The sequence below is a fragment of the Sphingomonas sp. Leaf21 genome, from assembly GCF_916858675.1.
GTDB lineage: Bacteria > Pseudomonadota > Alphaproteobacteria > Sphingomonadales > Sphingomonadaceae > Sphingomonas.
The window spans coordinates 1-52,360 of record NZ_CAKASM010000025.1 but is presented as its reverse complement, the minus strand read 5'-3'; the positions used below and the strand labels follow the sequence as shown (position 1 = coordinate 52,360).

The following is a 52,360-nucleotide window of genomic DNA, read 5'->3' as shown; positions in this document are numbered from 1 at the left end:
AGCACGCTGGCAAGCTTCGCTAACCCTCTCCCCTGTCCAGGGGAGAGGGGAGAATAAGCTGAATGTCGATCGGCCCTAGGTAACCGGAAACCGGTTGTTATCAAATGGCGTGCAGGTTTGGACGATGCCTGACAATACGACGGTGTCTGTCCATGATATGCAAGCCTGTCTTGGATCCTTGCTGTTCCTATGGGCCGACATCGAGCGGGAGTTGCGGGAGCAGGTCGCCAAACATTGCGGGATGGTCCCAAGGCCAGCACACGGCATCGCGGCGTGCCTCCGCTCTTGGCGCAACAGTCTTCCTCATATAAACGACATTGAACATTTCCGGGGACAGTTGGCCGACTCCCTTATTCAGCAGCTTCACCCTGCACTTAAAATGCGCAACGGCCTTTGCCACGGGCTGACCGGCTATTCGTCGGGGTCAGAACGATCCGCTCAACTGTTATGGCGGCTAAACGGTGAGGACGGGCGCGTCAGTTACGAGGAACTGCAAACCTCGTTCAGTTGGTTGGCTAGAATTCCCAAAGCGTTTTCAATACTGTCCATGCCATCAGTAGTCGGAAAATTTGATCGGTGTGTTGATACAGCCGAAAACAGGCAATGGTGGCAAACCGAGTTTGGCTTGAGCTTTTCAGGCTAACGGAAAGCGCCCGATTGGTCAGAAGCGGACATTCCGCCTTCGCCTACTTGCGGACGTTTGCAGGCGCTTCCAGCGTAACAATGAGCGCGCAGCTGATCGCTTAGATTTCAGCCGCTATTCCTATGCCGGTTTGCGTTGCGATCCTTCCCAGAATCGCGACAGGCTGCGGCAAATTTTCGAGGGCCACACTTACAGAGGTCCGGTTTCCCGAACGCCTTCAACGGTGCCAGACCCACCCGACAAAAAGCCCCGGCTCTCGCCAGGGCTTCCGGTCAGCGAACGGCGCGGGGCCGATCAGCCCTTGCGGGCCGCCTCGAACAGGAACCAGGCGCGTTCCTCGGCCTGATCGGTCCACTCGTCGACGATGCCGCTGGTGGCGTTGTCCTTGGCGCCTTCGGCGGCGTCCTTGACCGCGCGGAAGCGCTCGACCAGCTTGCGGTTGTCGTCGCGCAGTTCGACCAGCATGTCGGCGGCGGAGACGAATTCGCGGTCGTTGTCGACGATCGTCTGGCGGCGCGCGATGTCGCCGATCGAGCGCAACGTGACGTTGCCGGTCTTGCGCACCCGCTCGGCGATGGCGTCGGTCACGCCTAGGATCTGCGCCGCCTGGTCGTCGAGCATCAGGTGATAGTCGCGGAAATGCGGGCCCGAGACGTGCCAGTGGAAATTCTTGGTCTTGAGGTAGAGCGCATAGCAATCGGCCAGCGCGCCGTTCAGCGCATCGGCGACGCTCGCGGTCGCGTTGTGATTCAGATCGGTCGGCGTATCGAGCGCCGGATTGATATCGGACATGGACATGCTCCCGCTGTCTGGATTCGTTGCGTAAACGATCCGATGACGGAAACGCTCCCCTGCGTCCATGGACAAAGCCCGGACTCAGTGATCGACGCGCTAGATCAGATGGCGGATCGACAGTCCCAGGACCACGCCGCTCAGCACCATCGCGGCGCCCAGTCCGAGGCGGATCATCCGCCATGGCGCACGGCGCCATTCGCGCTCGCCGAGCAGGATCGCGGGCAGGATCGCCCCGACCAACCCGACCGCCGCACCCGGCAGCGCGGCCCAGGGCAGGGGGGACCGCGCCGCCGCCGCCGCGACGACCAGCAGCCCCGATTCGCCGAGCATGATGGCGCCGCCGCCGATCGCCGCGCCCCAGAAGGCACCGAGCCGGACGCGCGAGGCGACCCCGTCCGCGACGGGCGTCCGCGCGATCATCTCCAGCCCGGTCAGCACCAGCGCCACCGCCAGGATCAGTCCGTGTGCCTCGGGCGTGAAGGCGGTCGCCATCCACTGACCGAGCCGGATCGCCGCCGCCGCGAGGATCGCCTGCGCCAGGACCGATCCGGCCAGCACCGCGATAGCGCGACCGCTCCGGTCGGCCAGTCGCGCCGCCAACAGGCTCGTCCGCCCGCCCGCCTGGGCGAACAGCGTGACGACCAGGACGGTCATCAGCGCATCCATCAACCGGTGAGCCGCAGCGAGCAGGCCTCGGCGAAGCGACTGGCCGCGTCGAGATCCTGGCGGTCGCTGTCGACCGCCTCGGTCAGGATCGCGAACCAGCCATGGATCGCCACCGGTGCATCGCCGGCGATCAGCGCGCGGTCGATGAAATGGGTGACGGTCACGGCGGAGGTCAGGCCATGCGCATGGGCGAGGCGTCGGATCGCCTCGATCCCCTCCGCCAGATCGATCGCGGTCGCATAGGGCGCGCGCACGTCGAGCGCCGCGATTCGTGCCAGGAGCTGGTCGCGAATGTCCCCGGACACAGGCTCACAGGGCGATTCGCCTCGATCCATTGCTCCGCCCCCTCCCATAGGCGATTTCCCCCGATCCGGGTCGTGATCGCGGTGTAGAGATAGGATTCCATCCGTAAAGGGGGCCTTAAATCGGCGGCAAAGCTTGACTCAATGGCGGCTTTGGGCCATGCGCCGCCCTTATATAGCGGCGGCTCCGGCTGCCGCTTTCGCTTTTTCACGCATACAGGAACCAGGTCATGGCCAAGCCGACCACCGTCAAGATCAAGCTCGTCAGCTCGGCTGATACCGGATTCTTCTACGTCACCAAGAAGAACCCGCGCACCAAGACCGAGAAGCTGAGCTTCAACAAGTACGACCCGGTCGTGCGCAAGCATGTCGAGTTCAAGGAAGCCAAGATCAAGTAATTCGCGGGCGGGCGCCGGAACACGGCGCCCCGCGAACGGCTTGAGGACGTGAAGCCGCCACCCGTAAGGGTGTGCGGCTTTTTGTCGTTGGGCTTGGATCACGCGCTCCCCCTCCCGCAGGCGGGAGGGGGCTGGGGGGAGGGCCGGGTATCTCATGGAGACCGGCGCTTGTGGCCAGGCCCTCCCCCATCCCCTCCCGCCTGCGGGAGGGGCGTGCCCGGGGCGGGTGTTGCGGCGCGGCTCGAAGGTTCGAATGTGGTTATGGGCGCTATGAAGCCAAGGCCCCGTCTTTGCGGGGGTGATGCCCGGTTCGCAACGGGCACCCCCCTCCCGCAGGCGGGAGGGGAGCGGAGGTCACGCCGCGGCCGGGTAGAGCGTCCGGATCAGCCAGTCATGGAACAACCTCACCGACTTCTGCTGCAGCGCGCGGGGGCGGCAGACGAACCAGTGGCTATAGGGGCTGTCCACCTCGATATCGAACAACCGGACGAGGCGCGGATCGTGCGCGTGCTCGAAATGGCTGGCGTGCATGAAGGCCACGCCAAGCCCCTGCGCCACCGCCTCGAGCATCAGGCCGCCCGAATCGAAATAGTCGATCGCCTTGGGCTTGATGTTGGTCAGGCCCGCCGCCTGGCACCAGGCCGTGAAGGCATCGGGCATTTCGCGGTGCAGCAAGGCGGTCATCCCGTTCATCTGCTCCGGACGGAGCAACGGATTCGCGCCTTCGATCAGCCGCCTGGCGCCGATGACATAGACCTTGTTGAAGTCCAGCCGCTTGGCATAGAGCGACGGATCGATGTCACGCCCGAGCGCGATCACGGCGTCCAGCCCTTCGCCGAGCCGGGCGATGCCATGCCCGGCGGTGTCGATGTCGAGATGGAGTTCGGGATGCGCCGCGCGCAACTGGCCCATATGCGGGAACAGCCGCTGCGCCGCGTAGAGCGGCAGCACGCCCAGCCGCAGGCGAAGCACCTCCTGCCCGCTGGTCATCGCCTCCACCGCATCGGACAATTGGTCGAGCAATGGCGCGATCTGCTCCATCAGGCTCTGGCCATCCTCATTGGGGACCATCGCCTGGTGGCGGCGCGCGAAGAGCGGCTTGCCGACGAAGCGCTCGAGCGTCTGTACCCGGCGGCTGAGCGCGGGGGCGGACAGCGCCAGCTCCTCGGCCGCAGCCTTGATGGAGCCCAGGCGGACCACCTGGACAAATGCCTCGATCGCACCCAGCGGGGGGAGCCTGCGCATGTCGTATCCGTCGTCGTTGACCTATAGGTCATTAGATTGCACGAACTGCAATCATAGCCAAGCTTTTCGCACTTGCAACATAATGTGTCGCAGCGCAAAAGGGACGGGCCTTTCAGGCATCCTCTCCTAAAAACTTTTACGGGCTGGTCGTTTCGATCGGCCCTTTTTTTTGCCTCGGTTCGGCCGTCCGGTCTTTTCCGCACCGGAACCCGCCCCCACGTCCCGCGCTTTCGTGTCTCAGACACTTTGCCAAGGGACCATCATGGCCGACAGCGACGCGCCGACCCGCAAGATACAGGTGGCCAACAGCCGCCCGGAGGATTCCGGGCGCGGCCTGGCCCATGTCCCGCGCAGCCTGATGGCGGCGCTCGGCATCACCGAGGGCGACGTGGTCGAGATCGTCGGCAAGCAGGCGACACCCGCGCGTGCGGTCGGCCCCTATCCGGAGGACGAGGGACTCGATCTGGTCCGCATCGACGGGTTGCAGCGCGCCAATGCGGGCGTCGGCTCGGGCGATTTCGTCGAGGTGCGCCGCGTCGAGTCGAAGCCCGCGACCCGTGTGGTCTTCGCACCCGCGCAGCAGAATCTGCGCCTCCAGGGTTCGGCCCAGGCGCTCAAGCGCACCTTCTTCAACCGGCCGCTCTGCCAGGGTGACGTGGTGGCGACCGCGGGGCAGCAGCGCGTTACCAACATGCCGCCGGGCGTCGCGCAGTTCATGAACGCGCCGGCTTACGCGCTTCAGGAAATCCGGCTCGCGGTCGTGGCGGCCAGCCCCAAGGGCGTCGTCCATATCGACGAGAATACCGAGGTCGAGCTTCGCCCCGAATATGAGGAGCCGCGCGAGGCGCGTCGTGCCGACGTCACCTATGACGATATCGGCGGCATGGGCGCGACGATCGACCAGTTGCGCGAGATGGTGGAATTGCCGCTGCGCTATCCCGAATTGTTCGAGCGACTGGGGGTGGAGCCGCCCAAGGGCGTGCTGCTCCACGGGCCGCCCGGCACCGGCAAGACCCGGCTGGCGCGCGCGGTCGCCAACGAGTCCGACGCGCAATTCTTCCTGATCAACGGACCGGAGATCATGGGCTCGGCCTATGGCGAGTCCGAACAGCGGCTGCGCGACATCTTCGAGGAGGCGACCAAGTCTGCCCCCTCGATCGTGTTCATCGACGAGATCGACTCGATCGCCCCCAAGCGCGACCGGGTGCAGGGCGAGGCGGAGAAGCGGCTGGTCGCGCAGTTGCTGACCCTGATGGACGGGCTCGAATCGCGCGCCAATCTGGTCATCATCGCCGCCACCAACCGGCCCGAGGCGATCGACGAGGCGCTGCGGCGGCCGGGTCGCTTCGACCGCGAGATCGTCGTCGGCGTGCCCGACGAGCGCGGGCGGCGCGAGATACTGGGCATCCACACGCGCGGTATGCCGCTGGGCGACAAGGTCGACCTGGCCGAACTGGCGCGCACGACCTTCGGCTTCGTCGGTGCCGACCTCGCCGCGCTGACCCGCGAGGCGGCGATCGAGGCGGTGCGGCGGATCATGCCGCGCCTCAACCTCGAGGAGCGGACGATCCCGGCCGAGGTGCTCGACACGCTGTCGGTGACGCGCGAGGATTTCCTGGAGGCGCTGAAGCGTGTCCAGCCCTCGGCGATGCGCGAGGTGATGGTGCAGGCGCCGACCGTGCGCTGGGAGGATGTCGGCGGGCTCGACACCGCGCAGATGAAGTTGAAGGAGGGCGTCGAGCTGCCGCTCAAGGACCCGGATGCGTTCCGGCGACTCGGCATCCGGCCCGCCAAGGGCTTCCTGCTCTATGGCCCGCCCGGCACCGGCAAGACGCTGCTGGCCAAGGCGGTCGCGCGCGAGGCGGAGGCGAATTTCATCGCCACCAAGTCGAGCGACCTGCTGTCCAAATGGTATGGCGAGAGCGAGCAGCAGATCACCAAGCTGTTCGCGCGCGCCAGGCAGGTGGCGCCGACGGTCATCTTCATCGACGAATTGGACAGCCTCGTCCCCGCGCGCGGCGGCGGGCTGGGCGAGCCGCAGGTGACCGAGCGTGTGGTCAACACGATCCTAGCCGAGATGGACGGGCTGGAGGAATTGCAGTCGGTCGTCGTTATCGGCGCGACCAACCGGCCCAACCTGGTCGACCCGGCGCTGCTCCGACCCGGTCGGTTCGACGAACTCATCTATGTCGGCGTTCCCGACAAGGCGGGGCGACGGCGAATCCTGGGTATCCAGACCGCGAAGATGCCGCTGGCATCGGACGTCGATCTGGACGACGTCGCGGCGCGGACCGAGCGCTTCACCGGTGCCGATCTGGGCGATGTGGTACGCCGCGCTGGCCTGATCGCGCTCCGCAAGTCGCTGAGCGCGAATCAGGTCGACATGGCGGCGTTCGACGAAGCGCTGACCGAGGCACGCGCCAGCGTCACGCCCGAGATGGAACGCGACTATGAGCAGATCGCGGCGAAGCTGAAGCAGGACGCGGCGGCGATCCAGTCGATCGGCTTCATCGCGCCAGGTATGCTGACGCCGAGAGGGGACAAGCAACCATAAGAGGGCCCCTCCTTCCTTCTGAAGCCCCTCCTCCCGGGAGGGGGGAGGGGTTTGGGGAGGGGCCTGCCACGGGCGACGGGCTCGGTGAGACGCCAAGCCCTCCCCATCCCCTCCCGCAGGCGGGAGGGGAGCGGCAAGATCGAGGGGCGGGACCTATTCGCGGCCCCACGCATAACTCCGCCCGACCTCAGCGACCGCGACCTCATAGCGAGCATACCATTCCGCCCGCCCACGCTCGCGGATCGCCGCATGTGCGGCATTCGCTCGCCACGCCAGCGCGCTGGCTTCGTCGGCCCACCAGCTCACGGTAATCCCGAACCCGTCCGGCCCGCGCGCGCTGTCCACCCCGCGATAGCCCGGCTGCTGCGCCGCGAGTCGGTCCATCGCATCGGCCGCGTGGGCATAGCCCTCCGCGTCGTCGGTGCGGCGTTGCGACAGGAAGATCACCGCGATTTGCCCCGTTCTGTCGGTCATAACCCTCCATCCATCGCGCCCGCTTTGCGACGGAATGCACCCACCGGCCGCAACCCAAAAGCTTGAAAGTCGTTCGGCACCTGTGCGACGAGGGGGTTTCCCTCGCGCGTCCCTTACGCGGGGATCACGAACGACAGGAACTCGATGCCCAGCTCGACCACCGCCGCGCGCAAGTCCCGCACCGATGCCACGGGTTATCCGTCGCCCGGCCAGATGTTTTTTCAGCAATTTCTGAAGCATCCGGTGATGGTCGGGTCGATCATCCCGTCTTCGGGCAAGCTGATCCGCAAGATGCTGCAGCCGGTGGACTGGGCCAATACCAAGCTGTTCGTCGAATATGGGCCGGGCGTGGGCACCTTCTGTCGCCCGATCCTGGAGCGTATGGCACCCGACGCGAAGCTGATCGCGATCGATACCAACGCCGATTTCTGCGACTATCTGAGCCACACCATCGTCGATTCCCGTTTCGCCGCGGTCAACGGATCGGCGGCGGACGTGCAGAAGATCGTTCGCGATCACGGCTTCGACCATGCCGACTATGTCCTGTCGGGCCTGCCCTTCTCGACCCTGCCGCCCGGCGTCGGCCCGGCGATCGCCAAGGGGACGCATGACGTGCTGCGTCCCGGCGGCGCGTTCCTGGTCTATCAGTTCAGCCCCAAGGTGAAGGACTTTCTGGTTCCGCACTGGTCGAATATCGACCACGACATGGAATGGTGGAATGTCCCCCCGGCGCAGCTCTACTGGGCCTGGAAGGACTGAGCGCCTCCTCCCCATGGGGGAGGATCATTCCCCGTCGGGTGCCGCGATCCCGAAATTCAGGCCGCGCGACACCGACGGGTCGATCACGGCGATCAGGATATAGGCGGCGAACTGGCGGAGACGCTGGAACCAGCCGGTATGCCGCTTGTACCAGTCGGGTGTGATCGTCTCCGACCGCGCGACCTCTCCGTCGACATAGGTCCGGACATGCGCGGCAAAGGCCGCATCGTCCACCCGCAGCATCAGCTCCAGGTTCACGAAGAGGCTGCGCATGTCGAAATTGGCCGAGCCGACATGCACCGCATCGTCGATGACGTATAATTTGGTGTGCAGCTTGGTCGGCTGATATTCGAAGATCTGCACGCCCTTTCGCAACAGGCCCGCATAGGTGAAGCGCGCGGCGGCGATCGTCGCCTGATTGTCCGATTTGCCCGCAGTCACGATCCGCACCTCGGCATCGCGCCGCCCCGCGCGGTCGAGGCGGCGGAGCATGGTCGGGCTGGGGGTGAAATAGGCGGCGATCACGTCGATCCGCCTGCCCCGCCGCATATCCTCGCGCACCGTCCTCGCCCAGGGGGACAGCCGCCGCGTCGGCCCGCCGATCAGCCAGCGCAACCGCCCCTTCGCCTCGCTCCAATGCGCCAGCGCCTTGTTGAGGTCGCGCAACCGGCCCTTGGGATCCTCGGTCCAGGCGTGGAGCGCGTCGAAATAGCCCGCCATCCGCGCCGCCGCCGGTCCCTCGACCAGCAGCCCCAGGTCGCGCCAGCTCTGCTCGGCGGGCGTGCCGAAATAATCGTCCTCGATATTGAAGCCGCCGATGATGATGCGTGGACCCGGCCCCTCCGCATCGGCGAGCGCCAGCTTCTGGTGATTGCGCAGCAGATAGCGGCGCCCGAAGCGCGGCTCGAATCGCGACAGCCGCGCGCCGGTTTCGACCAGCGGACGGAAAAAGGCCTCGTCCGCGCCCGCGCCGAATCCGTCGACGACGACCGATACCCTGACCCCGCGCCGCGCGGCGGCGATCATCGCGTCGCGCACCCGCCGTCCGGTCTCGTCATCGGCATAGATGTAATAGAGGATGCGAAGGCTCTGCCGCGCCCCCTCGATCAGGTCGAGCACCGCCTCCAGCCGCCGGGGCCCGGTGTCGAGCAGGGTAAGCGCATCGTCGCCGACGCGGAAGACCGGCTGCTCGGGGGGCGGGGATTGGGACATGGCGGGCTCTTCGATGACAGGATCCTCTCGATTGCGTAACGATCGAGGCGACATTGGCGTTGCACGCGCGGTCGCGGGCAAGGCTTTTGACTTGTCCGCCCTTTGCTGTTAGGTGGCGCGCTTTCATCCCAGCATTAATTGCGAAGGACACACGCATGGCGCGCGTCACCGTCGAGGATTGCGTCGACAAGATTCCCAACCGTTTCGATCTGGTCCTGTTCGCGGCACAGCGGGCGCGTCAGATTTCGGGCGGAGCGGACCTGACCGTCGATCGCGATCGCGATAAAAATCCGGTCGTCGCGCTGCGCGAGATCGCCGAGGAGACGGTTCGTCCGGCTCATCTCGAAGAATCCGTGGTCAACAGCCTCCAGCGCGTCCAGATCGACGACGAGGACGAGGCGGACGATGTCGGCAGCCTGCAGGCATCGGCCGAGGCGCTGCGCCTGACCGCCGCCGCGCCGCCGCGCAACCAGAATCTGGGCGCCGACTACGACGGCTGATCCGCCGTCCGTCGAACCCGTGAAAAAGGGCCGGTGCGATACCCTCGCACCGGCCCTTTTCGTTTGTCGGGGAAGCGGCGGTTCAATAGCCCCGCCAGTAATCCCGGCGCGCGGCATGGCTTTCATGCCGGGCATAATGCGCATCGCGCCGCGCCTCGGCCCGCCGCACGGCGGCGGCATGGGCATAGGCGTTGGCGGCGCGGTAATCGCCGTAATAGGCCGCCGTGTTGGCCGCGCGCTGGTCGCGACCGGCCTGATAGGCGTGGATCTGCGCCACGCGGCCCGCCTGATGCGCCTGATATTCGTCATAGCGCCAGTCCTGCGCGCTGGCGGCGGTGGCGGTCAGCATGGCGCCACCGGCCAGGATGGTCAGCAATCCCGTCTTGAGCATCTTCATCGCAACTACCCTCAACACAAAAAAGGCTCCCGTATGGTCAGGATATTGCGCCACCCAGTCTGAATGGCGCGTGGCGGCGCCGTTCAGCGAAATGGCAGCTTGGCGAGGGGCTTGGAACGCGGATCGCCTCAATAGGCATAGGCCCGGACGAGATCGTAGAGATAGTCGCGCCCGTCATAGAGCGAACTGATCCGGATCCGCTCGTTGAGGCCATGGATGCCCGACATGTCCTTTTCGATGAACATGCCCGGCGCGCCGTATACCGGGATTCCGATCGCTTGGAAGAAGATGCCGTCGGTGGCGCCGGTGGACATCATCGGGACCAGCGGCACGCCGGGAAAATATCTGGCCGCGACGCTCTTCATCGGGCCGATGATCTTCGGATCGAGCTTGGGCGGGATGGCGGTCGGGCGGACCGGCTGGTTGGCGGTGACGGTGATCTTGGGGCCCGCGAGCTGCTTCAGCTTGGCCAGCGTGCCGTCGACCGTCTCGCCGGGGAAGATGCGGCAGTTGATATTGGCGGTCGCACGCTGGGGCAGCGCGTTTTCGGCATGGCCCGCCTGCAGCAGCGTCGCGACGCAGGTCGTGCGCAGCGTCGAGTGCAGGGCCTTGTCGCGGCTGACGATCGCGTCGGCCGCCTTGTCGTTCGGATCGGCGAGCAGCCGCGTGATCGCATCGCCGAGCTGGCCGCCGACCTTCTGCGCGGTCGCGGTCAGGAAGGCGCGCGTGGTGTCGGTCAGGACGACGGGGAACTCATAGCCCTGCACCGCCTTCACCGCGTCGGCGAGCTCGTAGATGGCGTTTTCGGGCGTCGGCTGGGAGCTGTGGCCGCCCGGATTGGTGGCGAGGAAGGTATAGTTCTGCGCCGCCTTCTCGCCGACCTGCACCGCCAGCAATTCGCGCTTGCCATCGGCGTCCAGCCGACCGCCGCCGCCTTCGTTCAGGACGAATTCGGCCGCGATCAGGTCCGGCTTGTTTTTGGCCAGCCATTCCGCGCCGTTGAAGGCGAAGGTCGTCTCCTCGCCGCAGGTCAGCGCCATCTTGATCGTGCGCTTTGGAGGCGTCTTTTTCAGGCGGATCAGCGTGTCGGCCCAGACCGCGCTCATCGCCTTGTCGTCGACGGTGCCGCGACCATAGAGGAAGCCGTCCTCCTCGATCAGCTTGAACGGATCGCGGGTCCAGTCCTCGCGCTTGGCCTCGACCACGTCGAGATGGCCGAGCAGCAGCATCGGCTTCAGCGCCTTGTCGGTGCCCGGTAGGATCGCGACGATGCCGCCATCCTTCGGGTGATCGGGGACGGAGAACAGGGTGATGTCGGTGTCCCTGTAGCCCGCCGCCTTGAGCCGGTCGGCGATCTGCGCCGCGGCCTGGGTACAGCTTCCGACCGAAAGGCTGGTGTTGGTTTCGACCAGCTGTTTGTAGAGGTCGAAGAACGCCTTCTGATCGGGCCGGTTCTGCGCCGTCGCGACGCCGGGAAGCAGCGCCAGCGTCGCGGCCACCCGGCCGAGCCATTTTGCCAACCGCATCACTACCCCCTTGTCTTTGTGTCGGATGAATAGAGCCTGTCGCGGGGCGGGGTGCAAGAGGCGAGGGGCCTGCCCCTCCACCATGCCCCTGCGGGCGCGGCCCCCCTCCCAAGCTGGGCCTGGGGATGGGGACCATCCGCAGGATGGTGGAGGGGCATGGCCCTGCCATCCTCCTAATCCTTTGCCGCGCGCGGATTTCGCGCTAACCACCGCCGATGGACCAGCCCGACATGTCGCCCCGCGCCCGCCTGATCTCGCCTTCGCTGTTCGCCCTGTCGATCTTCTATGGTGGCATGGTGTGTATCGCGGGGGTGCTGGGCAACAAGCAGGTTTCGCTGGGGCCGCTCGCGGTCGAGGCGGGGATCTTCGCCTTCCTGCTCCTGGTCGTGACGTCGAGTGCGGTGGCGGAACTGCACGGGCCCTCGGTCGCGGGGCGGCTGGTGCGGGTCGGGTTCGTGCCGCTGCTCGTGTCGCTGGCGCTGTCCTGGGTGGTATGGATCCTGCCGCCCTCGCCCGAGATGGTCCCGGCCAATCGCGACGCGATCCAGCTCATCCTGGGTTCGACCTGGCGGATATGGCTGGGCGGCATCGTCGCCTATGGCGTGTCGCAGACGCTGAACGTCACCATCTTCGCGGCGCTCAAGGGCCGGGAGGGGAGCAAGCTGCTCTGGCTGCGCGCGGCGGTGGCCAGCATGCTCAGCCAGGTGGTCGACACGCTGCTGTTCGTCACCATCGCCTTTTACGGCGCCTTCCCGATCGGCCAGCTCATCGTCGGCCAGATGATCGCGAAGGTGACGCTGTCCGCGATCCTGGTGCCGCCGCTCATCTATCTGTTCGTGGCGCTCGGGCGGCGGCTGGATCGCGCCTGACGCCATATTGCCGGTTTTCCCCGCCCCTCGCGCGCGATAAAGGGCCGCCATGACCAACCACGATCCCGACGCCGCCCTGCTCGCCAAGGCCGAGACGCTGACCGAGGCGCTGCCCTATCTGCAGCGTTATGCGGGCAAGACCTTCGTGGTGAAATATGGCGGCCACGCCATGGGCGATCCCGAGCGGCAGCGCGACTTCGCCGAGGACATGGTGCTGCTCAAGGCGGTCGGCATCAACCCGGTCGTGGTGCATGGCGGCGGTCCGCAGATCGGCGCGATGCTCAAGCGGCTGGGCGTCGAGTCGCAGTTCGTCAACGGCCTGCGCGTGACCGACCGCGAAACCGCGCAGATCGCCGAAATGGTGCTGGCCGGATCGATCAACAAGGAGATCGTGAGCTGGATCTCCGCCGCCGGGGGCCGCGCGGTCGGTATCTCGGGCAAGGATGCCGGCCTCGTCATCGCCGAGAAGATCCAGGGGCGCGAGGCCGATCCGCTCCAGGGGATCGAGCGGCATGTCGATCTGGGCTTTGTCGGCGAGCCGGTGTCGGTCGACCCGCGCCTGATCGAAAGCCTGTGCGCCGACGGCATCATCCCGGTGATCGCGCCGGTCGCGATCGGGCTGGACGGCAACACCTATAACATCAACGCTGACACCATGGCGGGGGCGATCGCCGCGCGGCTCCATGCCTCGCGCTTCTTCCTGCTGACCGATGTCGCGGGGGTGCTCGACAAGCAGGGCGAGCTGATGACCGACCTGAACCCCGCCCGGATCGCGGAATTGCGGACGGACGGCACGATTTCGGGGGGCATGATCCCCAAGCTGGAAACCTGCGTCAATGCGGTCGAAGCCGGGGTGGACGCGGCGGTGATCCTCGACGGGCGCGTACCGCACGGGATGCTGCTGGAGATCTTCACCAGGCAGGGGGCCGGGACTTTGGTCCGGCGGTAAGGCGGGGCGAGGTCGGGGCGTGGCCCTCGACTTCGCTCAGCCTGAACCGGCGTCAGGAAAGGCTGCCTGAGCCTCTAGCCGCTCCCCTCCCGCAGGCGGGAGGGGGTGGGGGAGGGAAAGCCCCAAGCGATGGTCTCTGCGAGGCTCCGGCCCTCCCCCGACCCCTCCCGCCTGCGGGAGGGGAGAAAGAAGGAGGCGGGAGGGGCTTTAGACGCCTTCAAAAATCGACCGCGACGCCCTTCAATTCCCAATCCCCATAGCGCACCGGGTTCTTCCCCAACGGATCGGCTTCCGGCTCCGGCTTCTCCTCGGGTTCCGGCACCGGCGGGTTGGGCGAGAGATAGGCGGGCGGTTTCACATGGTCGGGGCGCTGGCCCATGGGCGGTCCTTTCGACTAAAGGGGCGGACTATCGCGGCCCATGTCGGGGCTGACAGGAGTTTTGCCAAGTGACACGTCCCCCCCAATCGCCGACCCGTGGCCGCCCCGATCGTCGCGGTGGCCCCAAGGGCGAGGACAGGCGCGGGCGTCAGCAGCGTCCCACCGAGCCGCTGGGCACCGCCGCGCGCCGCGCCGCCATCCGGCTGCTCGACGCGGTGCTGCGCCGGGGTGAGCCGCTGGAGGCGGCGCTGGCCTCGGCGACCCGTTCGCTGCCGGGCGGACCCGACCGGGGCCTCGCCCATGCCATCGCGGCGGAGACGCTGCGCCGTCTGCCCGATCTCGACGCGCTGATCGACTCGGCGACCAAGCAGCGGCTGCCCGACGATGCCAAGGCGCGCTTTGCGCTCCGTATCGCGCTGGTGCAGGTACTGGCGCTGGGCACCCCGCCGCATGCCGCGATCTCGACCGTGCTGCCGCTGGTCGATGGCGGGCCGCGCAAGCTGGTCCACGGCGTGTTCAGCACGATCACCAAGAGCGGCGTGCTGCTCCCCGAAATCCCCGCGCTGCCCGACGCGACCGAAGCGCGTTGGGAGGAGAATTGGGGCGGGGACATGGTCGAGGCCGCCGCGCACGCCATCGCCGCGCCGCCGCCGCTCGACCTGACGCTCGCCGATCCATCCAAGACGGCCGAATGGGCCGAGACGCTGGGCGGGGTCAGCCTGTTGCCCGGCCATGTCCGCCTTCCCTCCGGCCATGCGGTGCTGGAGTTGCAGGGCTTCGACGAGGGCGCCTGGTGGGTGCAGGATCTCGCTGCGTCGATCCCCGCCCGCCTTCTGGGCGAGGGACGTGGCAAGGTTCTCGACCTGTGCGCCGCGCCGGGGGGCAAGACGCTCCAGCTCGCCGCCGCCGGTTGGGACGTGACCGCGATCGACCAGTCCGAACAGCGGCTGGGCCGCCTGAACGAGAATCTGGAGCGGACGAACCAGTCGGCGACGGTGATCACCGCCGATCTGCGCGAATGGAGCCCCGCCGAGCCGGTCGACGCGATCCTGGTCGACGCGCCGTGCAGCGCCAGCGGCATCTTCCGCCGCCATCCCGACGTACTCTACCGCGTACGCCCGGCGATCATCGCAGAGATGGCGGAGTTGCAGCGGGTGATCCTGGCCCGCGCCGCCGACTGGCTCAAACCCGGCGGGACGCTGGTCTATGCGACCTGCTCGCTGGAACCCGAAGAGGGGGAGCGGCAGATCGCGGCATTCCTCGACCAGCGCCCGGATTACGCGCTCGATCCGATCACCGGCGACTGGCCCGGCCTGACCGATCGCGGCACGATCCGGACGCTGCCGACGATGCTCGCAAAGGAAGGGCGGCTCGACGGTTTCTTCATCGCGCGGCTACAACGCAAAGGCTGACTTGGCCGCGATATGCGGATACAGGTGGCGCCATGCTACCTGTGCGTATCGCTCCCTCCATCCTTTCCGCCGATTTCGCCCGCCTGGGTGAAGAAGTCCGGGCCATCGACGCCGCCGGTGCCGACTGGATTCACATCGATGTGATGGACGGGCATTTCGTGCCCAATATCACCATCGGCCCGGCGGTGGTGAAGGCGCTGCGCCCGCACACCGCCAAGCCGTTCGACGTGCATCTGATGATTTCGCCGATCGACGCCTATCTCGACGCCTTTGCCGAGGCGGGGGCGGACACGATCACCGTCCATCCGGAGGCGGGGCCGCACATCCACCGCACGATCCAGCATATCAAGGGGCTGGGCAAGCGCGCCGGGGTCGTCCTGAACCCCGCCACGCCCGCCAAGATGCTGGATTACCTGATCGACATGGTCGACCTTGTCCTGGTCATGAGCGTCAATCCCGGCTTTGGCGGACAGAGCTTCATCGACAGCCAGCTCAAGAAGATCGCGGCGATCCGCAGGATGATCGAGCAGTCGGGCCGCGCGATCGACCTGGAGGTCGATGGCGGCGTCGATCCGGGCCACGCCCGGCGCTGTGTCGAGGCGGGGGCGGATGCGCTGGTCGCGGGGACCGCCGCGTTCCGGGGCGGTCCGTCGCAATACGCCGCCAATATCGCCGCCCTGCGCGGTTGAGCGGGATGCGCACCCAGGGTCAGGGCGACACCGCCCCCAATGTCGCGGACAGCATCGAGGAGGGCAGGCGCCTCGTCCGGGTACAGACCGGCGGACTGTCGCTCGCCGACCGGCTGAGCGAGCATCTCCACCGGCTGACCTGGCGGACCCCGCTCCATTCGCTGCGGCTGAAGGGGCGTCATCCGCTCAAGCTGATGGCGGTGCCCGAGGATCCGATCCTGGGCGATATCGAGCGGGGCCATGCGCTGCTCGGCGGGGTGCTCGACTGGCGTGGCGAGGAGCGCGGGGTCGAGTCGATCGATTTCGCCCGACCCGACTGGTCGACCGGATTCGCGGACCATCTGCACGGCTTCGCGTGGCTGCGCGACCTGTCCACCGTGGCGACGCGCGCGCAGGGGGCGCCGATCGCCGAATATCTGATGGGCCGCTGGCTCGACGCATTCGGCGAGACGGTCGACGCGGTGGCGTGGCGTCCCGACCTGTGGGGACGGCGCATCCTGTTCTGGACGGCGCATGCGCCGTTGATCCTGTCCTCGACCGACCTCGTCTATCGCTCGCGCGTACTCAACACGCTGGCGCGCGGTGCGCGGCACCTGGATCGCGGCGCGGACAAGGCGCCGCCGGGTGTCGCGCGGATCGCGGCCTGGTGCGGGGTGATCGCGGCGGGGCTGCTGCTCGCCGGGGGTGATCCGCGCCAGGCGTTCGGCGAGGCGGGTCTGGCGCGCGCGCTCGACAGCGGGCTGTTCGCCGATGGCGGGGTCATCGCGCGCAGTCCGGCGGTGCAGCTCGACACGGTCATGCTGCTGACCATGATGCGCGAAGTCTATGACGCGCGCGGGCTGGCCTTTCCCGACATCTTCCAGGCGCGGCTGCAGAAGATGGTCTCCGCGCTGCTCGGCGTGATGCACGGGGACCGCGCCTTGTCGAGCTGGCAGGGCTCGGGCCCCGAGACGCCGGAAAAGATCGCCGCGGTGATCGAGGCGTCGGGCGTCCGCACCCGGCCGCTTCGCCAGGCGGGCGACTGGGGCTATCAGCGGCTGGCGGCGGCGCAGGCGGTGCTGGTCATGGACGCGGCGCCCCCGCCGATCGCGCGGGCGATCGAGGGCGGTTGCGCGTCGACCCTCGCCTTCGAATTTTCCGACGGGGCGCAGCGGATCGTCGTCAATTGCGGCGGCGCGCGCGCGACCGTGGCGCAGGTGCCCGCAAGCCTGGCCCATGGCCTGCGTACCACGGCGGCGCATTCGACGCTGACGCTGGGCGATTCCAACTCCACCGCGATCCATGCCGACGGAACGCTGGGGCGCGGTGTCGCCGAGGTGGAGCTGAGCCGTCAGGAATCGGACGCGGCGAGCCGGATCGAGGCGAGCCATGACGGCTATGTCCGGCGCTATGGCTTTACCCATCGGCGGCAATTGCTGCTGACCGGCGACGGGCGCGAGCTGCGCGGCGAGGACGCGCTGCTGCCGCAGGGGCGCAAGCGCCAGGCGGGCAGCACCGTCTTCGCGCTTCGCTTCCACCTGGGCGACGGGGTCGAGGCGATGGTGACGGCGGAGAGCGGACAGGCGATCCTGCGACTCGACAACGGCGCATTGTGGCAGTTCCGCTGTCGTGGCGGCACGCTGGCGATCGAGGAGTCGCTGTGGATCGACGGCACCGGCCGCCCGGTCGCGACACAGCAGCTGGTGGTCACCGGCGAAACCCCCGCGGGCGGCGCGCATGTCAGCTGGGCGTTCAAGCGGGCGCTGTGACTCATGGTCCTCCCCGGCACGGGGAGGGGGATCATGCGAAGCATGGTGGAGGGGAGAGTGCCGCAACGGGCATCGCATGAGGAAGCCCCCCCGCCGTCAGGGCTTCGCCCTGCCACGTCGCTGCCACCTCCCCGTGCCGGGGAGGAACATTTTGCGCTTCGGCGAATCGGAGTCTATCGGGTCGGCGAACTCCCCCAGCATGTAGGACCCGCTGCCCGATGGCCGTTTCGCTCCCCACCGCTATTTCCGTCGATACCGTGCCGGTCCGCCGTGCGCTGCTGTCTGTATCCGACAAGACCGGCGTCATCGACCTGGCGCGCGCGCTGGCGGAGCGGGGGGTCGATCTGGTCTCGACCGGCGGCACCGCCAAGGCGATCCGCGATGCGGGGCTTCCCGTGCGCGACATTTCGGAGGTCACGAACTTCCCCGAGATGATGGACGGCCGGGTCAAGACGCTGCACCCGATGGTCCATGGCGGCCTGCTCGCGGTGCGCGACGACCCCGCCCATGCCGCCGCGATGACCGAACATGGCATCGGTGCGATCGACCTGGTCGTCGTGAACCTCTACCCCTTCCAGCAGACGGTCGCGAAGGGCGCGGAGCGGCCCGAGATCATCGAGAATATCGATATCGGCGGCCCGTCGATGGTCCGTTCGGCCGCGAAGAACCACGGCTATGTGTCGATCCTGACCGACCCGGCCGATTATGCCGACTTCCTGGCCGAACTGGCGGCGAATGACGGTGCCTCGACGCTGAAGACCCGCCAGCGCCTCGCCGCCAAGGCCTTTGCCGCGACCGCCGCCTATGATTCGGCGATCGCCCAGTGGTTCGCCTTCGCCGACCAGGGCGAGGCCTTTCCGGCGACGCTGCCGCTCGCCTTCACCAGGCATCCCGAGACGCTGCGCTATGGCGAGAACCCGCATCAGGTCGCCGCGCTCTATTTGCCGCAGCGGGGCGGGCAGGGCATCGCCCAGGCCGAGCAGTTGCAGGGCAAGGCGCTCAGCTACAACAACCTCAACGACGCCGACGCCGCGCTGGAGCTGGTCAGCGAGTTCCTCGACGGCCCGCCGACCGTGGTGATCGTCAAGCATGCCAACCCCTGCGGCGTGGCGAGCGGCGCGACGCTGCTCGAGGCCTATCAGGCGGCCTTTGCCTGCGACACGGTGTCGGCGTTCGGCGGCATCATCGCCTGCAACCGTCCGCTCGACGCCGAGACGGCGGACGCGATCTCGGGCATCTTCACCGAGGTGGTGGTGGCCCCGGATGCATCGCCGGAAGCGCGCGCGATCTTCGCGCGCAAGAAGAACCTGCGCCTGCTGCTGTCGGGCGAACTGCCCAACCCCTCGCGGCCGGGCCTGATGATGAAGTCGATCGCGGGCGGCCTGCTGGTCCAGAGCCGCGACAATGGCCGCCTGACCGACGATATGCTGACGGTCGTGACCAGGCGCGCGCCTACCGAGCAGGAGCTGGCCGATTGCCGCTTCGCCTGGACGGTGGCCAAGCATGTGAAGTCGAACGCGATCGTCTATGCCAAGGGCGGCTCGACCGCGGGTGTCGGCGCGGGCCAGATGAACCGACTGGAATCGGCGCGCATCGCCGCGTGGAAGGCCAAGGATGCCGCCGAGAAGGCCGGCTGGGCGGAGCCGCGCACCATCGGTTCGGCGGTCGCGTCGGATGCCTTCTTCCCCTTCGCCGACGGCCTGCTCGCGGCGGTCGAGGCGGGCGCGACGGCGGTGATCCAGCCGGGCGGCTCGATCCGCGACGACGAGGTCATCGCGGCGGCGGACGAAGCGGGCCTCGCGATGGTGTTCACCGGGATGCGCCACTTCCGGCACTGAGTCGATCCTCCCCGGTACGGGGAGGTGGCAGCGCGCAGCGCTGACGGAGGGGGGCTTCGGCCAGAGACGTCTAGGGACGTACCTGGCCGCAAGCCCCCTCCACCACCCTTCGGGTGGTCCCCCTCCCCGTGCCGGGGAGGATTTTTTACCGCGTGATCCCGCCCGCATTGGGCAGCGTCGCCTCTTCCGCGCTCGGCGCCTTTCCGAACAACGCGCGGTCCGCCGTCCCGAAGGCCCAGCGCCACAGGATCAGCAGATAGGTCGCCGCGATGGCGGGCTCGCCGAACAACAGCTCGGCCCATTCCAGCCGCTTGGGCAGCAGCGTGAAGATGCCCCCCACGACCGCCGCCGCCACCGCCGCCCAGACCAGCGGCCAGCGGAACGGCGAGACCGGGGCCTTCAATATCCTCGACAGCACCCGCGCCTTGATCACCGAGGTCATGGTGACGCTCATCGCCAGCGCCACCGCCGGGCCCGCCGCCGCCCAGGTCTCGGGCCAGCCGAGCCTGCGCATTCCTAGGATCAGCGCGAAGCTCAACGCGATCTGCACCCCCAGCATCGCGATCGAGATCATCAGGTTGCGATGCCGCGCGGTATAGACCAGCGCCGATTCGCATACCGCACCGGTGGAGGCCAGCACTTCGGCGAACAGCAGGAAGGCGAGCGCGGCGGTGCCCGAGACGAATTGCGGGCCGACCACGCCCATCACGCCCTCGCCCGGAATCGATCCCATCAGCGCCAGGCAGCCCTGCGCCGCCATGATCCAGAAGGCCACCTGCCGCACCTGCCGCGCGATCGCGGCCATGTCGCCGTTCGCCAGGCTCTGTGTGATGACCGGGCCCAGGATCGGGTCGAAGCTGGTCTTCAGCTTCTGCGGCAGCGAGGCGACCTGCTGCGCCATATAGTAGATGCCGACGATGCGCGGTTCGAACATCACGCCCAGGATGAAGCGGTCGACGTTGCGCGTGCCCCATTCCAGCGCATCGGCCCCGGCGAGCGGCGCATTGGCGCGGGCCAGCGCGAAGACGGCGGCGAGGCGCGGTGTCCAGCCGAAGGGCAGGCCATAGCTGCGCAGGAACGGCACCAGGCTGGCGATCAGCGCGGCGGTCATCGAGGCGACATAGGACAGGACCAGCCCGTCGCGGATGGTGAAGAAGGAAAACACCCAGGCCGCGATCGAGATCGTCCAGGGCTCGACCACCGCGCGCGCGGTGACGGTCGCCTTGACGTTCAACCGATAGGCGAGCGCTGCCAGGCTGACGTCCGACCAGGCGACCGCGACGATGATGCAGGGCAGCCAGCGGTCGAGGCCGCTGATCGCGCTATTGGGATAGAGAAGCTCGGGAAAGGACCATAAGATGGCGCTCGCGGTGACCGAGGCGAGCGCGGCCAGCGCCATCGCATCCCATACGACATGGACATGCGGCCTGTCGGTCGAGGCGAGCGCCTGCGCCAGCCCGCGCTTCATCCCCAGCGTCGCGACCAGCGCGGCCAGTTCGACCACCACCACCGCGATGGCGAAGCGCCCGACCAGGTCGGGACCATAGATGCGGCCCGCGATGAACAGAAACGGGATGCGCGCCGCCAGCCGCAGGATGAATCCCGCGATGTTGGTCCGCCCGCCCTTGGCGAGCGTGTCGATGTCCTGGCTTTGAGCCATCAGCGGGCGCGGTGCCTTGGATTCTTTGCTCCCCCGTAAGGGGAGGTGGCAGGCCGCGGGCCTGACGCAGGGGGGGCACCGGTGGAGAGGACTAGCGCCCTGTCGGACCGGCGCGCCCCTCCACCATGGCTATCGCCATGGTCCGCTTCCCCAGGCATGGCCCGGGGCGGAACGGGGGTGAGGGTAGTGTGGATCAATGCGCCGCGCCCCAGCTCTTGCCGAAGCCGACCTCGACGCCGAGTGGCACCGAGAGTTCGACCGCCGGTTCGGCGGCGCCCGCCATCACGTCGCGGATGACCGCACCGGCGGCTTCCGCATCCGCCTCGGGTGCCTCGAACACCAGTTCGTCGTGGACCTGGAGCAGCATCCGCACATGGCCGAGTCCGGCGGCGGCGAGGGCGGGTTCCATGCGGACCATGGCGCGCTTGATGATGTCGGCGCTGGTCCCCTGGATCGGCGCGTTGATCGCGGCGCGCTCGGCCCCCTGCCGTTCGCCCTGGTTGCGCGAGGCGATGCGCGGGAAATGCGTCTTGCGGCCGAACAGGGTCTCGGTGAAGCCCTTCTCGCGCACGCTCGACAGCGTCTCGGCGATATAGCGGTTGATGCCGGGGAAACGCTCGAAATAGCGGTCGATCATGGCTTGCGCCTCGTCCGCCGACACGTCGAGGCGACCTGCCAGGCCCCAGCGCGAAATGCCGTAGAGGATGGCGAAGTTGATCGTCTTGGCGCGCCCGCGCGTGTCGCGATTGACCTCGCCGAACAGCTCCTTGGCGGTCAGGCTGTGGATGTCGTCGCCATTGGCGAACGCGTCGCGCAGCGCGGGGACATCGGCCATGTGCGCGGCCAGCCGCAATTCGATCTGCGAATAGTCGGCGGCGATCAGGACATGGCCGTCCTCGGCGATGAATGCCTCGCGCAACTGCCGCCCGACCTCGGTACGGATCGGAATGTTCTGGAGATTGGGCTCGGTCGAGGATAGCCGCCCGGTCTGCGCGCCGGTCAGGCTGTAGCTGGTATGGACGCGCCCCGTCTTCGGATTGATCTGCGCCTGCAGCGCGTCGGTATAGGTACTCTTCAGCTTGGAAAGCTGGCGCCATTCGAGGATCTTGCGCACGATCTCCGCCGCCTCGCCGCCGTCGCGGGCCAGGCGTTCCAGCTCGGTCACGTCGGTGGAATAGACCCCCGACTTGCCCTTGCGCCCGCCCTTCAGGCCGAGCCGGTCGAACAGGATCTCGCCAAGCTGCTTGGGGCTGCCGATGGTGAAGGGGGTGCCCGCCATAGCGTGAATCTCGCCCTCCAGCGCGGCGATCTGTCCGGCGAATTCGGTCGAGAGTTGCGACAGGCGCTCGCGATCGACCTTGATCCCGCGCCGCTCCATCCCCGCGATGACCGGGACGAGCGGCCGGTCGACCATCTCGTACACGCGTGTCGCCTGCTCCATCGGCAGCCGCGCCTTGAACCGCTTCCACAGCCGCAGCGTGACGTCGGCATCCTCGGCGGCGTAGCGGGTGGCGAGCTTGAGGTCGACCTCGTGGAAACCGAGTTGCTTCTTGCCGGTCCCGACCACCTCCTTGAAGGCGAGGCAGGTGTGCGACAGATGAGTCGCGGCCAGCTCGTCCATGCCATGGCCGTGAAGCCCGGCGTCGAGGTCGAAGCTCATCACGATCGTGTCGTCATGCGGCGCGATGGCGATGCCACGCTCGCCCAGAACGATCATGTCGAACTTCAGGTTCTGACCGATCTTCAGGACCGACGCGTCCTCGCACAGCGCCTTGATCCGCTCCAAGGCCGCCGCGACCGGAATCTGCACCGGCACTTCGGACAACAGGTCGTTGCCGCCATGGCCGAGCGGGATGTAGCACGCCTTATTGGGCGACAGGCACAGGCTGACCCCGACCAGTTCGGCCTGGGTCGCGTCGGTCGAGCTGGTCTCGGTATCGATCGCGATAAAGCCCTGCGCCCGCGCTTCGGCCACCCACTGGTCGAGCGTGTCGAGATCCTGCACCGTGACGTAGCCGTCGAGATTACACGGCTCGTCATCGTCCATCGGGGCGGCGGGGGCGGTGTCGCCGGTCGGCACGGGCGCAGCGTCCTCGGTGATCTGCCCCATCTTGGCGATCAGCGAGCGGAAGCCGTGATGCTCGAGAAAGGCGCGAAGCGGCGCATCGGGAATGCTCGGGTGCAGCGCCAGCGTCTCCAGCGTCTGCGGCAGCGGCGCGTTGCACTCCAGCGTCACCAGCCGCTTGGACAGCCGCGCATTGTCGGCATGTTCGATCAGGTTGTCGCGAAGCTTGCCCTTCTTCATCTCGGGCGCGGCGGCGAGGACCGATTCGAGGTCGCCATGCTCGACGATCAGCTTGGAGGCGGTCTTGGGGCCGACACCCGGCACGCCCGGCACGTTGTCGACGCTGTCGCCCATCAGCGCGAGCACATCGCCCAACTGCTTCGGGCCGACGCCGAACTTCTCCTGGACATAGGCTTCGCCCAGGCGGCGGTTGTTCATCGTGTCGAGCATGTCGAGGCTGCCATCCTCGACCAGCTGCATCAGATCCTTGTCGCCCGAGACGATCGTGACCTGCCACCCCTCCGCCATGGCGGCGCGGGCATAGCAGGCGATCAGGTCGTCGGCCTCCAGCCCGGCTTCCTCGATGCACGGCAGCGAGAAGGCGCGGGTGGCGTCGCGGATCATCGGGAATTGCGGCACCAGATCGGGCGGGGGCGGGGGGCGGTGCGCCTTATACTGGTCGTACATGTCGTTGCGGAACGTCTTGGACGACTTGTCGAGCACCACCGCCATATGGGTCGGCCCGTCGGCGGCGTTGATCTCGTCCACCAGCTTCCACAACATGGTGGTATAGCCGTACACCGCCCCCACCGGCTCGCCATGCTTGTTGGTCAGCGGCGGCAGGCGGTGATAGGCGCGGAAGATATAGCCGGAGCCGTCGACGAGATAGAGATGGGGCATGACCAGCGCGGTTTAGCGGATGCGGGCGGTGCTAAACAGTCCCTGATATCACGGCGTTCCCGGAATGTTGCCGATGCGCCACGTTATCGGCGAATGATCCCGCCCGGTGCGCGCGACGGTGCGCGCGACGGCGCTCGGGTCAATTCGCCACCGCCACTGGCCCGCGCGGCGGACCGGCGTGGCGCGCCACCGCTGCCGCGACATCCTGGATCAGCAACTGGCGCTGGCGGATATCCTCGGTGGTGTCGCCGATCATCACCGCGATGGCGAAGCGGCGACCGTCGGGGGCGGTCAGCAGGCCGACATCGTTGAAGCCCGCATTGCGGCGGCCCAGATCCTGGCCGGTTCCCGTCTTGTGCGCGATCTTCCAGTCGGCGGGGATCGCGGCGCGCAGCCGGGCATGGCCGGTGCGCGAGGCCTCCATCGTATCGAGCAGGATGCGGGTCGAGGTCTCCGACAACAGCTCGCCGCGCGCCAGCCGGGCGAGCGCATCGGCGATGGCGATCGGCGCCGCGCCATCGGGCGGATCACTCACATAGGCGTCGAGCGCCGCCGTCCGTGCCGCCGGATCGAGCCGGTTGCGCGCCGCCTGGAACGCCCCCGCCAACGCGAAGGCGGGTTGCCAGGTGAGACCCGCCGTCTTCGCCTGGAGCAGCCTTTCGCCCGGACCGAAGCGGATATCGCCCAGCCGCTTGGCGGCGATCATCGCGCGCACCGCGTCGGGACCGCCGACATAGGTCAGCAGGCGATCGTTCGCGGTGTTGTCGCTCTGGGTCAGCGCGCGGGTCATCAGCTCGCCGACCGTGGTGTGATAGCCGTCGCCCTTCACCAGCATCGCGATCGGCTGATGGAACAGGGTCAGGTCCTCAGGGCGAACGACCAGCGGCTCGTCCAGCCGGGCGCGACCCTGATCGCGCAGCGAGAGCAAGGTCATCGCGACCCACAGCTTGGAAACCGATTGCTGCGGCAGGCGCTGGCGCCCGCCTGATTCGACGGTCCAGCCGTCATCGACCGCGCGTATCGCGATCCCCTTCTTGCCGCTGAACCCGGCGGACAGCCGCGCGATCTCGTCGACCAGCCCACTCGGCGGGGCGGGGGCGCGACTGGGGCTTGCCGGGGGGAGCGCCATCGACACCATCGGGGCGGGATCGGGCCGCCCGTTCGCATGGGTGGAGCCGCCCGGCCGCGTATCGGTGCCACATGCCGACAGCGCCAGGAGAAAGGCCGCGGCACAGGCGTTGCGCCGCCAACCGATCAATCCACGCTTCGTCACCGCCATACCCCGCTGCACCCGCCGATCCTGACGCGACGACCCGCCCTGCGAAATCCCCCGGATAGCCGGTTGCGATGAACGGCGGTGATCCCGCGACAAACCGTGAAACCTGCTGTGATGCTGCGGGATCGGCCATGGATCGTGTCCTCCCCTGGCAGGGACTTTCGCCAGGAAAGGCTTACGGGGGGGATGACGGCGGTGTCCCCACGCCACCCGACGCTACGGGATCAGGATCGTGTCGACGGCGTCGGGCAGCGTCTCGGGATAGTCGAGCGTATAGTGGAGTCCGCGGCTTTCCTTGCGATGCAGGGCGCAGCGGACGATCAGCTCGGCGGTCTGGAGCAGGTTGCGCAGCTCGATCAGGTCGGGGGTGACGCGGAAATGGCCGTAATAGTCGTTCACCTCCTCGGTCAGCATCCGGATCCGATGCTGCGCGCGTTCCAGTCGCTTGGTGGTGCGCACGATGCCGACATAATTCCACATGAAGCGGCGGATCTCGGTCCAGTTCTGCTTGATGACCACCTCTTCGTCCGAATCGGTGACGCGGCTTTCGTCCCAGGGGCGGATCGAGGGGGGCGGGGGGAGGTCGTCCCAGTGCGCCGCGATATGGTCGGCGCACGCCTCGCCATAGACGAAGCATTCCAGCAGGGAATTGGACGCCAGGCGGTTGGCGCCGTGCAGGCCCGACTGGGTCACCTCGCCCGCCGCATAGAGGCCGGGCAGGTCGGTACGTCCGTCGCGATCGACGATGACGCCGCCGCAGGTATAGTGCTGGGCGGGGACGACCGGGATCGGCTGCACCGTCATGTCGATGCCGAGGCTCAGCAGCTTTTCGTGGATATTGGGGAAATGCTCGCGGACGAAGGCGGGCGGCTGGTGGCTGATGTCGAGATGGACGTAATCCAGGCCCAGCCGCTTGATCTCATGATCGATCGCGCGCGCCACGATATCGCGCGGTGCCAGCTCGGCGCGCGGGTCGAGGTCGGGCATGAAGCGGTGGCCGGTCTCGGGAATCTTCAAATGCCCGCCCTCGCCGCGAACCGCCTCCGTAATCAGGAAATTCTTGACCTGGGTGTTGTAGAGGCAGGTCGGGTGGAACTGCATGAACTCCATGTTGGAGACGCGCGCGCCCGCTCGCCAAGCCATCGCGATGCCGTCACCGGTCGCCCCCTTGGGCGCGGTGGAGAATTGATAGGTGCGGCCCGCCCCGCCGGTCGCCAGGATCGTCGCGCGCGCCTTGTGCAGCACCACGCGTCCCGTGCGCCGGTCGACGGCATAGATGCCCCAGACATGGCCCGCCCCCGAATAGCGCATCTCGTGGCGGCTGGTCGCCAGGTCGATCGCGACCTGGTCGGGGACCATGGTGATGTTGGGATGTGCGTCGGCGGCGCGGAGCAGCGCGTCGAGTACCGCCCAGCCCGTGGCATCCGCGACATGGACGATGCGCCGGTGCGAATGCCCGCCCTCGCGGGTCAGATGCAGCATGTTGCCCTCGGTCGCGAAGGGTACGCCCAGCTTCTGCAACCGGTCGATCGCGGCGGGCGCGTTCTCGACCACGAACTCGACGGTGGCGCGGTCGTTGAGACCGGCGCCCGCGACCATCGTGTCCTCGATATGGCTGTCGAACGTGTCGCCGGGTTCGAGCACCGCGGCGATTCCCCCCTGCGCCCAGGCGGTCGAGCCCTCGTTCATCTTGCCCTTGGCCAGGACGGTGACCTTGAACCGATCGGCAAGGTTGAGCGCGGCGGTCAGCCCGGCCGCGCCCGACCCGACGATCAGGATATCGGAAGCGGTCATGCGCGGGCTCCTTCGGGCGCGTTGGCGGGGAACATGACGGCCCTGTGGCACGGACGGCGGGCGGGGGACAGGGGATAGTGCGTGGGCGTAGCAAGTGGGGGATCGTGGCTTGCCGGAAGCGACTGGCCTACCCACCTGAAGCCGCATGACGCTGGCCCGGCCCGATTGGCGCGACCGTCTGCGCGCGGCAATTCCCACGGCGCTGATCGTGGGGGGCATGGGCTATGCGCTGATCCTGGGGCTGGGCTTCGCGCCCGGCGTGCCGATATCCTCACCGGCGCTCGACAGTTTCGATGTGACACCCCCGGCACCGCCCCCGCCGCCGCGCGTCCGGCCGCAGAAGGTCGCGACCCACCGTCCGCGCGGCGCCGCCGCGCCGCCCAATATCCGATCGCAGGCGACCGAGATCGTCGCGCCGCCGCCACTGGTCGTGCTGCCGCCCGTCTCGCCGGTGGTGGTCGCACCGGTCGCGGGCACCGGCGCGGATGCGAGCCAGGGCGCTTCGGACAGGCCCGGTCCCGGAACCGGCGCGGGCGGGATCGGCAACGGGACGGGCAGCGGCGGATCGGGTGACGGCGACGGTTATGGCGATGAGACGCCGCCCGAGTTGATCCGTGGACGGATCACGCCATCGGATTATCCGCCTGGTGCATCGCGCGCTGAAATTGGCGGGAAGGTCACGGTGCGATATTTCGTCAATGTCGACGGACGTGTCAGCGGATGTGTCGTGACGCGGAGTTCTGGCAACGCCGAACTGGATGAAACGACATGCCGATTGGTAACCCGACGGTTCCGGTACGCACCCTCACGCGATGCGGATGGTCGTCCGGTGGGCGCCTATATTCTGCAGAACCATGAATGGGTGCCCGAACCTGATAATGATTGAGGCCGTCGAAGGCCAAGCGAAAACCTTAGCCCTGAACCCCCACGCTCCGCGTCAACGACAGGAACACATCCTCCAGATCGGCCTCCTTGGTCGAGACGTCGACGATCCCGAACCCGTCCGCCTGAACCGCCGCGAGCACCTGGCCCGCATTCACCTTGTCCTTGGCATAGGTGATCTCCAGCGTGCGCGTGCCCTTCAGCACGATCTTGCCGAAGCTGGCATGGTCCGGCACCGCCGCGACGTCGCGATCCACCGTCACCGCGACGATCTTTTCCTGCGCCTTGCCGACCAGCTCGCGGGTCGGTTCGTTGGCGACCAGGCGGCCATGGTTGATGATGGCGATCCGGTCGCACAACTCCTCGGCTTCTTCGAGATAGTGCGTCGTCAGCACCACCGTCACGCCCCGGTCGTTCAACTGCCGGACATAGGCCCAGAGCTGCTGGCGGAGTTCGATATCGACGCCCGCGGTCGGCTCGTCGAGGACCAGCACGGGCGGCGAGTGGACCATCGCCTTAGCGACCATCAGCCGCCGCTTCATGCCCCCCGACAGGGTGCGCGAATAGGCGTTGGCCTTATCCTCCAGATGCACCGCGCGCAGCAGCTCCATCGAGCGCCGCTCGGCCTTGGGCACGCCGTACAGCCCGCCCTGGATCTCCAGCGTCTCCAGGGGTGTGAAGAAGGGGTCGAACAGGATCTCCTGGTTGACGATGCCGATCGACGCCTTGGCGTTGCGCGGATGCTGGTCGATATCGAAGCCCCAGATCGACGCCGAGCCCTCGGTCTTCATCACCAAACCCGCCAGGATGTTGATGAGCGTCGATTTCCCGGCGCCGTTCGGCCCCAGCAGTCCGAAAATCTGGCCGCGCGGCACGTCGAAGCTGACCCCGTCGAGCGCGCGCTTGCCGCCCTGATAGGTCTTGGCGATGCCCTGGATCGAGATGGCGGCTTCTGTCGTGGCGGTCATGGCCTCATGCGATAGGCCCGTGCGGCGGACAGGCCAAGCCGGTTTTCGGCAATTGCACGGTGGCGTCCGCCTTGCTATCGCGCGGACCTATGTTGCCGCCGCCCGAAACCACCCGCGTCTCCCAGACCCGCGTCGCCTGCGACGGCGCCACCGACATTCCGGGCGGCGCCGCACTCGGCCATCCGCGCGTCTGGCTGCAGATCGACGAGACCGGCTATGTCGATTGCGGATATTGCGATCGCCGCTTCGTGCTGATCGGCGGCCCGGCGGATGGGGTGGACCAGGCGACATTGCCCGATCACGGCGACGGCGCGGGCCGCTAAGCCCCACGCTCATTGAGACTCACGCCCCTCCCGTAGACGGGAGGGGATGGGGGAGGGTTTTGCCGCAAGCGCTGGTCTCGGTGAGACCCCTTGCCCTCCCCCGACCCTCCCGCCTGCGGGAGGGAGGAAGAAGGGGGGAGGCGGTAGAGTTTCAAAGCGGTGGGGGATGCCCTATATCTCCGCGATGACCGCCACCGATCCCCGCTCGTTCCTGTACCGCGACACGCTGGACCCCGACGCCGCGCTGCGCCTTACCGCCAGTGCGCTGGCCCGTGCGGACGATGGCGAGCTTTACCTGCAGTATAAGCGCTCGGAAGCGTTCGGTTTCGACGACGGTCGGCTGAAGACCGCGGCCTATGACACCCATTCGGGCTTCGGCCTGCGCGCGGTGTCGGGCGAGATGACCGCCTTCGCGCATGCCAACGAGCTGTCCGAGGCCGCGATCCGGCGCGCCGCGCAGACCATGGCGCTGATCGACCCCGCCAAGGGCGCCGCGGCACCCCCGCCGCAGGGAACCAACCGGCATCTCTACACCGCGACCGATCCGCTCGACCTGATCCCCTTTGCCGAGAAGGTCTCGCTCTGCCAGACGATCGACGCCGCCGCCCGCGCGCGCGATCCGCGTGTGGCGCAGGTCTCGGTCGGCCTGTCGGGGAGCTGGAGCGTGGTCGAGATCGTTCGCGCCGACGGCTTCGTCGCCACCGATGTCCGGCCGCTGGTGCGGCTCAACATCTCGGTCGTGGTCGAACAGAATGGGCGGCGCGAGACGGGGAGCTTCGGAATCGGCGGGCGCTATCTCTATGACCGGCTCGTCGCGCGCGAGACCTGGGAGCGGGGCATCGACGTCGCGCTGAACCAGGCGCTGGTCAATCTCGATTCGGTCGCCGCGCCTGCGGGCGAGATGACCGTGCTGCTCGGACCGGGCTGGCCGGGCGTGCTGCTGCACGAGGCGATCGGCCACGGGCTGGAGGGCGACTTCAACCGCAAGGGCACCTCGGCCTTTTCGGGGCGGATCGGCGAGCGGGTCGCCGCGCCCGGCGTCACCGTGGTCGATGACGGGTCGCTGGCCGACCGGCGCGGCTCGCTGTCGATCGATGACGAGGGCACGCCGACGCGCGAGGTCGTGCTGATCGAGGACGGTATCCTGAAAGGCTATATGCAGGACCGGCTCAACGCGCGGCTGATGGGTGTCGCGCCCACCGGCAACGGCCGCCGCGAAAGCTTCGCCCATGCTCCGATGCCGCGCATGACCAACACCTTCATGAAGGGCGGACGGGACGACCCCGCCGAGCTTCTGTCGCGGGTGAAGACCGGCATCTTCGCCAAGTCCTTCGGGGGCGGCCAGGTCGACATCGTGTCGGGCAAGTTCGTCTTCTCCTGCACCGAGGCGTACCGGATCGAGAACGGCCGCTTGGGCGCGCCGATCAAGGGCGCGACGCTGATCGGCGACGGGCCCAGCGTGCTGACCAGGGTGAAGGGCATCGGCAACGACTTCGCGCTGGACGAAGGTGTCGGCGTGTGCGGCAAGGGCGGGCAGAGCGTGCCCGCGGGCGTCGGCCAGCCGACCTTGTTGGTCGAGGGGCTGACGGTAGGCGGCACCGCACTGGCGGCCTGACAGCCTCCCCGAGCCGGGGAGAAATGCCCGAAAAATGGGCAGGCCGGAATGAATGCCTAAAATTTGATGCAATGCGGCGGGGTCCGGACCCGGCATTGCATCGTCGCACGCTCGCAAACGTCACCAAATCGTAAACTGGCACACCCCTTGCGATGCTTGTCCTCGGGTAACGCAAAGGGGGCGTAGATGAAGCTGATCATCGCCATCATCAAGCCATTCAAGCTCGACGAGGTGCGCGAGGCGCTCACCACCTTGGGCGTGGCGGGCATGACGGTGACCGAGGTGAAGGGTTTCGGGCGGCAAAAGGGCCAGACCGAAATCTATCGCGGCGCCGAGTACAGCACCAACATGGTGCCCAAGATCAAGATCGAGGTCGTCTGCGCGTCCGAGATCGCCGACCGCGTCGTCGAATCGATCCAGGCCGCCGCGAATACCGGCGCGATCGGCGACGGCAAGATCTTCATGCTCGATGTCGGTCAGGCCGTGCGGATCCGCACCGGCGAAACCGACGACGCAGCGCTCTGAGAGGGGGGATTTCGATGAAGCATGTCTCCAAATTGGCGACCGGCGCGGCGGGCTTCGGCCTGACGCTGTTCGCCGCCATGCCCGCCTGGGCGCAGGCGGCGGCCGCCGCTCCGGCCGCGACGGTGAACAAGGGCGACACCGCCTGGATGCTCACCTCGACCGTGCTGGTCATGATGATGATCCTGCCGGGTCTGGCGCTGTTCTATGGCGGTCTGACCCGCGCGAAGAACATGCTGTCCACCATGACCCAGATCGGCGCGGCGGCCTGCCTCGCGATGCTGATCTGGGTGATGTACGGCTATAGCCTGGCCTTCGGGCCGGACGTGTCGGGGGGCGCGTCCAACTTCATCTCCGGGCTGGGCAAGGCCTTCCTGAAGGGCGTCACGCCCGCCAGCCAGGCGGCGACCTTCACCGCGGGCGTCGAAATTCCGGAATATGTCTTCATCTGCTTCCAGATGACCTTCGCCGCGATCACCGCCGCGCTGGTGCTGGGCTCGGTCGTCGAGCGGATGAAGTTCTCGGCGGTCATGGCCTTCACCGCGGTGTGGCTGACCATCGTCTATTTCCCGATCGCGCACATGGTCTGGGCGTCGTCGGGCCTGTTCTTCAAGGCGGGCGCGCTCGACTTCGCCGGCGGTACGGTGGTGCACATCAACGCCGGTGTCTCGGCGCTGGTCGCCGCGCTGATCCTCGGCAAGCGCATGGGCTATCCGACCACGCCGATGCCGCCGCACTCGCTGACGCTGACCGGTGTCGGCACCGGCCTGCTCTGGGTCGGCTGGTTCGGGTTCAACGCCGGTTCCGCGCTGGAGGCCAATGGTTCGGCGGGTCTGGCGATGATCAACACCTTCGTCGCGACCGCCAGCGGCGGCCTGTTCTGGATGCTGGCCGAGCGTGTTGCGGGGCATAAGGGTTCGGCACTGGGCTTCTGCTCGGGGATCGTCGCCGGTCTGGTCGCGGTCACCCCGGCGGCGGGCAATTCGGGTCCGTTCGGCGCGATCGTGCTCGGCGCCATCGCCAGCGTGGTCTGCTTCTACGCCGTGTCGGTCCTGAAGCCCAAGCTCGGCTATGACGATGCGCTCGACGCCTTCGGTGTCCACGGCATCGGCGGCATGATCGGCGCGATCGGCACCGCCGTGGTCTATGCCCCGTCGCTGGGCGGTCCGGGTGCGGCGGATTACGCCATCGGCCCGAAGCTGCTGGTCCAGCTCGGCGCGGTCGCCACGACCATCGTCTGGGCGGGTATCGGCACCGTCATCGCCATGTTCGTCGCCAAGGCCCTGACCGGCCTCCGGGTCTCAAAGGAAGTCGAGCAGGAAGGCCTCGACCTCGGCGAGCACGGCGAACGCGCCTACAACTGATCGGGAGCGGGGGCGAAGAGAACCCCCGCACCCCACGACGTTCCTCCTGCGGACGACCTAAGCCCGGTGCGGCAACGCACCGGGCCTTTTTTGTGTGTAGGCGGGAGAGGAAATCCCAACCTGTGCTCAGCCTGGGTCCTTCCGGCTGGCAAGCTTGCCGCTCGGGATAGGCTCGCGGGATTACCGCCCCTTCGGCCCCGCCTGCTGCGCCTGCGCCGCCTTGGCCGCCTCATATTCGTCGAAGGTGCGGGACAGCAGCGCCTGCGCCTCCGCCTCGGTGACCTTGCCGTCCTTGTTGGCGTCGGCCTTTTCGAACCAGAGGTCGGCGAGTCGTCCGGCATGGACGGCGTCGATCTGCTGCTTGCCATTGCCCATGCGCATGATCGCCGCCTTCACCTCGGCCTTGGTCAGCACGCCATCGTGATTGGTGTCGCGCGCCTTGAACTCGCGCGAGAATTTCGCGGCGGCGGAGGCGCGGGTGTCCTGCTGGGCCAGCGCGGGGGTGGCCAGCGTGGCGGCGATCAGACCGGCGACGAGAAAACGGGTCATGCACGGGACTCCAGAGGGGCTCTTGTCGGCCGCTCCTGACGGCCTTTGGCTGTCGCCGCAATGAACGAACCCAAGCGAAGGTTGCGTGGGGCGACGACAGCGCATAGGGCGCGGGGCAAATCCATCCCCTCTCCGAAGGACTTTGCCGTGAGCGAAGATATCAAGCGCGTCGTCCTCGCCTATTCGGGCGGCCTCGACACCAGCGTCATCCTCAAGTGGCTGCAGCAGCATTATGGCTGCGAGGTCGTGACCTTCACCGCCGATCTGGGCCAGGGCGAAGAGCTGGAGCCCGCGCGCAAGAAGGCGGAGATGGCGGGCGTGAAGCCCGAACACATCTTCATCGACGACCTGCGCGAGGAGTTCGTCAAGGATTACGTCTTCCCGATGATGCGCGCCAATGCGCTGTACGAGGGGCTGTACCTGCTCGGCACCTCGATCGCGCGGCCGCTGATCGCCAAGCGTCAGATCGAGATCGCCAAGATGGTGGGTGCCGACGCGGTCAGCCACGGCGCGACCGGCAAGGGCAACGACCAGGTTCGTTTCGAACTGGGCTATTACGCGCTGAACCCCGACATCAAGGTCATCGCGCCGTGGCGCGAATGGGACCTGACCAGCCGCACCAGGCTGATCGAGTTCGCCGAGGCGCATCAGATCCCGGTGTCGAAGGACAAGCGCGGCGAGGCGCCCTTCTCGACCGACGCGAACCTGCTGCACACCTCGTCCGAGGGCAAGGTGCTCGAGGATCCGTGGGACGAGGTTCCCGATTACGTCTATTCGCGCACCGTCAATCCGGAAGACGCGCCGGACGTGCCCGAGGTCATCACCATCGATTTCGAGCGTGGCGACGGCGTCGCGCTGAACGGCGAGGCGTGCTCGCCCGCCACGCTGCTGACCAAGCTCAACGAACTGGGCCGCAAGCACGGCATCGGCCGCCTCGACCTGGTCGAGAACCGCTTCGTCGGCATGAAGAGCCGCGGCATGTACGAGACGCCGGGCGGCACCATCTATGCCCTCGCGCATCGCGGCATCGAGCAGATCACGCTCGACCGGGGCGCCGCGCATCTGAAGGACGAGCTGGCCCCGCGCTATGCCGAGCTGGTCTATAACGGCTTCTGGTTCTCGCCGGAGCGCGAGATGCTGCAGGCCGCCGTCAACCACAGCCAGGAGAAGGTGACCGGCACCGTCCGCCTGAAGCTCTACAAGGGCCAGGCGATCGTCACCGGCCGCAAGTCGCCCTATTCGCTCTATTCGGAAAAGGTCGTCACCTTCGAGGACGATCAGGGCGCCTATGACCAGCGCGACGCGGCGGGCTTCATCAAGCTCAACGCGCTGCGCCTGCGGTTGCTGGGGCGTCGCGACCAGATCTGATCCGGATTCGGACGCGATGACCGGACGGGCGGATGGGGAGACCCGTCCGCCCTTTATCATGGTTTGGCCGGATGCCGCGATCGCGGCCTGTCGTCGGCATGGAACGCGCACTTCGACTGTGCCGAGTGATCGGGGGGGGGCAGGGTGCGGCATCTCGCGCGCTTTCCACCCCACGCCACGTTCCTTCAGCCTGAGCGTGGTCGAAGCCTATGCGCGAACCTCCGCCGCGCGTCCGGAATCGATGCCGCCCATCCGACCGACGCGCCAACAACTCGCCGCAGCGGGTTTCGCGTTCGTCTTGTCCTTGCCCCCTTCGGTCCGCTAGGCACTTTCGCCATGAATGGGGGAAAGCTCAACTGGTGGCAGACGCGGTGGTTCGTGGCGGCGATGGCGCTGCTCGCCGCGCTGCCGCTGATCTGGCCGACGGTGCCACCGCTGGTCGACGTGCCGGGCCATATGGGTCGCTACCGGGTCCAGCTCGAATATGCCAACCAGCCCTGGCTGGCCGACTGGTATCATTTCGAATGGCAGATGATCGGCAATCTGGGCATCGACCTGCTGATCGAGCCGCTGGCGCCGATCTTCGGGCTGGAGCTGGCGGTCAAGCTGATCGTCATGGCGATCCCGGTGCTGACGGTCACCGGGCTCCTCTGGATCGCGCGCGAGGTGCAGGGGCGGATCCCGGCCACCGCGCTGTTCGCGCTGCCGCTCGCCTATAGCTATCCCTTCCAGTTCGGGTTCGTGAACTTCGCGCTGGCGATGGCGCTGGCGCTCAACCTCTTCGCCTTGTGGCTGCGCATGGGGCGGCTGGGCCGGGTGAAGCTGCGCGCGATCCTGTTCGTGCCGTTGTCCTGTGCCCTGTGGGTGGCGCATACCTTCGGCTGGGGCGTGCTGGGCGTGCTCGCCTTCTCGGCCGAGCTGATCCGCCAGCACGACATCCGGCGCGCGAACGGAGCGAAGGGGGTCAAGGGGTGGATCGAGTCCGCCTTCCACTCCGGGATCGGCTGTATCCCGCTCGCGCTGCCGATGGTGCTGATGGTCGTGTGGCGCTCGGGCGCCGATGTGACCGGCCAGACCGGCGACTGGTTCAACTGGCGGTGGAAGATCAACTGGGTGACGATGGTCCTGCGCGACCGCTGGATGTTGTTCGACCTCGCCTCGGTCACGCTGTTGTTCCTCGTCCTGCTCAAGGGCGTTCGCGACGAGCGGGTCGAATATTCGCGCAATCTGGTGCTGTCGGCGGCGTTCCTGGCGGTCGTCTACCTGCTGCTGCCGCGCATCGTGTTCGGCTCGGCCTATGCCGATATGCGCCTGGCCCCCTATGTCCTCGCGATCGCGCTGATCGCGCTTCGTCCCCGGCGCGGGCTGTCGCTGCGCGGGGCGTCGACGCTGGCGGTGGTGGGGCTGGCATTCTTCGTCGTCCGGATCGGCGCGACCACGGCCAGCTTCGTGATGTATAGCAACGACTATGACCGGGTGCTGACCGCGCTCGATCACGTCCCGCCGCGCGCGCGGCTGCTGACCTTTGTCGGCCGCCAATATTGCGCCGATGTCTGGCCGTCGAGCCGGTTGGAGCATGTCGCCGGGCTCGCCCTCGAACGCAAGCTTGCCTATGCCAACGACCAATGGTCGATGGCGGGCGGGCAATTGCTGACCGTGCGCTATTCCCCCGCCAAGCGGTTCGCGCACGATCCGTCGGAGATCGTCACCCAGCGGCGCTGCCGTGGCCAGTGGTGGCGGCCGATCGACACCGCGCTCAAGCTGCTGCCGCGCGACGCGTTCGACTATGTCTGGCTGGTCCACCCGCCACGCTATGACGAAAGCCTGACGCGCGGGATGACGCCGATCTGGCGGTCGGGGCGCGACGTCCTCTACCGGATCGACGATCGCCGCCCGATCATCGACCCCGCCGCCTATGAGCTGCTGAGCCGTCCGACGCCGGGCGACGACCGCCGCGCCCCGCCCGCGCGGCGCAGCACGCTCCCCGACAAGGACGACGACTGAGACCTCACCCCCGACGAAAGGGAGTGAGCTCGCCCAGATAGTCGCTTTCGGCCTCGATCGCCGCGCGTTCGGCCCGCACGAACTCGGCGACGGCGCCGCGAAAGGCGGGGTGCGGTATATAATGGGCGGACCAGGTCGGCACGGGGACGTAACCGCGCGCCAGCTTGTGTTCGCCCTGCGCTCCGGCCTCGACCGTCGACAGCCCGCGTTCGATCGCGGCGTCGATCGCCTGGTAATAGCATAGCTCGAAATGGAGGAAGGGCACTTCCTCGACCGCGCCCCAGTAACGGCCATAGAGCGTATCCGCGCCGATCAGGTTCAGCGCCCCCGCGATCGGTCGCCCGTCGCGCTCCGCCAGGATCAGCAACAGCCGCTCACCCATGCGCTCGCCGATCCGGTCGAACGCGGCACGGGTGAGATACGGGCGACCCCATTTGCGGCTGCCGGTATCCTGATAGAAGACCCAGAAGGCGTCCCAATGTTCGGGACGGATATCGGCACCGCTCAGGTGACGGATGGTCAGCCCCTCGACGGCGGCGGCGCGCTCCTTGCGGATCGCCTTGCGCTTGCGACTGGCCAGCGCGGCGAGGAAATCGTCGAAGCTGGCATAGCCGTCGTTGCGCCAGTGGAACTGAACCCCCTCGCGGATCAGCCAGCCCGCCGCCTCGAACGGCGGCAGCTGCTCGGGCGAGACGAAGGTGACGTGCGCGGAGGACAGCTCGTTCTGGTCGGTCACCGCCTCGATCGCGGCGATCAGCGCGGGGGCGAGTGCGGGATCGCGCAACAGGAGGCGCGGGCCGGGCACCGGCGAGAAGGGCGCGGCGATCTGGAGCTTGGGGTAATAGCGGCCCCCGGCACGCTCCCAGGCATCCGCCCAGCCATGGTCGAAGACATATTCGCCCTGGCTGTGCGCCTTCAGATAGGCGGGCGCGATCGCGGCGGGGCGGCCATCGGCGCCGTCGATGACGATCGGAGCCGGGGTCCAGCCCGAGCGGCCGCCGACGCTGTGCGATTCCTCCAGCGCGGTCAGGAAAGCGTGGCTGACGAACGGGTTGGCGGTGCCCGCACAGGCGTCCCACTCGTCAGGGGACAGGGCGGCGACGCCGGACAGGATACGCGCGATGGCGGTGGTCATCGCTGGGGGATATGCGATGCGGGGTGGGGTGGGACAAGGGGGGACAGGGGGGGGGAGCGGTTCGCGGGTGGAGAGGGCCCTCCCCCATCCCCTCCCGCCTGCGGGAGGGAAGCGGCTAGAGGCTAGCGCAGGCGTTCCACATCAGCCAAGCACCACGCCCCTCCCGCAGGCGGGAGGGGATGGGGGAGGGCAGGGCCGCAAGCGACCCAGCCCGGAAAAAATCACCCCAACTGGATGATCGCATCCACCTCGACCGCCGCGCCCAGCGGCAGGACCGGCACGCCGACCGCCGAGCGCGCATGGCGTCCGGCATCGCCGAACAGCGAGACCATCAGCTCGGATGCGCCATTGGCGACCTTGGGCTGGTCGGTGAAGTCGCCCGCCGAATTGACGAACACCCCCAGCTTGACGATCCGCTTCACGCGGGCGAGGTCGCCGCCCAGATATTTCTTCACCTGCGCGACGAGCATCAGGCCACAGGCCTGCGCCGCCTTCTGACCGTCCTCCAGCGAGACGCCGTCGCCCAGCCGCCCGGTGACGAGCTGGCCGTCGATGAAGGGCAACTGCCCCGAAATGTGGAGAAGCCCGCCCGCCTCGACGACGGGGACATAGGCGGCGACGGGGGCGGCGGCCTCCGGCAGGGTGAGGCCGAGCTGCTCGAGCGCGCGATCGATATGCGTGGTCATGGCGCGAGACATGGCGCGCCCGCCCCGGTCAGGTCAAGCCGGAGCGATCAGGCGGCGGGTCGTCCCCCGGCGAAACGCGCCGCGATCCAGTCCTCCGCCCGCCGCCAGTCGTCGATCCGCGCATGTGCGTCGGGGGCGGGGGCCACGTGCGGCGCCATTTCGGGTTCGGATACCATGTGCAGCCGGTGGACCTGCGGCGCATGGTCCGCGACCGAGGCATGATGCTGCGGCAGATCGTCGACGAAGACGGTGACGGGGTTGCCATGTTCGGCGACCAGCCTGGCCACCGGCTCGCCCTTGCCGCCGCTGTTGCACTGGACGCGGTGGGCGATGCCAAAGCGTGCGAGCTGCTCGATCCGCGGCTGGCGGCATTCCTCGATCAGGTTGGTGAGGATGACGATGTCGGCGGTCTCGGCCAGGCGCGCCAATGCCTCGGCGGCGTGGGGGACCAGCGTCTGGCGGTCCATCTGGCCGGGGAAGAAGCCGTGCAGCAGATCCCAGGCCTCGGTCTGGCTGAGCGCGGGGCCGCCGTCGCGCCGCGTCATCGCGCCGAAAAAGTCGTGGCGGTCGAGCGCGAAGTCGATGTCATGCGCCTCGTCCAGCCAGTTTCGGAAGTGCCGGACCATATGGACCAGCACCTCGTCGCAATCGCAGATCAACAGGGGTTTCATGCGGTCTCCAACAGGCGACGGGCGGCGACGAGCGATTCGGGGCGGGTGCCCAGCGCCTCGGCACAGTCGATCAGATCGGCCTCATGCCCCTCCAGGAACGACAGGATCGCCGCGAGCACGCCGGGTTCGCCCGCGCCGCCGCGCAGCTCCTCGACCGACAGACCGGTCAGCGCCAGCAGGCGTTCGGCGCGCGCGGGGCTTTGCAGCGTCCACACCAGCGCCTGCAACGCCAGCGCCATGGCGGGCTCGATCCGTGCGGGCTCGATTGTATCCGGTCGGGGCATTGCCTATCGTCGTCCCTGATCAATGATGGAGCGGGCGTGGCAAGAAAGGTGCTCGTTGTCGAGGACAACGAACTCAATCTCAAACTCTTCTGCGACCTTCTGGGCGTGCACGGCTTCATCGCGGAGCCGGTACGCGACGGGCGGGAGGCGGTCGCGCGGGCGCGCGAGGTCGAGCCCGACCTGATCATCATGGACATCCAGATGCCGCACGTCACCGGCTACGAGCTGATCCTCGAGCTGAAGGCGGACGAGGCGCTGCGGCGAATCCCGGTGATGGCGGTGACCGCCTATGCCGGACGCGACGACGAAGACCGGATCCGTGCGGCCGGGGCCGATTCCTATGTTTCCAAGCCGATCAGCCTGATGCGCTTCATGGAGGCGGTGAACGCGCTGGTGTGAGGGGGGCGTAGCCGTTCACGCCAAGCGACGTCGAAGTGGACGTCCCGCGCTTCGCCGCGAAATCCATCCCGCGGCTGGCGCCTTCGCTCAGATGTCCGATTCGTCCTCAACCGTTGCCTTGCGCCCCTTGAAGCCCTGCGCGACGACGAACCATTCCACCGAACCCTTGCGGCTAGACGGGGGCTTGGCGTGCTTCACCGTGGCGAAGTGGCGCTTCATCTCGGCGACGAGCTGCGAATCGGCGCCGCCCGCGAACACCTTCGACACGAACACCCCGCCGGGTGACAGCACGTCGCAGGCGAAGGCGAAGGCGGCCTCGACCAGGCCCATGGTGCGCAGCGCGTCGGTCTGCGGATGGCCGACGGTGTTCGCCGCCATGTCGGACATGACGAGGTCGGGCGCTCCGCCCAGCGCCTCCATCAACCGGTCCGGCGCCGCATCGTCCATGAAGTCCATCTCGAAGATGGTGACGCCGTCGATCGGATCGACCGGCAACAGGTCGATGCCGACCAGCGCGGCATTGGGCAGCTTGCGCCGCACCACCTGGCTCCACCCGCCAGGCGCCAGCCCCAGATCGATGACGCGCTTCTTGCCGCGCAGGAAGCCGAACCGCTCGTCCAGCTCGATCAGCTTGTACGCCGCGCGGCTGCGATACCCCTCCGCCTTGGCGCGGCGGACATAGGGATCGTTCAACTGGCGCTCGAGCCAGCGGGTCGATTGGGCGGTGCGGTTCCGGGCGGTGCGCACGCGCTGGTGCAGCCCCGAATTTCCTCTGCTCACGGTCTGGTGATCCCCATCAAACGGCGCAGGATCCCTTCGCGAATCCCACGGTCGGCGATCCCTAGCCGCTCGGCTGGCCAGAGGTCCAATATCGTCTCCAGGATCGCGCAGCCCGCGACCACCAGATCGGCGCGCTCCGGCCCGATGCACGCCACCTTCCCGCGCGCGGCAAGGCTCTTGCGCGACAGGTCGGCGCTGATCGTGCGCATCGCCGCAGTCGGCACGATCAATCCGTCGACGGCGGCGCGGTCATATTGGCTGAGCCCCAGATGGACGCTGCCCAGCGTCGTGACCGTGCCGCTCGTGCCGAGCAGGCGCGGGCGCCTCAGGTCGCGGGGCAGGCGCGCGGCGAAATCGGCGAAGCTCTCCGCGACGATCGCGCGCATCCGGGCATAGGCCTCCAGCCGCCCCGCCTCGCCCTCGCCGCCGCCCGCGCTCTCGGTCAGCGAGACGACGCCCCAGGGCGCCGAATGCCAGTCCAGAATGCGGGGAATGGGCGAGCCGGTGTCGACCAGCACGAGTTCGGTCGAACCGCCGCCGATATCGAACACCAGGGCGGGATCCTCGCCCGGCTCGATCAGCGCGTGACAGCCGAGCACGGCGAGCCGGGCCTCCTCTTCGGCGGAAATGATGTCGAGATGGATGCCCGTCTCGGCCAGCGCGCGCGTGATGAAGGCGGGGCCGTTGGCGGCACGGCGACAGGCCTCGGTCGCGACCGCGCGCGACAGGGTGACGTTGCGGCGCTTCAGCTTGTCGGCGCAGACGCGAAGCGCGGCGATGGTACGCTCGATCGCGGCATCCGACAGGCGGCCGGTCGTCGCCAGTCCCTCGCCCAGCCGGACGATGCGCGAAAAGGCGTCGACGACAGCGAAGCCGCCGCCCTGCGGCCGCGCGATCAGCAGGCGGCAATTGTTGGTGCCCAGGTCGAGCGCGGCATAGGCCTGCGCATCGGACCACCGGCCGCGTGGGGGCCGGGGCGGTGCCGAACGGGCAGGGGGCTTGGCCTGCCGGTACGGCCTTCGGGTGGGAACATCCCCCATCGCCGTATCTCACTTATTTCTGTTCTATCCGTCACGGACTTGAGCGTCCGCCGGTGCTTGACCATCAAAGTAGCGAGTCGCCGCCCGCGCGACAAGACGGACAGAGGCGCAACCATCGGAAATCCGGTTGACAAGGCGGATTCGCCCGCCTAGAGGCACGCCCCTGTCCGGTGCCCCGTCGTCTAAAGGTAAGACCACGGACTCTGACTCCGTTAATTGAGGTTCGAATCCTCACGGGGCATCCAGATTTTCCTATATCGTCGTCGCCAATCGCTTTATCGCTCGTCATCGTGACGGGGGATCGAATGCGCGCGATGCGATATGTCGGGGCGGCCATGGTCTTGGGCCTGGTGTCGCTCGCGCTCGCCTGGCTGACGGGCGGGATCACCGGCAGCTTTCTGGGCCCCGATGAATCGGCCCATTACGTCAACACGCTGTTCCTCGCCGACTGGCTGCGCGCGGGGCTGCCCGGCCCGATGACGTTCGCGCGCGACTTCTATGCCCATTATCCCAAGCTCTCGATCGGCCACTGGCCGCCCGGCTGGTACGCGCTCCTCTCGCCGCTCTTCGCGCTGACCTGGCCCTCCCCCGCCGTGGCGGCGATGTTCAGCGCGGTCGTGGCGGGCCTGCCCGCGCTCATGGTCGTCTGGGCGCTGACCCGGATGGGGGCACCGCGGCTGGGAGCGATAGCGGCGCTGACGATGCTGGCGTCGCCGCTCGTGGTCGACAGTGCGCGATCCTTCCTGCTCGACCAGCCGGTGGCGCTGATCGTCGGGCTGGGGGCGATCGCCTGGCTTCGCGCCGCCGAGGAACCGGGCTGGCGGCGCTTCGCGTTGTTCGGCGCGCTGGCCGCCTTCGCGCCGCTGGTGAAGGGCAATGGCGCGCTGATCGCGCTGGTCCCGGCGATCGAGATCGCGTTCGCTCGACGCTGGTCGATCCTGCGCGACCATAGGCTATGGGCGATCGCGGCGGCGACGCTTCTCGTCGTCGCGCCCTGGTATGCGGTGTCGTTCCGGATCTCGGCGGGCGGTTTCAACTATGCGCCGGGCCTGGCCTATGCATGGCTCGCGCTGTCGACCAACGTCGCGGCGCTGGTCGAGGATTTCGGGTGGATCGGGACGGCGCTGACGATCGCGGGCGCTGTCCTGGGGTGGCGGGATCCCCGCACGGCGCCGGTCGTGCGGCTGGCGCTGTCGGTGATCCTCGCGACCCTGGCGTTCCAGTCGATCGTGCCGGTCGCGCTCGATCCCCGCTATGTGCTGCCCGCCACGCCATGGGCGGTGACGATGATCGCGACGGCGGTCCTGCTGCTCTGGCGTCGGGGCGGCGCAGCGCGTCCGATCGCCGCGTTACTGGGGCTGGCCACGCTGATCGCGCCGGTCACGGCGCTGATCCACCTGCCGCCGAAGCGCGACATGGGCGCGCCAGCCATCGTCGCGGCGATGCGCGGGGCACCCGGTATCTGGATGGTGGACGGTCGCGCGGGTGGCGAGGGCGCGATCATCGCCGAGGCCGCCTATCGCGATTGCGGCGACCGCAGCCTGTGGGCCGCGCGCGCGTCGCAATGGCTGTCGGGCAGCGACTTCATGGGCCGGGGCTATCACCTCATCGCAAAGACCCCGGCGGACGCGACGGCGATCCTCGATCGTATCGGGGTGGCGGGGGCGGTCATCGTCCGTGACCGGGGCCAGGATGCCTATCCGCACAGCGCGATCCTGGCGCGGACCGTCGCTGGCGGGGCGTACCGGCTGATGCGATATCCGTTCGAGCGGGGCGCGGGCGAGGTGATCGTGGCGATCCGCCGCGCGCCCATCGCGCCGCACCCCGAGCGACTGGCGCCGGGCGACGTATCGCGCAACGTCAAGGCGCTGACCCGCTGACGCACCCGGTCGGACGAAACTGGGCACTCGGATCGTCGGACAATGTCGCTCAGTCCCCCAAGGCCATTTGGCTTCCATCGGGGTCGAGGAATGCGGCGCGCAGCGGCAGGGTCGCGGCGCCTATCGCGGCCGCGTCGCCGTCGATCGTCGACGGGACGATTCGAGCGGCGGGGCGGTGAAAGCCGCGCCGTTCGGGGTTGGTGAAGCGGATCCGGGCGGCGATCCGCGCCGCCAGCGACGATGGCAGGCGACCGCCCAGCACGATCGCCCCCGGATCGACGGTGGCAGAAATGGCCGATGCCACCAGGTCGAGCGACGGCAGGCAGCGGTCCAGCCAGCGATCGACCGCCGCATGGTCGGCATCGAAGTCGGCCAGCATCGCGTGCAGGTCGGCGAAAGTCCGGCCATGTTCCGCGAAGGTCGTGCGCAGCGCCTCCAGATTGGGCTGCGGCCAGTCGGCGGGCAGGATCGAGGCGAACTCGCCTGCATTGCCATGCCGCCCTCGCAGCGGCAGCCCCTGCGAGATGATGCCGCCACCGAAACCGGCGGAGAAATAGAGATAGGCGAAATCGCGGCACAGGCGACCATGGCCCAGCATCGCCTCGCCGATCGCGGCGACGTTGCCGTCATTGTCGATCCACACCTTTTCGCCCAGCGCCTCGGCCAGGATGGTGTCGAGCGGCACCAGCGCCCAGGGGTCGAGCAGCCGGGGCGGGTTGAGCCGGGCGCCGTCGCCGATGAAATAGCCGGTGACGCCGACCCCGATCCCGACCAGCCGCGCTCGGTCGCGCCCGGCGTCGGCGATCGCGGTATCGATCATCCGGCGGATCTGGCGGCAGGCGGGCTGGATCTCCGTATCGGCCATCCGCTCGCTGCGGCCGCCCTGCACCTGGCCCGCGAGGTCGAGCAGCACGAGCGATACCGCGTCGGTCATCACCGACAGGCCCACCGCGAACGCCGCCCGACCCTCCAGCGCCAGTTTCGCGGCGGGCTTGCCGCGCCCCGCCGCGACGGGCAGCGCCTCGCCCACCAGGCCGCGCGCGATCAACGGTTCGACCAGGCGCGTGATCGAATGCGGCGCGAGGCCGGTCAGCCGCGCGAGGTCGGCGCGGCTCGACGGGCCCTGCCGCGACAGCAGGTCCATCACCACGCGCTCGTTGGCGGTCGCGGTGCGGCGGCCGTCGTCGCGAAGGAAACAGGGCGGATAATCGCCGGCGCTGATGGCTTTCATCCGCCTGGCAAGCCGCGCGCGCGCGCGTGTGTCAAGCCGGGCAGGCGCAGCACCGCCTTGGCGAGCGCGCCCAGCGCGACGATGCCGATCACGTCGGCCGCCAGGAACGGCAGCGGCACCATCGTCGCGCCGATCAGGGCGCCGCCCGCCGCGATGGCCCATAGCAGCGGTGCCGTGCCCAGGCCGCCCCCGCCGCTGGCGACACCGGCGGCGAGCAGCGAGGCGAGTGCGGTCCCCACCGCCCGCGCCCGCGCCAGGCCGACCGCGCGGGCGGGCGTGTCGCCCAACCGGGTGAGCAGCGCATCGTGCGGCACGTCGGTGCCCGAATAGGCGATCCGGAACACCAATGTCGCCGCGAGCAGCGCCGCCACGCCACAAGGCGCGAGCAGCACCGTCGCGGGGAAGCTGACCCCGGCCAGCACCAGCGCTACCCGTCCACAACAGGCTCTTGCCGACATGCGCCGCAGCATAGGTCGCGCGGGCGCGGCGCCAGGTCACGGATTCCAGCGGACCTTGTACAGCTTCATCCCCGGCGTCTCGATCCGGCGTGGATGGCTGGTGTCGCGGTCGGCGACCGTGAAGCCGTGCGCCCACCAACTTTCCTCCGCCTGCACCCACGCCATCGCCCCCCTGGCCACGCTGACGGCCTTGACCCGCAGCCTGGGGTTCAGCGCCGGGATCGGCGCGAAATCGCCACGGTCGGGATCGAAGCGCCATACCCCGTCATCGGTGGTGACGACATAGCCGCCCTCGGGCGTCGGCGACAGGTCGTGCCCGTCGTGCCGCCCCGGCAGCGTCCAGCGCGCGGTTTCGACCAGACGCGGCGCCGCCGCCTTCGGATCGAAGGAAAAGGCCTGGATCAGGTCGTGTGACAGCGCGAACAGCCGGTGCCGCCGCGCGTCCCACACCGCGCCATGGCCGGAGGGCAGCGGCAGGCTGGCGAGCGGGCTTTCATTGCGTGACACGTTGTACAGTTCCAGGCGGTCGCCCGCCGGGTTGATCGACAGCGCCACCGCCGCATAGCCGCCGGGGAGCAGGTCCGCCGAATGCGCCATCGGCGTCCTGGCGCGGAAGCGGACCTTCCCCGTCGCGCGATCGATCACCACGGTTCCTCCGGTCGACGCGGTCACCAGGATCGCCTTGCCCCCGTCGACCGGCTTGCAGTCGTCGATATGGGCCAGCAACCTGTTGCGATAGGCGTCCGGCAGATCGGTCGCCTGCGCGGCGGTCCAGCGCCACGTCTCGCGCGCCTGATCGCCCGTCACCGCATATTCGCGGATCTGGTCGTCGCCACAGGCATAGAGCCGCTCGGCCGCAATCGCGCCGGAGCTGGCCGAGAGCGCGAGCAAAGCAGTCAACATCCGGAACATAGGCACCTTTCCTGACCCGATATGAGGACGATCGCGCCTAACGGCGCTCCGTCATAGATATGTCACCTATAGTGAATAATAGGCTATCGACCTGTTCGGGAAAAGAGGGGACTAGCGTGAAAATGTCGTTCGGCTTGCGAAGCCTGCTGCTATTGTCGTCGGCACTCGCCGCGCCGGTCCACGCCCAGACGGCCCCTGCGTCGCCTGCCGCAGCGCGCGACATGGACGCGGACATCGTCGTCACCGGCGCACGGCTCCAGGCGTTGCGCGAGATCGAGGCGAAGCGCGACATTCCCGTCATCTCCGACAGCATCAGTTCGGACGAGATCGGCACGCTGCCCGACTTCGGGCTGGGCGAGGCGCTGACGCGCGTGCCGGGCGTGTCGACCATCCAGAACAATGCGCGCGGCGAGGCGCAATTCCTGTCGATCCGCGGCCTCAACGCCGACTACAACCTCGTCCAGATCGACGGTGTGTCGCTGCCTGCCAACGAGGTGGGGCGCCGCAACGTCTCGCTCGACGTCATCCCCTCGTCGCTGGCGTCGCGGGTCGAGGTGTACAAGTCGGTCAACGCCGCGATGAACGGCAATGCGATCGGCGGCATCGCCAATCTGCGCACCCGCAGCGCGTTCGACGGCGGCGGCAAGCCGTTCGTCGGTGGCCGGTTCGACATCGGCAAATGGGATTTCGAACGGACGCGCGGCAAGGCGGGGCCATCGGGGCAGGCGGAACTGGTCGCGTCCACCACCTTCGGCCCGGAGCACAAGTTCGGCGTGGTCGTGGCGGGCAGCTATTTCCGGCGCGACTCCGCATCGCTCAACTCCGCCAGCGACAATTACCTGTATTTCGATCCCGCTACGGCCACACGGCTGACCTCGCCGACCAACGACGTGTCGAACGCCTTCGTCGCGCCGGACCGCCGTCGCTGGCTCCATTACGACAATATCCGTCAGCGTTACGGCGTGTTCGGCAAGCTGGAGTTCGACGATCACCGGATGTTCAAGGCGGCGGTGACGCTGGCCGACTTCCGCCACACCAATGACGAGGAGCGGCAGTCGAACCTCGTCGCCGCCAACACGGCGGTGACGACCGCGACCAACCGCTACACCAATTTCAGCGCCGTCACCGCGACCGGCGGCAATGTCGCCAACGCCAATGCGCAGGTCGATCTGGTCAATTATTATCAGACCCGCCGGATGCGCTATGCCGATTTCCGGGGCGAACTGTCGCCGACCGATCGCATCCATGCCGATTTCGGCGTCAATTACGCGGTGGCGACCTATAGCCAGGATGCCCGGCTCGCGACCTATCGGATCGCGAACACCAACAGCCTCGCCTATGCCTATACGATCACGCCGGACGCGTTCACGCAGTTCAATTTCACCAACCCGGCCTATGTCGCGAACGCCGCCAATTACCGCCAGTTCGAATATGGCACGACGGCCGAGGACCAGCGCGAGAATGCGCTGACCGCGCGCGCCAATATCGGCGTCAACATGGCGGGGGAGGATCGTGGCCTTGGCGTGGGCACGGGGGCGTTCGCGCGGTTCCTCGATCGCCGCTACGACTTCGTCCAGGACAATTACCGGACGACCACCGCCGCCAACTACCTGCTCTCGGGCGTGCTCGCGCCGCAGAGCTACACGCCGTACAATGGCGGCGGGCAGACGATGCTGTTCGTCGATCCGGGCGCGGCGCGATCCTTCTTCGACGCCAACCGCAGCGGCTTCGCCGCCAATTCCGCCAATGCGGGCAGCAGCCTGCAATCCGATTACAATCTGACCGAGAATATCGTCGCGGGCTATCTGATGGCGCGCTACGCGCTCGACACGGCGCGGCTGACGGCGGGGGTGCGGTTCGAGGATACGACGCTGACCACCGGCTCTTACCGCCTGCGGAATTCGGTCTACACCTGGGGACAGCAGGGCCAGCATTACCAGAACTGGCTGCCCTCCGCACAGTTCGACTGGGACCTGACCGATCGCCTGCGCCTCCGCGCCGCCTATAGCCGCACGCTCGGCCGCCCCAATTACGACGACCTTGCCGCGCGCGAGAGCGTCAACGTCAACAGCTCGACGGGCGCGATCAGTATCACCTCGGGCAACCCCGACCTGAAGCCCCGCCGGTCCGACAATTACGACCTCAGCCTGGAATATTACGTCGACCGCGACGTGCTGTTCTCGGCGGGCCTGTTCCGCAAGGACATAACGAACGAGATCATCACCGTCCGCAACCAGGCGAGCGAGCTGTTCGACGGCGCGCAGCAGCTCGTTACCCGCATCCGCCCGGTCAACGCGAGCAGTGCCAAGGTGCAGGGGGTCGAGCTGAACGCGGTCGTCGCGCGGATGCCCTTCCTGCCGGGTCCGCTCGCCGGGCTGGGCGTGTCGGCCAATGTCACCCTGCTCGACCCGACGCCGCCGGAGGTCACGCTGTCAGACGGCATTACGCGCCGTCGCCTGTCGGGGCTGTTCGAAAGCGCCAATACCGTCGCCAACGTGAAGCTGTTCTACACCGCCGGGCCGGTGACGGTGCAGGGCGCGTGGAATCACCTGTCGCCGATCCTCTATTCGGTCTCGACCACCGATCCGCTCGGCGACCGGCGCTATGCCGCCAGCGATCTGTTCGACGCGCAGTTGCGGCTGAAGCTCAGTCGCCACTGGACGATCGTCGCGCAGGGCAAGAACCTGACCGACTTCCGCCCGCAGCGGATGTTCGGCCCCGGATTCGGCCTGCTGCGCGAGGAGATCGACAACGGCCGCGCCTTCTACATCGGCGCACTCGTCCGCTACTGATGCGCGCGTTCGCCGATACGGACGAAAGCGTGCCCACGATGCCCGCTGACTTCGCCCCGATGGCGGGGCGGAGCGTGGAGACGCGGCGGCGTGCTACCGGGCGGCGCGCGACAGGGCGAAGCTGTCCTCGAGCATCTGGAACCGGGTGACGACGCCATCGGCGATGGTCAGCACGATCGCGAATTGCGACGCCATCACCTTGCCCGTCGTCCTGATCCGCGTCCGCAGTGCGCCGACGATCGCGGCGCGATCGTCGCTGGCCAGGATGTCGTCGACATCGAACGACAGCGGCTCGGTCAACGCACGCAGATCGCGCAGGAAGTCGGCCATCGCCTGCCGACCCGTCCGTCGGCCGATCCACGGCATGGCGTCGGCATCGCCCTGAACCTCGAACACCAGGTCCTTCGCGAAGGGTGCGGCAATGTCCTCGGGATCGCGGCCTTGCCCGATGCCCTCCAGCAGCGTCCGGGCGATCTCGATATTGCGTTGTCGGCTCATGGTCAGTCCCCAAATTCTGGAGGGCGGTATGCCCTCGGTGTCACGCGGCCTTCGCGCGCTCGCTCGGCAAGCCGACGAACTGATCGCGGTGATCGCGCACGAAGGCGGTGAAATCATGCGGCGGGATGCCGGTCAGCCGTTCGATCTCGAAGGTCGGATCGATGTCGTGATGCCCGGCGACGACATCGGCGAACTGGACGACCAGCCCCTTGGTCATCCAGCGCGAATTGCCGGTGACGCGCAGCAGCGCGGCGAACAGCGGATTGGGGAGGTCGAGATAGCGCACCTTGCGCCCCGCGACCGCGCCGAGGCGCTCGGCCGCCGCCTTCATGTCGAGCGTTTCCGGACCCGTGAGGAAATATGTCGCGCGGACGTGTCCGTCCTGGCGCAGGACCGTGGCGGCGACACGTGCCACGTCGCGCGTATCGACCCACGACACCGACCCCTTGCCCGCGACCTGCGGCAGAAAACCTTTCGCGATCGCATCCTTGAACCACAGGAAATTCTGCATGAACGCCGTGGGCTTCAGGATCGTCCAGTCGATCCCCGACGCGCGCAGATGATGGTCGATCCGGGCGTGCGTCCGCGCCCATGGCACGGTCGAGCGGATATTGGCGTCGGATGCCGACAGCTTGACGATGCGGCGGACACCGGCCTGGCGGGCAGCGTCGATCGCGGCCGTCTCCTGCGTGAACTGGCGCTGGGTGGGCGGGGTGATCAGGAACATCGTGTCGATGCCCTGCATCACGGCTGGCAGCGTCTCGGGCCGGTCGAAGTCGCCGAGCACCGCGTCCGTCCCCTTCGCGCGAAACGCATCGACCTGCGCCTGCTTGCGGCCCATCGCGCGGAACGGCGTGCCTGTCTGGCCCAGCAAGCGGCAGATTTCGCCGCCGATGCCGCCGGTCGCACCGGAAATGAGGATCATGATGTGGGTCCTTTCCGACATGAGAAGGGAGTGCCCCGCTCGTCGAGGCGCTCGGAGATGATGGTGACCATCGCCTGAAGCGTGGCGATCGCGTCGCGGATGCGATCGGGACCGATCCGGTCGACGATCGCCCGATCGATCGGCGCGACGGCATGCTCGGCACCCGACACCGCCTCACTCCCCGCGGCGGTCAGCATGACGAGCTTGGCGCGAAGATGCTCCGGATTGGGCTGGAACATCACCAGGCCCCGCTGCGCGAGCAGATCGACGATGCGTTGCACCGCCTGCCGGGTCAGCCCCATGGCGCGAGCGATCGACGCAACCGTCAGGGGCGTCGGCGCATAGCGCAACGCGGCGAGCACCTGCCACCAGGCGCTGGTGAGGCCGAGATGCTCGACGAGCATATTGCCGGCACTCACCAGCCGCCCGTTGGCGGCGAAAACCGCGAGTGCGAGCTCGCGTGCGTCGGTAGGGGTGTCATTCATGCGATATCCGCGCCGTCCAATGACAACATGCTGTCAAAACCAGACGCGGACGTGATGGTTCCCGGTGGGCACGTCGTCGGTGGGGCGATGGCGTCCGCGCGAAGCATGTATCCGAGATTGTGATTGCAAACCGCCCCGAGGCATTCTGGGCACCTGCAGCGGAACGACCTGTGCTGCCTTACCGGGTCTGCCGCTTCACCATCATCCGCGAACGTACATGAACGTACGAAGTCGGGCAGCGACGAAGATGGCCCGGGATGGCTGCAAGGGGGCGCGCCAGCCCAACCGCCTCGTCAGCTGGCGCCCATTTGTGATCGTCCACCTATCGGGTAAAAGCGTGCGGTGTTGCTGATGCTGATTATCCTCTCCGCCTGGACTGTGCTGCCAGCGCTGCTAGCGACGGCGATCATCGCGGTCGTCTTCAAGGGGCGTCGAATATCGGATCGATCGCCTGCTTCGATTGCGGCGATCGTGGGCGCCGCTGTGCCATTCCTTATGCTGGTCTATGGCCTATACTTGGCTTGGCCATGGCCGTGGTTCACCCTTCAGCATCGATACGACGGCCTGGGGCAGCCGGGTGCATGGCTCGTCTTTACCGCCGCACCCGCATTGGTCGCCTGCCTGGCCGTCAGCTGGATGATACTGGGAAGACGACGTCGGGCCGTTAGCTGACCTGCGCAAACGTCCGGCTCGAATTACCAGACGCTGTCGATGGGGACGATGGACGGATGACCGGTACAGGGTCTTGCCGACTGGGAGAGAAGCGATGGCCGCTCAAAAGCTATCGTACTTTCGGATAGCCATCCGTCGGAAGGCGCATTTGGCCTGCAAAAAGCCTGTGTCCGGCTGCCGATCGACACCGTTCGCATGGATAACCATGCCATCCACATCCGGGCTAGCATGGCGGCGTTGAGAAGCGCGGTGGCGGGGCGGCAATGCCGCCATATCCATGGTGCCCGGCTCTGGCCGGAAATGGTGCCCAGAAGAGGATTTTACGGTTGGCACCAAAAACGGCGGATTTCTGCGGTTTTCTGAAACAGCGTCGGGACGCTTGTATTAGGCCTTTGTACTAGCTGAGGCAAGGGGCTGGCCGATGTGGGTCCACAGTAGAGACTCAAACCGAATCACTCGCCGAACTCCCTTTCAATCCGCGCAAGGTATCGGAAGGGGGAAGGACCGTCCTTCACACCAGCTACGCTTTTGACCGACAAGCCAGTTAATATGCCGCCGCCAATCGCCGCCGCCGCCGTAGTAAGATTAAAGCCCTGAGCAATGGCTGCTAAACCGCCGCCGCCGACTACACCACGGGCAGCAGCAGCCCAATCTAACTCAGTGGTAAGGCTAGCTATTGCCCTTTTAACATTCGATTGCCGAGCCTTCTTTAGGTAATCAGACAACGAGACATCAAACCGCTCAATCTCTAGGTTGACTGCTCTTACATCGCCTTCTTTGGATAGCTTGATTGAGTAGCCCCTAGATTTCTGGACGCCTCGGGTCCTAATTTTGAGGACAGGAGGCGACGATGGGGAAACCCAATTT

Annotated in this window: 50 protein-coding genes and 1 tRNA gene; 23 read left to right on the top strand and 28 right to left on the bottom strand. The window is 67.6% G+C overall.

Annotation, left to right across the window (positions count from 1 at the left end):
• Window positions 1–124: 124 nt before the first annotated feature.
• A complete protein-coding gene (locus tag LRP66_RS15440) occupies window positions 125–643 on the top strand; it encodes a hypothetical protein (protein WP_230483492.1) in 519 nt (172 codons plus the stop codon).
• Window positions 644–937: 294 nt separating this feature from the next.
• Here the strand turns inward: LRP66_RS15440 and LRP66_RS15435 are convergent, their stop codons facing one another.
• From LRP66_RS15435 to LRP66_RS15425, 3 genes are all read right to left on the bottom strand, one after another.
• Complete coding sequence (locus LRP66_RS15435; RefSeq protein ID WP_443026707.1) at window positions 938–1,435, bottom strand: Dps family protein; 498 nt, start codon at window positions 1,433–1,435, stop codon at window positions 938–940.
• A gap of 99 nt (window positions 1,436–1,534) precedes the next feature.
• Window positions 1,535–2,092, bottom strand: a complete 558-nt coding sequence (locus LRP66_RS15430) for a TMEM165/GDT1 family protein (RefSeq protein ID WP_230483490.1) — start codon at window positions 2,090–2,092, stop codon at window positions 1,535–1,537.
• Window positions 2,093–2,103: 11 nt separating this feature from the next.
• Window positions 2,104–2,439, bottom strand: a complete 336-nt coding sequence (locus LRP66_RS15425; protein ID WP_230483489.1) for a hypothetical protein — start codon at window positions 2,437–2,439, stop codon at window positions 2,104–2,106.
• Window positions 2,440–2,636: 197 nt separating this feature from the next.
• Here LRP66_RS15425 and rpmG point away from each other — a divergent pair, with 197 nt between their 5' ends.
• Window positions 2,637–2,804: a 50S ribosomal protein L33 gene (rpmG, locus tag LRP66_RS15420; RefSeq protein ID WP_007407030.1), complete on the top strand. Its 168-nt coding sequence runs from the start codon at window positions 2,637–2,639 to the stop codon at window positions 2,802–2,804.
• 354 nt (window positions 2,805–3,158) lie between these two features.
• Here rpmG and LRP66_RS15415 read toward each other — a convergent pair whose 3' ends face one another.
• Entirely contained in the window at window positions 3,159–4,049 is an 891-nt protein-coding gene (locus LRP66_RS15415; protein WP_230483488.1) for a LysR substrate-binding domain-containing protein, read from the bottom strand.
• A gap of 262 nt (window positions 4,050–4,311) precedes the next feature.
• Here LRP66_RS15415 and LRP66_RS15410 point away from each other — a divergent pair, with 262 nt between their 5' ends.
• Entirely contained in the window at window positions 4,312–6,603 is a 2,292-nt protein-coding gene (locus tag LRP66_RS15410; RefSeq protein ID WP_230483487.1) for a CDC48 family AAA ATPase, read from the top strand.
• A gap of 153 nt (window positions 6,604–6,756) precedes the next feature.
• Here LRP66_RS15410 and LRP66_RS15405 read toward each other — a convergent pair whose 3' ends face one another.
• Window positions 6,757–7,077, bottom strand: coding sequence for an antibiotic biosynthesis monooxygenase family protein (locus tag LRP66_RS15405; protein ID WP_230483486.1), 321 nt, complete (start codon window positions 7,075–7,077; stop codon window positions 6,757–6,759).
• 144 nt (window positions 7,078–7,221) lie between these two features.
• Between LRP66_RS15405 and LRP66_RS15400 the strand changes: the two genes are divergently transcribed.
• Window positions 7,222–7,836 carry a class I SAM-dependent methyltransferase gene (locus LRP66_RS15400; protein WP_230483485.1) on the top strand — a complete coding sequence of 205 codons (615 nt, stop codon included), beginning with the start codon at window positions 7,222–7,224 and terminating at the stop codon, window positions 7,834–7,836.
• A 24-nt stretch (window positions 7,837–7,860) separates the two neighbouring features.
• Here LRP66_RS15400 and LRP66_RS15395 read toward each other — a convergent pair whose 3' ends face one another.
• Window positions 7,861–9,048, bottom strand: coding sequence for a phospholipase D-like domain-containing protein (locus LRP66_RS15395; protein WP_230483484.1), 1,188 nt, complete (start codon window positions 9,046–9,048; stop codon window positions 7,861–7,863).
• Window positions 9,049–9,203: 155 nt separating this feature from the next.
• Here LRP66_RS15395 and rpoZ point away from each other — a divergent pair, with 155 nt between their 5' ends.
• Window positions 9,204–9,548 carry a DNA-directed RNA polymerase subunit omega gene (gene rpoZ, locus LRP66_RS15390; RefSeq protein WP_230483483.1) on the top strand — a complete coding sequence of 115 codons (345 nt, stop codon included), beginning with the start codon at window positions 9,204–9,206 and terminating at the stop codon, window positions 9,546–9,548.
• An 82-nt stretch (window positions 9,549–9,630) separates the two neighbouring features.
• Here the strand turns inward: rpoZ and LRP66_RS15385 are convergent, their stop codons facing one another.
• Together LRP66_RS15385 and LRP66_RS15380 are read right to left on the bottom strand one after the other, a co-directional pair.
• On the bottom strand, window positions 9,631–9,945 hold the full coding sequence (locus LRP66_RS15385) for a hypothetical protein (protein ID WP_230483482.1): 315 nt from the start codon (window positions 9,943–9,945) through the stop codon (window positions 9,631–9,633).
• A gap of 128 nt (window positions 9,946–10,073) precedes the next feature.
• A complete protein-coding gene (locus tag LRP66_RS15380) occupies window positions 10,074–11,471 on the bottom strand; it encodes a M20/M25/M40 family metallo-hydrolase (protein WP_230483481.1) in 1,398 nt (465 codons plus the stop codon).
• A 230-nt stretch (window positions 11,472–11,701) separates the two neighbouring features.
• On the opposite strand from LRP66_RS15380, the gene LRP66_RS15375 reads away from it, so the two are divergent.
• Window positions 11,702–12,340 (top strand): queuosine precursor transporter, encoded by a 639-nt coding sequence (locus tag LRP66_RS15375; RefSeq protein ID WP_230483480.1) that lies wholly within the window; start codon window positions 11,702–11,704, stop codon window positions 12,338–12,340.
• A 49-nt stretch (window positions 12,341–12,389) separates the two neighbouring features.
• Complete coding sequence (argB, locus tag LRP66_RS15370; RefSeq protein ID WP_230483479.1) at window positions 12,390–13,289, top strand: acetylglutamate kinase; 900 nt, start codon at window positions 12,390–12,392, stop codon at window positions 13,287–13,289.
• A gap of 217 nt (window positions 13,290–13,506) precedes the next feature.
• Here the strand turns inward: argB and LRP66_RS15365 are convergent, their stop codons facing one another.
• On the bottom strand, window positions 13,507–13,668 hold the full coding sequence (locus LRP66_RS15365; protein ID WP_230483478.1) for a DUF1674 domain-containing protein: 162 nt from the start codon (window positions 13,666–13,668) through the stop codon (window positions 13,507–13,509).
• A 68-nt stretch (window positions 13,669–13,736) separates the two neighbouring features.
• Between LRP66_RS15365 and LRP66_RS15360 the strand changes: the two genes are divergently transcribed.
• From LRP66_RS15360 to purH, 4 genes are all read left to right on the top strand, one after another.
• Complete coding sequence (locus tag LRP66_RS15360; RefSeq protein WP_443026706.1) at window positions 13,737–15,080, top strand: RsmB/NOP family class I SAM-dependent RNA methyltransferase; 1,344 nt, start codon at window positions 13,737–13,739, stop codon at window positions 15,078–15,080.
• Window positions 15,081–15,112: 32 nt separating this feature from the next.
• Window positions 15,113–15,769: a ribulose-phosphate 3-epimerase gene (gene rpe / locus LRP66_RS15355; protein WP_230483477.1), complete on the top strand. Its 657-nt coding sequence runs from the start codon at window positions 15,113–15,115 to the stop codon at window positions 15,767–15,769.
• A 5-nt stretch (window positions 15,770–15,774) separates the two neighbouring features.
• Entirely contained in the window at window positions 15,775–17,517 is a 1,743-nt protein-coding gene (locus LRP66_RS15350; RefSeq protein WP_230483476.1) for a heparinase II/III family protein, read from the top strand.
• A 218-nt stretch (window positions 17,518–17,735) separates the two neighbouring features.
• Window positions 17,736–19,355, top strand: a complete 1,620-nt coding sequence (gene purH, locus LRP66_RS15345; protein ID WP_230483475.1) for a bifunctional phosphoribosylaminoimidazolecarboxamide formyltransferase/IMP cyclohydrolase — start codon at window positions 17,736–17,738, stop codon at window positions 19,353–19,355.
• A gap of 145 nt (window positions 19,356–19,500) precedes the next feature.
• Here purH and LRP66_RS15340 read toward each other — a convergent pair whose 3' ends face one another.
• From LRP66_RS15340 to nadB, 4 genes are all read right to left on the bottom strand, one after another.
• Complete coding sequence (locus tag LRP66_RS15340) at window positions 19,501–21,015, bottom strand: lipopolysaccharide biosynthesis protein (protein ID WP_230483474.1); 1,515 nt, start codon at window positions 21,013–21,015, stop codon at window positions 19,501–19,503.
• 193 nt (window positions 21,016–21,208) lie between these two features.
• Window positions 21,209–23,980, bottom strand: a complete 2,772-nt coding sequence (polA, locus tag LRP66_RS15335; protein ID WP_230483473.1) for a DNA polymerase I — start codon at window positions 23,978–23,980, stop codon at window positions 21,209–21,211.
• A 139-nt stretch (window positions 23,981–24,119) separates the two neighbouring features.
• Entirely contained in the window at window positions 24,120–25,259 is a 1,140-nt protein-coding gene (locus LRP66_RS15330; protein WP_230483495.1) for a serine hydrolase, read from the bottom strand.
• Between the two features lie 213 nt (window positions 25,260–25,472).
• Window positions 25,473–27,050 carry an L-aspartate oxidase gene (nadB, locus tag LRP66_RS15325; RefSeq protein WP_230483472.1) on the bottom strand — a complete coding sequence of 526 codons (1,578 nt, stop codon included), beginning with the start codon at window positions 27,048–27,050 and terminating at the stop codon, window positions 25,473–25,475.
• Window positions 27,051–27,195: 145 nt separating this feature from the next.
• Between nadB and LRP66_RS15320 the strand changes: the two genes are divergently transcribed.
• Window positions 27,196–27,936 (top strand): energy transducer TonB, encoded by a 741-nt coding sequence (locus LRP66_RS15320; protein ID WP_230483471.1) that lies wholly within the window; start codon window positions 27,196–27,198, stop codon window positions 27,934–27,936.
• Between the two features lie 25 nt (window positions 27,937–27,961).
• Here LRP66_RS15320 and LRP66_RS15315 read toward each other — a convergent pair whose 3' ends face one another.
• A complete protein-coding gene (locus tag LRP66_RS15315) occupies window positions 27,962–28,900 on the bottom strand; it encodes an ABC transporter ATP-binding protein (protein WP_230483470.1) in 939 nt (312 codons plus the stop codon).
• An 89-nt stretch (window positions 28,901–28,989) separates the two neighbouring features.
• Here LRP66_RS15315 and LRP66_RS15310 point away from each other — a divergent pair, with 89 nt between their 5' ends.
• The 4 genes from LRP66_RS15310 to LRP66_RS15295 all read left to right on the top strand — a co-directional run bounded on the left by LRP66_RS15310 (window position 28,990) and on the right by LRP66_RS15295 (window position 32,724).
• The gene (locus tag LRP66_RS15310) at window positions 28,990–29,223 is read left to right on the top strand and encodes a zinc-finger domain-containing protein (RefSeq protein WP_230483469.1); all 234 of its coding nucleotides are present in this window, start codon (window positions 28,990–28,992) and stop codon (window positions 29,221–29,223) included.
• Window positions 29,224–29,389: 166 nt separating this feature from the next.
• A complete protein-coding gene (gene tldD / locus LRP66_RS15305; RefSeq protein ID WP_443026705.1) occupies window positions 29,390–30,838 on the top strand; it encodes a metalloprotease TldD in 1,449 nt (482 codons plus the stop codon).
• 186 nt (window positions 30,839–31,024) lie between these two features.
• The gene (locus tag LRP66_RS15300; protein ID WP_058717839.1) at window positions 31,025–31,363 is read left to right on the top strand and encodes a P-II family nitrogen regulator; all 339 of its coding nucleotides are present in this window, start codon (window positions 31,025–31,027) and stop codon (window positions 31,361–31,363) included.
• A gap of 14 nt (window positions 31,364–31,377) precedes the next feature.
• Complete coding sequence (locus LRP66_RS15295; protein ID WP_230483468.1) at window positions 31,378–32,724, top strand: ammonium transporter; 1,347 nt, start codon at window positions 31,378–31,380, stop codon at window positions 32,722–32,724.
• 180 nt (window positions 32,725–32,904) lie between these two features.
• On the opposite strand, the gene LRP66_RS15290 is transcribed toward LRP66_RS15295, so the two are convergent.
• Window positions 32,905–33,273: an EF-hand domain-containing protein gene (locus LRP66_RS15290; protein WP_230483467.1), complete on the bottom strand. Its 369-nt coding sequence runs from the start codon at window positions 33,271–33,273 to the stop codon at window positions 32,905–32,907.
• A gap of 147 nt (window positions 33,274–33,420) precedes the next feature.
• Between LRP66_RS15290 and LRP66_RS15285 the strand changes: the two genes are divergently transcribed.
• Both LRP66_RS15285 and LRP66_RS15280 read left to right on the top strand, forming a co-directional pair.
• A complete protein-coding gene (locus LRP66_RS15285; protein ID WP_230483466.1) occupies window positions 33,421–34,641 on the top strand; it encodes an argininosuccinate synthase in 1,221 nt (406 codons plus the stop codon).
• Between the two features lie 336 nt (window positions 34,642–34,977).
• Window positions 34,978–36,645, top strand: a complete 1,668-nt coding sequence (locus LRP66_RS15280; RefSeq protein WP_230483465.1) for a hypothetical protein — start codon at window positions 34,978–34,980, stop codon at window positions 36,643–36,645.
• Between the two features lie 4 nt (window positions 36,646–36,649).
• Here LRP66_RS15280 and LRP66_RS15275 read toward each other — a convergent pair whose 3' ends face one another.
• The 4 genes from LRP66_RS15275 to LRP66_RS15260 form a co-directional block, all read right to left on the bottom strand.
• On the bottom strand, window positions 36,650–37,780 hold the full coding sequence (locus LRP66_RS15275; RefSeq protein ID WP_230483464.1) for a GNAT family N-acetyltransferase: 1,131 nt from the start codon (window positions 37,778–37,780) through the stop codon (window positions 36,650–36,652).
• 221 nt (window positions 37,781–38,001) lie between these two features.
• A complete protein-coding gene (locus tag LRP66_RS15270) occupies window positions 38,002–38,466 on the bottom strand; it encodes a RidA family protein (RefSeq protein ID WP_230483463.1) in 465 nt (154 codons plus the stop codon).
• Window positions 38,467–38,513: 47 nt separating this feature from the next.
• Window positions 38,514–39,137 (bottom strand): HAD family hydrolase, encoded by a 624-nt coding sequence (locus LRP66_RS15265; protein WP_230483462.1) that lies wholly within the window; start codon window positions 39,135–39,137, stop codon window positions 38,514–38,516.
• On the bottom strand, window positions 39,134–39,421 hold the full coding sequence (locus LRP66_RS15260) for a DUF3572 domain-containing protein (RefSeq protein ID WP_230483461.1): 288 nt from the start codon (window positions 39,419–39,421) through the stop codon (window positions 39,134–39,136). The genes LRP66_RS15265 and LRP66_RS15260 overlap by 4 nt, the downstream gene beginning before the upstream one ends.
• 36 nt (window positions 39,422–39,457) lie before the next feature.
• On the opposite strand from LRP66_RS15260, the gene LRP66_RS15255 reads away from it, so the two are divergent.
• Window positions 39,458–39,820 (top strand): response regulator, encoded by a 363-nt coding sequence (locus tag LRP66_RS15255; protein ID WP_230483460.1) that lies wholly within the window; start codon window positions 39,458–39,460, stop codon window positions 39,818–39,820.
• Window positions 39,821–39,907: 87 nt separating this feature from the next.
• Here the strand turns inward: LRP66_RS15255 and LRP66_RS15250 are convergent, their stop codons facing one another.
• Both LRP66_RS15250 and LRP66_RS15245 read right to left on the bottom strand, forming a co-directional pair.
• Entirely contained in the window at window positions 39,908–40,600 is a 693-nt protein-coding gene (locus LRP66_RS15250; RefSeq protein ID WP_230483459.1) for an RlmE family RNA methyltransferase, read from the bottom strand.
• Window positions 40,597–41,640: a Ppx/GppA phosphatase family protein gene (locus tag LRP66_RS15245; RefSeq protein ID WP_230483458.1), complete on the bottom strand. Its 1,044-nt coding sequence runs from the start codon at window positions 41,638–41,640 to the stop codon at window positions 40,597–40,599. The genes LRP66_RS15250 and LRP66_RS15245 overlap by 4 nt, the downstream gene beginning before the upstream one ends.
• 171 nt (window positions 41,641–41,811) lie before the next feature.
• Between LRP66_RS15245 and LRP66_RS15240 the strand changes: the two genes are divergently transcribed.
• Both LRP66_RS15240 and LRP66_RS15235 read left to right on the top strand, forming a co-directional pair.
• Window positions 41,812–41,885: transfer RNA gene (locus LRP66_RS15240), tRNA-Gln, on the top strand.
• A gap of 60 nt (window positions 41,886–41,945) precedes the next feature.
• Window positions 41,946–43,520: a glycosyltransferase family 39 protein gene (locus LRP66_RS15235; protein WP_230483457.1), complete on the top strand. Its 1,575-nt coding sequence runs from the start codon at window positions 41,946–41,948 to the stop codon at window positions 43,518–43,520.
• A 49-nt stretch (window positions 43,521–43,569) separates the two neighbouring features.
• Here the strand turns inward: LRP66_RS15235 and LRP66_RS15230 are convergent, their stop codons facing one another.
• The 3 genes from LRP66_RS15230 to LRP66_RS15220 form a co-directional block, all read right to left on the bottom strand.
• A complete protein-coding gene (locus LRP66_RS15230) occupies window positions 43,570–44,751 on the bottom strand; it encodes an ROK family transcriptional regulator (protein ID WP_230483456.1) in 1,182 nt (393 codons plus the stop codon).
• Window positions 44,748–45,173 (bottom strand): hypothetical protein, encoded by a 426-nt coding sequence (locus LRP66_RS15225; protein ID WP_230483455.1) that lies wholly within the window; start codon window positions 45,171–45,173, stop codon window positions 44,748–44,750. Before LRP66_RS15225 ends, LRP66_RS15230 begins: the two co-directional genes overlap by 4 nt.
• Window positions 45,174–45,245: 72 nt before the next feature.
• A complete protein-coding gene (locus LRP66_RS15220; RefSeq protein WP_230483454.1) occupies window positions 45,246–46,121 on the bottom strand; it encodes a DUF6528 family protein in 876 nt (291 codons plus the stop codon).
• Window positions 46,122–46,243: 122 nt separating this feature from the next.
• Here LRP66_RS15220 and LRP66_RS15215 point away from each other — a divergent pair, with 122 nt between their 5' ends.
• Entirely contained in the window at window positions 46,244–48,913 is a 2,670-nt protein-coding gene (locus LRP66_RS15215; protein WP_230483493.1) for a TonB-dependent receptor, read from the top strand.
• A gap of 93 nt (window positions 48,914–49,006) precedes the next feature.
• Here LRP66_RS15215 and LRP66_RS15210 read toward each other — a convergent pair whose 3' ends face one another.
• Genes LRP66_RS15210 through LRP66_RS15200 form a run of 3 tightly spaced genes read right to left on the bottom strand, consistent with a single transcriptional unit; the run spans window position 49,007 to window position 50,821 of the window.
• A complete protein-coding gene (locus LRP66_RS15210; RefSeq protein WP_230483453.1) occupies window positions 49,007–49,411 on the bottom strand; it encodes a nuclear transport factor 2 family protein in 405 nt (134 codons plus the stop codon).
• Between the two features lie 40 nt (window positions 49,412–49,451).
• Window positions 49,452–50,336, bottom strand: a complete 885-nt coding sequence (locus LRP66_RS15205) for an SDR family oxidoreductase (protein ID WP_230483452.1) — start codon at window positions 50,334–50,336, stop codon at window positions 49,452–49,454.
• Window positions 50,333–50,821 carry a MarR family winged helix-turn-helix transcriptional regulator gene (locus tag LRP66_RS15200; RefSeq protein WP_230483451.1) on the bottom strand — a complete coding sequence of 163 codons (489 nt, stop codon included), beginning with the start codon at window positions 50,819–50,821 and terminating at the stop codon, window positions 50,333–50,335. The genes LRP66_RS15205 and LRP66_RS15200 overlap by 4 nt, the downstream gene beginning before the upstream one ends.
• 342 nt (window positions 50,822–51,163) lie before the next feature.
• Between LRP66_RS15200 and LRP66_RS15195 the strand changes: the two genes are divergently transcribed.
• On the top strand, window positions 51,164–51,493 hold the full coding sequence (locus LRP66_RS15195; RefSeq protein ID WP_230483450.1) for a hypothetical protein: 330 nt from the start codon (window positions 51,164–51,166) through the stop codon (window positions 51,491–51,493).
• Between the two features lie 452 nt (window positions 51,494–51,945).
• Here LRP66_RS15195 and LRP66_RS15190 read toward each other — a convergent pair.
• Window positions 51,946–52,360, bottom strand: a 415-nt coding sequence (locus tag LRP66_RS15190) for a DUF6236 family protein (RefSeq protein WP_230483449.1), incomplete at its 5' end; no start/stop codon positions are given.

Excerpts from the sequence above, each read along its gene's own strand:
- LRP66_RS15440 (WP_230483492.1), top strand. The coding sequence starts at position 125 with ATGCCTGACAATACGACGGTGTCTGTCCATGATATGCAAGCCTGTCTT.
- LRP66_RS15435 (WP_443026707.1), bottom strand. The coding sequence starts at position 1,435 with ATGTCCGATATCAATCCGGCGCTCGATACGCCGACCGATCTGAATCAC.
- LRP66_RS15430 (WP_230483490.1), bottom strand. The coding sequence starts at position 2,092 with ATGACCGTCCTGGTCGTCACGCTGTTCGCCCAGGCGGGCGGGCGGACG.
- LRP66_RS15425 (WP_230483489.1), bottom strand. The coding sequence starts at position 2,439 with ATGGATCGAGGCGAATCGCCCTGTGAGCCTGTGTCCGGGGACATTCGC.
- rpmG (WP_007407030.1), top strand. The coding sequence starts at position 2,637 with ATGGCCAAGCCGACCACCGTCAAGATCAAGCTCGTCAGCTCGGCTGAT.
- LRP66_RS15415 (WP_230483488.1), bottom strand. The coding sequence starts at position 4,049 with ATGCGCAGGCTCCCCCCGCTGGGTGCGATCGAGGCATTTGTCCAGGTG.
- LRP66_RS15410 (WP_230483487.1), top strand. The coding sequence starts at position 4,312 with ATGGCCGACAGCGACGCGCCGACCCGCAAGATACAGGTGGCCAACAGC.
- LRP66_RS15405 (WP_230483486.1), bottom strand. The coding sequence starts at position 7,077 with ATGACCGACAGAACGGGGCAAATCGCGGTGATCTTCCTGTCGCAACGC.
- LRP66_RS15400 (WP_230483485.1), top strand. The coding sequence starts at position 7,222 with ATGCCCAGCTCGACCACCGCCGCGCGCAAGTCCCGCACCGATGCCACG.
- LRP66_RS15395 (WP_230483484.1), bottom strand. The coding sequence starts at position 9,048 with ATGTCCCAATCCCCGCCCCCCGAGCAGCCGGTCTTCCGCGTCGGCGAC.
- rpoZ (WP_230483483.1), top strand. The coding sequence starts at position 9,204 with ATGGCGCGCGTCACCGTCGAGGATTGCGTCGACAAGATTCCCAACCGT.
- LRP66_RS15385 (WP_230483482.1), bottom strand. The coding sequence starts at position 9,945 with ATGAAGATGCTCAAGACGGGATTGCTGACCATCCTGGCCGGTGGCGCC.
- LRP66_RS15380 (WP_230483481.1), bottom strand. The coding sequence starts at position 11,471 with ATGCGGTTGGCAAAATGGCTCGGCCGGGTGGCCGCGACGCTGGCGCTG.
- LRP66_RS15375 (WP_230483480.1), top strand. The coding sequence starts at position 11,702 with ATGTCGCCCCGCGCCCGCCTGATCTCGCCTTCGCTGTTCGCCCTGTCG.
- argB (WP_230483479.1), top strand. The coding sequence starts at position 12,390 with ATGACCAACCACGATCCCGACGCCGCCCTGCTCGCCAAGGCCGAGACG.
- LRP66_RS15365 (WP_230483478.1), bottom strand. The coding sequence starts at position 13,668 with ATGGGCCAGCGCCCCGACCATGTGAAACCGCCCGCCTATCTCTCGCCC.
- rpe (WP_230483477.1), top strand. The coding sequence starts at position 15,113 with ATGCTACCTGTGCGTATCGCTCCCTCCATCCTTTCCGCCGATTTCGCC.
- LRP66_RS15350 (WP_230483476.1), top strand. The coding sequence starts at position 15,775 with ATGCGCACCCAGGGTCAGGGCGACACCGCCCCCAATGTCGCGGACAGC.
- purH (WP_230483475.1), top strand. The coding sequence starts at position 17,736 with ATGGCCGTTTCGCTCCCCACCGCTATTTCCGTCGATACCGTGCCGGTC.
- LRP66_RS15340 (WP_230483474.1), bottom strand. The coding sequence starts at position 21,015 with ATGGCTCAAAGCCAGGACATCGACACGCTCGCCAAGGGCGGGCGGACC.
- polA (WP_230483473.1), bottom strand. The coding sequence starts at position 23,980 with ATGCCCCATCTCTATCTCGTCGACGGCTCCGGCTATATCTTCCGCGCC.
- LRP66_RS15330 (WP_230483495.1), bottom strand. The coding sequence starts at position 25,259 with ATGGCGGTGACGAAGCGTGGATTGATCGGTTGGCGGCGCAACGCCTGT.
- nadB (WP_230483472.1), bottom strand. The coding sequence starts at position 27,050 with ATGACCGCTTCCGATATCCTGATCGTCGGGTCGGGCGCGGCCGGGCTG.
- LRP66_RS15320 (WP_230483471.1), top strand. The coding sequence starts at position 27,196 with ATGACGCTGGCCCGGCCCGATTGGCGCGACCGTCTGCGCGCGGCAATT.
- LRP66_RS15315 (WP_230483470.1), bottom strand. The coding sequence starts at position 28,900 with ATGACCGCCACGACAGAAGCCGCCATCTCGATCCAGGGCATCGCCAAG.
- LRP66_RS15310 (WP_230483469.1), top strand. The coding sequence starts at position 28,990 with ATGTTGCCGCCGCCCGAAACCACCCGCGTCTCCCAGACCCGCGTCGCC.
- tldD (WP_443026705.1), top strand. The coding sequence starts at position 29,390 with ATGCCCTATATCTCCGCGATGACCGCCACCGATCCCCGCTCGTTCCTG.
- LRP66_RS15300 (WP_058717839.1), top strand. The coding sequence starts at position 31,025 with ATGAAGCTGATCATCGCCATCATCAAGCCATTCAAGCTCGACGAGGTG.
- LRP66_RS15295 (WP_230483468.1), top strand. The coding sequence starts at position 31,378 with ATGAAGCATGTCTCCAAATTGGCGACCGGCGCGGCGGGCTTCGGCCTG.
- LRP66_RS15290 (WP_230483467.1), bottom strand. The coding sequence starts at position 33,273 with ATGACCCGTTTTCTCGTCGCCGGTCTGATCGCCGCCACGCTGGCCACC.
- LRP66_RS15280 (WP_230483465.1), top strand. The coding sequence starts at position 34,978 with ATGAATGGGGGAAAGCTCAACTGGTGGCAGACGCGGTGGTTCGTGGCG.
- LRP66_RS15275 (WP_230483464.1), bottom strand. The coding sequence starts at position 37,780 with ATGACCACCGCCATCGCGCGTATCCTGTCCGGCGTCGCCGCCCTGTCC.
- LRP66_RS15270 (WP_230483463.1), bottom strand. The coding sequence starts at position 38,466 with ATGACCACGCATATCGATCGCGCGCTCGAGCAGCTCGGCCTCACCCTG.
- LRP66_RS15265 (WP_230483462.1), bottom strand. The coding sequence starts at position 39,137 with ATGAAACCCCTGTTGATCTGCGATTGCGACGAGGTGCTGGTCCATATG.
- LRP66_RS15260 (WP_230483461.1), bottom strand. The coding sequence starts at position 39,421 with ATGCCCCGACCGGATACAATCGAGCCCGCACGGATCGAGCCCGCCATG.
- LRP66_RS15245 (WP_230483458.1), bottom strand. The coding sequence starts at position 41,640 with ATGGGGGATGTTCCCACCCGAAGGCCGTACCGGCAGGCCAAGCCCCCT.
- LRP66_RS15235 (WP_230483457.1), top strand. The coding sequence starts at position 41,946 with ATGCGCGCGATGCGATATGTCGGGGCGGCCATGGTCTTGGGCCTGGTG.
- LRP66_RS15230 (WP_230483456.1), bottom strand. The coding sequence starts at position 44,751 with ATGAAAGCCATCAGCGCCGGCGATTATCCGCCCTGTTTCCTTCGCGAC.
- LRP66_RS15220 (WP_230483454.1), bottom strand. The coding sequence starts at position 46,121 with ATGTTCCGGATGTTGACTGCTTTGCTCGCGCTCTCGGCCAGCTCCGGC.
- LRP66_RS15215 (WP_230483493.1), top strand. The coding sequence starts at position 46,244 with ATGTCGTTCGGCTTGCGAAGCCTGCTGCTATTGTCGTCGGCACTCGCC.
- LRP66_RS15210 (WP_230483453.1), bottom strand. The coding sequence starts at position 49,411 with ATGAGCCGACAACGCAATATCGAGATCGCCCGGACGCTGCTGGAGGGC.
- LRP66_RS15205 (WP_230483452.1), bottom strand. The coding sequence starts at position 50,336 with ATGATCCTCATTTCCGGTGCGACCGGCGGCATCGGCGGCGAAATCTGC.
- LRP66_RS15200 (WP_230483451.1), bottom strand. The coding sequence starts at position 50,821 with ATGAATGACACCCCTACCGACGCACGCGAGCTCGCACTCGCGGTTTTC.